General features: G+C 70.8%; 53 protein-coding genes and 3 pseudogenes (2 of these 56 only partly in view). 19 read left to right on the top strand and 37 right to left on the bottom strand.

The genetic code is table 11. The features are described 5' to 3' along the window. Window positions 1–285, top strand: partial view of a Tex family protein gene (locus ABZX02_RS27335; RefSeq protein WP_355302033.1) — the end only. Its footprint begins 2,040 nt before the window's first position; only the last 285 of its 2,325 coding nucleotides appear in the window; the start codon falls outside the window, past its left edge; it ends in the stop codon at window positions 283–285. Window positions 286–400: 115 nt separating this feature from the next. Here the strand turns inward: ABZX02_RS27335 and ABZX02_RS27330 are convergent, their stop codons facing one another. After that, window positions 401–1,639 (bottom strand): ABC transporter substrate-binding protein, encoded by a 1,239-nt coding sequence (locus tag ABZX02_RS27330; protein WP_355302031.1) that lies wholly within the window; start codon window positions 1,637–1,639, stop codon window positions 401–403. A 205-nt stretch (window positions 1,640–1,844) separates the two neighbouring features. On the opposite strand from ABZX02_RS27330, the gene ABZX02_RS27325 reads away from it, so the two are divergent. After that, complete coding sequence (locus ABZX02_RS27325; protein WP_355302029.1) at window positions 1,845–2,708, top strand: NAD-dependent epimerase/dehydratase family protein; 864 nt, start codon at window positions 1,845–1,847, stop codon at window positions 2,706–2,708. Continuing rightward, window positions 2,705–4,243 (top strand): NAD(P)/FAD-dependent oxidoreductase, encoded by a 1,539-nt coding sequence (locus ABZX02_RS27320; RefSeq protein WP_355302027.1) that lies wholly within the window; start codon window positions 2,705–2,707, stop codon window positions 4,241–4,243. Before ABZX02_RS27325 ends, ABZX02_RS27320 begins: the two co-directional genes overlap by 4 nt. Before the next feature lie 8 nt (window positions 4,244–4,251). On the opposite strand, the gene ABZX02_RS27315 is transcribed toward ABZX02_RS27320, so the two are convergent. The 9 genes from ABZX02_RS27315 to ABZX02_RS27275 all read right to left on the bottom strand — a co-directional run bounded on the left by ABZX02_RS27315 (window position 4,252) and on the right by ABZX02_RS27275 (window position 11,199). Next, window positions 4,252–5,118, bottom strand: coding sequence for an ABC transporter ATP-binding protein (locus tag ABZX02_RS27315; RefSeq protein ID WP_355302025.1), 867 nt, complete (start codon window positions 5,116–5,118; stop codon window positions 4,252–4,254). Window positions 5,119–5,143: 25 nt separating this feature from the next. Then, entirely contained in the window at window positions 5,144–5,521 is a 378-nt protein-coding gene (locus ABZX02_RS27310) for a GntR family transcriptional regulator (protein WP_355302023.1), read from the bottom strand. Between the two features lie 36 nt (window positions 5,522–5,557). Continuing rightward, a complete protein-coding gene (locus ABZX02_RS27305) occupies window positions 5,558–6,529 on the bottom strand; it encodes a hypothetical protein (RefSeq protein ID WP_355302021.1) in 972 nt (323 codons plus the stop codon). Next, window positions 6,526–7,260 (bottom strand): ABC transporter ATP-binding protein, encoded by a 735-nt coding sequence (locus tag ABZX02_RS27300; protein ID WP_355302019.1) that lies wholly within the window; start codon window positions 7,258–7,260, stop codon window positions 6,526–6,528. Before ABZX02_RS27300 ends, ABZX02_RS27305 begins: the two co-directional genes overlap by 4 nt. A 32-nt stretch (window positions 7,261–7,292) precedes the next feature. Beyond that, window positions 7,293–7,742, bottom strand: coding sequence for an SRPBCC family protein (locus ABZX02_RS27295; protein ID WP_355302017.1), 450 nt, complete (start codon window positions 7,740–7,742; stop codon window positions 7,293–7,295). Between the two features lie 20 nt (window positions 7,743–7,762). Next, on the bottom strand, window positions 7,763–9,127 hold the full coding sequence (locus ABZX02_RS27290; RefSeq protein WP_355302015.1) for a DUF4041 domain-containing protein: 1,365 nt from the start codon (window positions 9,125–9,127) through the stop codon (window positions 7,763–7,765). 95 nt (window positions 9,128–9,222) lie between these two features. Next, the gene (locus ABZX02_RS27285) at window positions 9,223–9,852 is read right to left on the bottom strand and encodes a DUF4041 domain-containing protein (protein WP_355302013.1); all 630 of its coding nucleotides are present in this window, start codon (window positions 9,850–9,852) and stop codon (window positions 9,223–9,225) included. 75 nt (window positions 9,853–9,927) lie between these two features. Beyond that, window positions 9,928–10,686: an LLM class flavin-dependent oxidoreductase gene (locus tag ABZX02_RS27280; protein ID WP_355302011.1), complete on the bottom strand. Its 759-nt coding sequence runs from the start codon at window positions 10,684–10,686 to the stop codon at window positions 9,928–9,930. 42 nt (window positions 10,687–10,728) lie between these two features. Next, window positions 10,729–11,199: a hypothetical protein gene (locus ABZX02_RS27275; RefSeq protein ID WP_355302009.1), complete on the bottom strand. Its 471-nt coding sequence runs from the start codon at window positions 11,197–11,199 to the stop codon at window positions 10,729–10,731. Between the two features lie 143 nt (window positions 11,200–11,342). Here ABZX02_RS27275 and ABZX02_RS27270 point away from each other — a divergent pair, with 143 nt between their 5' ends. Beyond that, on the top strand, window positions 11,343–11,894 hold the full coding sequence (locus ABZX02_RS27270) for an NlpC/P60 family protein (RefSeq protein ID WP_355302007.1): 552 nt from the start codon (window positions 11,343–11,345) through the stop codon (window positions 11,892–11,894). Here ABZX02_RS27270 and ABZX02_RS27265 read toward each other — a convergent pair. Next, window positions 11,884–14,718 (bottom strand): BTAD domain-containing putative transcriptional regulator, encoded by a 2,835-nt coding sequence (locus ABZX02_RS27265; protein ID WP_355302005.1) that lies wholly within the window; start codon window positions 14,716–14,718, stop codon window positions 11,884–11,886. The two genes, ABZX02_RS27270 and ABZX02_RS27265, sit on opposite strands and share 11 nt — an antisense overlap. A gap of 191 nt (window positions 14,719–14,909) precedes the next feature. Then, window positions 14,910–15,404: a G/U mismatch-specific DNA glycosylase gene (gene mug, locus ABZX02_RS27260; RefSeq protein ID WP_355302003.1), complete on the bottom strand. Its 495-nt coding sequence runs from the start codon at window positions 15,402–15,404 to the stop codon at window positions 14,910–14,912. Window positions 15,405–15,427: 23 nt separating this feature from the next. On the opposite strand from mug, the gene ABZX02_RS27255 reads away from it, so the two are divergent. Then, window positions 15,428–15,901, top strand: a complete 474-nt coding sequence (locus tag ABZX02_RS27255) for an HAD domain-containing protein (RefSeq protein ID WP_355302001.1) — start codon at window positions 15,428–15,430, stop codon at window positions 15,899–15,901. Between the two features lie 104 nt (window positions 15,902–16,005). On the opposite strand, the gene ABZX02_RS27250 is transcribed toward ABZX02_RS27255, so the two are convergent. From ABZX02_RS27250 to ABZX02_RS27235, 4 genes are all read right to left on the bottom strand, one after another. Continuing rightward, the gene (locus tag ABZX02_RS27250) at window positions 16,006–16,314 is read right to left on the bottom strand and encodes a hypothetical protein (RefSeq protein WP_355301999.1); all 309 of its coding nucleotides are present in this window, start codon (window positions 16,312–16,314) and stop codon (window positions 16,006–16,008) included. A gap of 10 nt (window positions 16,315–16,324) precedes the next feature. After that, window positions 16,325–16,774 (bottom strand): hypothetical protein, encoded by a 450-nt coding sequence (locus ABZX02_RS27245; RefSeq protein WP_355301998.1) that lies wholly within the window; start codon window positions 16,772–16,774, stop codon window positions 16,325–16,327. A 74-nt stretch (window positions 16,775–16,848) separates the two neighbouring features. Next, window positions 16,849–18,525, bottom strand: coding sequence for a 5'-nucleotidase C-terminal domain-containing protein (locus tag ABZX02_RS27240; protein WP_355301996.1), 1,677 nt, complete (start codon window positions 18,523–18,525; stop codon window positions 16,849–16,851). Window positions 18,526–18,590: 65 nt separating this feature from the next. Further along, window positions 18,591–19,097: a hypothetical protein gene (locus ABZX02_RS27235; protein WP_355301994.1), complete on the bottom strand. Its 507-nt coding sequence runs from the start codon at window positions 19,095–19,097 to the stop codon at window positions 18,591–18,593. Window positions 19,098–19,206: 109 nt separating this feature from the next. Here ABZX02_RS27235 and ABZX02_RS27230 point away from each other — a divergent pair, with 109 nt between their 5' ends. From ABZX02_RS27230 to ABZX02_RS27210, 5 genes and pseudogenes are all read left to right on the top strand, one after another. Next, window positions 19,207–19,932 carry a response regulator transcription factor gene (locus ABZX02_RS27230; protein WP_355301992.1) on the top strand — a complete coding sequence of 242 codons (726 nt, stop codon included), beginning with the start codon at window positions 19,207–19,209 and terminating at the stop codon, window positions 19,930–19,932. Beyond that, window positions 19,910–21,316: a HAMP domain-containing sensor histidine kinase gene (locus tag ABZX02_RS27225; RefSeq protein ID WP_355301990.1), complete on the top strand. Its 1,407-nt coding sequence runs from the start codon at window positions 19,910–19,912 to the stop codon at window positions 21,314–21,316. Before ABZX02_RS27230 ends, ABZX02_RS27225 begins: the two co-directional genes overlap by 23 nt. Window positions 21,317–21,333: 17 nt before the next feature. Further along, complete coding sequence (locus ABZX02_RS27220) at window positions 21,334–23,055, top strand: glycosyltransferase family 39 protein (RefSeq protein WP_355301989.1); 1,722 nt, start codon at window positions 21,334–21,336, stop codon at window positions 23,053–23,055. Next, window positions 23,052–23,750, top strand: a pseudogene (locus ABZX02_RS27215) (dolichyl-phosphate beta-glucosyltransferase); the annotation flags it as partial. The gene ABZX02_RS27220 and the pseudogene ABZX02_RS27215, both read left to right, overlap by 4 nt. Before the next feature lie 38 nt (window positions 23,751–23,788). Continuing rightward, window positions 23,789–25,609, top strand: coding sequence for a glycosyltransferase family 39 protein (locus ABZX02_RS27210; protein ID WP_355301987.1), 1,821 nt, complete (start codon window positions 23,789–23,791; stop codon window positions 25,607–25,609). Here the strand turns inward: ABZX02_RS27210 and ABZX02_RS27205 are convergent. The 8 genes from ABZX02_RS27205 to ABZX02_RS27170 form a co-directional block, all read right to left on the bottom strand. Next, window positions 25,588–26,358 carry an SGNH/GDSL hydrolase family protein gene (locus ABZX02_RS27205; RefSeq protein WP_355301985.1) on the bottom strand — a complete coding sequence of 257 codons (771 nt, stop codon included), beginning with the start codon at window positions 26,356–26,358 and terminating at the stop codon, window positions 25,588–25,590. The two genes, ABZX02_RS27210 and ABZX02_RS27205, sit on opposite strands and share 22 nt — an antisense overlap. 53 nt (window positions 26,359–26,411) lie before the next feature. After that, window positions 26,412–27,584: a hypothetical protein gene (locus ABZX02_RS27200; protein WP_355301983.1), complete on the bottom strand. Its 1,173-nt coding sequence runs from the start codon at window positions 27,582–27,584 to the stop codon at window positions 26,412–26,414. Window positions 27,585–28,157: 573 nt separating this feature from the next. After that, window positions 28,158–29,957 carry an aspartate--tRNA ligase gene (gene aspS / locus ABZX02_RS27195; protein ID WP_355301981.1) on the bottom strand — a complete coding sequence of 600 codons (1,800 nt, stop codon included), beginning with the start codon at window positions 29,955–29,957 and terminating at the stop codon, window positions 28,158–28,160. A gap of 66 nt (window positions 29,958–30,023) precedes the next feature. Then, entirely contained in the window at window positions 30,024–30,398 is a 375-nt protein-coding gene (locus tag ABZX02_RS27190) for a hypothetical protein (protein WP_355301979.1), read from the bottom strand. Next, window positions 30,398–31,429 carry a hypothetical protein gene (locus ABZX02_RS27185; protein ID WP_355301977.1) on the bottom strand — a complete coding sequence of 344 codons (1,032 nt, stop codon included), beginning with the start codon at window positions 31,427–31,429 and terminating at the stop codon, window positions 30,398–30,400. Before ABZX02_RS27185 ends, ABZX02_RS27190 begins: the two co-directional genes overlap by 1 nt. A gap of 59 nt (window positions 31,430–31,488) precedes the next feature. Beyond that, the gene (locus ABZX02_RS27180; protein ID WP_355301975.1) at window positions 31,489–32,658 is read right to left on the bottom strand and encodes a S8 family peptidase; all 1,170 of its coding nucleotides are present in this window, start codon (window positions 32,656–32,658) and stop codon (window positions 31,489–31,491) included. A gap of 118 nt (window positions 32,659–32,776) precedes the next feature. Beyond that, window positions 32,777–33,850 (bottom strand): S8 family peptidase, encoded by a 1,074-nt coding sequence (locus tag ABZX02_RS27175; protein ID WP_355301973.1) that lies wholly within the window; start codon window positions 33,848–33,850, stop codon window positions 32,777–32,779. Between the two features lie 74 nt (window positions 33,851–33,924). Beyond that, complete coding sequence (locus ABZX02_RS27170) at window positions 33,925–35,085, bottom strand: S8 family peptidase (protein WP_355301971.1); 1,161 nt, start codon at window positions 35,083–35,085, stop codon at window positions 33,925–33,927. Window positions 35,086–35,266: 181 nt separating this feature from the next. Here ABZX02_RS27170 and ABZX02_RS27165 point away from each other — a divergent pair, with 181 nt between their 5' ends. Further along, entirely contained in the window at window positions 35,267–36,166 is a 900-nt protein-coding gene (locus tag ABZX02_RS27165) for a helix-turn-helix transcriptional regulator (protein ID WP_355301969.1), read from the top strand. Here the strand turns inward: ABZX02_RS27165 and ABZX02_RS27160 are convergent. The 8 genes and pseudogenes from ABZX02_RS27160 to ABZX02_RS27125 form a co-directional block, all read right to left on the bottom strand. Further along, window positions 36,106–36,909 (bottom strand): alpha/beta hydrolase, encoded by an 804-nt coding sequence (locus ABZX02_RS27160; RefSeq protein WP_355301967.1) that lies wholly within the window; start codon window positions 36,907–36,909, stop codon window positions 36,106–36,108. The genes ABZX02_RS27165 and ABZX02_RS27160 overlap by 61 nt on opposite strands. Window positions 36,910–36,922: 13 nt before the next feature. Continuing rightward, on the bottom strand, window positions 36,923–38,062 hold the full coding sequence (locus ABZX02_RS27155; protein WP_355301965.1) for an acyl-CoA dehydrogenase family protein: 1,140 nt from the start codon (window positions 38,060–38,062) through the stop codon (window positions 36,923–36,925). Beyond that, window positions 38,059–39,891: a biotin carboxylase N-terminal domain-containing protein gene (locus ABZX02_RS27150; protein ID WP_355301963.1), complete on the bottom strand. Its 1,833-nt coding sequence runs from the start codon at window positions 39,889–39,891 to the stop codon at window positions 38,059–38,061. Before ABZX02_RS27150 ends, ABZX02_RS27155 begins: the two co-directional genes overlap by 4 nt. Before the next feature lie 5 nt (window positions 39,892–39,896). Further along, complete coding sequence (locus ABZX02_RS27145) at window positions 39,897–41,447, bottom strand: acyl-CoA carboxylase subunit beta (protein WP_355301961.1); 1,551 nt, start codon at window positions 41,445–41,447, stop codon at window positions 39,897–39,899. Beyond that, complete coding sequence (locus ABZX02_RS27140) at window positions 41,447–42,559, bottom strand: acyl-CoA dehydrogenase family protein (RefSeq protein WP_355301959.1); 1,113 nt, start codon at window positions 42,557–42,559, stop codon at window positions 41,447–41,449. Before ABZX02_RS27140 ends, ABZX02_RS27145 begins: the two co-directional genes overlap by 1 nt. Beyond that, window positions 42,556–44,114: pseudogene (locus ABZX02_RS27135) on the bottom strand (acyclic terpene utilization AtuA family protein). Before ABZX02_RS27135 ends, ABZX02_RS27140 begins: the two are co-directional and overlap by 4 nt. Then, complete coding sequence (locus ABZX02_RS27130; RefSeq protein ID WP_355301957.1) at window positions 44,111–44,842, bottom strand: TIGR03084 family metal-binding protein; 732 nt, start codon at window positions 44,840–44,842, stop codon at window positions 44,111–44,113. The pseudogene ABZX02_RS27135 and the gene ABZX02_RS27130 overlap by 4 nt, the downstream one beginning before the upstream one ends. Then, window positions 44,839–45,420, bottom strand: coding sequence for a TetR/AcrR family transcriptional regulator (locus tag ABZX02_RS27125; protein ID WP_355301955.1), 582 nt, complete (start codon window positions 45,418–45,420; stop codon window positions 44,839–44,841). Before ABZX02_RS27125 ends, ABZX02_RS27130 begins: the two co-directional genes overlap by 4 nt. A gap of 71 nt (window positions 45,421–45,491) precedes the next feature. Between ABZX02_RS27125 and ABZX02_RS27120 the strand changes: the two genes are divergently transcribed. Genes ABZX02_RS27120 through ABZX02_RS27110 form a run of 3 tightly spaced genes read left to right on the top strand, consistent with a single transcriptional unit; the run spans window position 45,492 to window position 47,128 of the window. Then, on the top strand, window positions 45,492–46,223 hold the full coding sequence (locus ABZX02_RS27120) for a putative protein N(5)-glutamine methyltransferase (RefSeq protein ID WP_355301954.1): 732 nt from the start codon (window positions 45,492–45,494) through the stop codon (window positions 46,221–46,223). 19 nt (window positions 46,224–46,242) lie between these two features. Next, window positions 46,243–46,587, top strand: a complete 345-nt coding sequence (locus tag ABZX02_RS27115) for a nuclear transport factor 2 family protein (protein ID WP_355301952.1) — start codon at window positions 46,243–46,245, stop codon at window positions 46,585–46,587. Window positions 46,588–46,600: 13 nt separating this feature from the next. After that, on the top strand, window positions 46,601–47,128 hold the full coding sequence (locus ABZX02_RS27110) for a DUF4865 family protein (RefSeq protein ID WP_355301950.1): 528 nt from the start codon (window positions 46,601–46,603) through the stop codon (window positions 47,126–47,128). Here the strand turns inward: ABZX02_RS27110 and ABZX02_RS27105 are convergent. Beyond that, complete coding sequence (locus ABZX02_RS27105) at window positions 47,115–49,091, bottom strand: intein-containing Rv2578c family radical SAM protein (RefSeq protein WP_355301948.1); 1,977 nt, start codon at window positions 49,089–49,091, stop codon at window positions 47,115–47,117. The two genes, ABZX02_RS27110 and ABZX02_RS27105, sit on opposite strands and share 14 nt — an antisense overlap. 45 nt (window positions 49,092–49,136) lie before the next feature. Between ABZX02_RS27105 and pnuC the strand changes: the two genes are divergently transcribed. From pnuC to ABZX02_RS27090, 3 genes are read left to right on the top strand one after another with little or no spacing between them, the layout of a single operon-like run. Then, the gene (pnuC, locus tag ABZX02_RS27100; protein WP_355301946.1) at window positions 49,137–49,709 is read left to right on the top strand and encodes a nicotinamide riboside transporter PnuC; all 573 of its coding nucleotides are present in this window, start codon (window positions 49,137–49,139) and stop codon (window positions 49,707–49,709) included. Beyond that, the gene (locus ABZX02_RS27095; protein ID WP_355301944.1) at window positions 49,706–50,767 is read left to right on the top strand and encodes an AAA family ATPase; all 1,062 of its coding nucleotides are present in this window, start codon (window positions 49,706–49,708) and stop codon (window positions 50,765–50,767) included. Before pnuC ends, ABZX02_RS27095 begins: the two co-directional genes overlap by 4 nt. After that, a complete protein-coding gene (locus ABZX02_RS27090; protein WP_355301942.1) occupies window positions 50,745–52,130 on the top strand; it encodes a YibE/F family protein in 1,386 nt (461 codons plus the stop codon). The genes ABZX02_RS27095 and ABZX02_RS27090 overlap by 23 nt, the downstream gene beginning before the upstream one ends. On the opposite strand, the gene ABZX02_RS27085 is transcribed toward ABZX02_RS27090, so the two are convergent. Further along, on the bottom strand, window positions 52,051–52,404 hold the full coding sequence (locus ABZX02_RS27085; protein ID WP_355301940.1) for a DUF1304 domain-containing protein: 354 nt from the start codon (window positions 52,402–52,404) through the stop codon (window positions 52,051–52,053). The genes ABZX02_RS27090 and ABZX02_RS27085 overlap by 80 nt on opposite strands. A gap of 46 nt (window positions 52,405–52,450) precedes the next feature. Here ABZX02_RS27085 and ABZX02_RS27080 point away from each other — a divergent pair, with 46 nt between their 5' ends. Next, window positions 52,451–53,287 carry a fused MFS/spermidine synthase gene (locus ABZX02_RS27080; RefSeq protein WP_355301938.1) on the top strand — a complete coding sequence of 279 codons (837 nt, stop codon included), beginning with the start codon at window positions 52,451–52,453 and terminating at the stop codon, window positions 53,285–53,287. Between the two features lie 210 nt (window positions 53,288–53,497). On the opposite strand, the gene ABZX02_RS27075 is transcribed toward ABZX02_RS27080, so the two are convergent. The 3 genes and pseudogenes from ABZX02_RS27075 to ABZX02_RS27065 all read right to left on the bottom strand — a co-directional run bounded on the left by ABZX02_RS27075 (window position 53,498) and on the right by ABZX02_RS27065 (window position 56,153). Further along, complete coding sequence (locus tag ABZX02_RS27075; protein WP_355301936.1) at window positions 53,498–54,124, bottom strand: hypothetical protein; 627 nt, start codon at window positions 54,122–54,124, stop codon at window positions 53,498–53,500. Window positions 54,125–54,204: 80 nt separating this feature from the next. Then, a pseudogene (gene hisS / locus ABZX02_RS27070) lies at window positions 54,205–55,461 on the bottom strand (histidine--tRNA ligase); the annotation flags it as partial. Then, window positions 55,458–56,153, bottom strand: coding sequence for an MBL fold metallo-hydrolase (locus tag ABZX02_RS27065; protein ID WP_355301934.1), 696 nt, complete (start codon window positions 56,151–56,153; stop codon window positions 55,458–55,460). The gene ABZX02_RS27065 and the pseudogene hisS, both read right to left, overlap by 4 nt. Before the next feature lie 114 nt (window positions 56,154–56,267). On the opposite strand from ABZX02_RS27065, the gene ABZX02_RS27060 reads away from it, so the two are divergent. Then, a protein-coding gene (locus ABZX02_RS27060) for a peptidylprolyl isomerase (RefSeq protein ID WP_355301932.1) crosses the window boundary here: on the top strand, window positions 56,268–56,871 show its 5' portion. It continues 254 nt past the right edge of the window; only the first 604 of its 858 coding nucleotides appear in the window; it begins with the start codon at window positions 56,268–56,270; its stop codon lies off the right edge, out of view.

Genomic DNA, 56,871 nt, shown 5'->3' with positions numbered 1-56,871 from the left:
AACACCTACGTGAAGGACCCGCGCGACGTCGTGAAGTCCGGTGACGTGGTGCGGGTGAAGGTGCTGGAGGTCGACGAGGCCCGCAAGCGCATCGGCCTGACGCTGCGCCTGACCGACGAGCCGGGCAAGCCCGCCCCGAAGCAGCAGGGCGGCGGTGGCCGGGACCGCGGCGGCCGTCCGCAGCAGCGCGGTGGGCAGCGCGGCGGTGGGCAGCAGCGCACCGCGCCGGCGCCCGCGAACGGCTCGATGGCGGACGCGCTGCGCAAGGCCGGGTTCGGCAAGTAGGACGACGGCGAACGGCCCCTCCCGGGTTCGGGAGGGGCCGTTTCTCATTTGGTGCCTGGTCGGGCAGGACTGGGTGGATTCGTGCCCGTTCGGGGACGCCGGCGGCCCGTTTCGACTACTTCGCGCGCGTGCCCTTCGCCTTCACCAGTTCGGACTCGAAGAGCTCCTCGACGGTGGTGAGACCGCCGGGCACCTTCTTGTCGACCTTCGTGATGTAGGACTGGGTGGCCGACGGCCGTCCGACCAGCGAGTAGTGCAGCGCGCTGGTCAGGCCCTGGGTGTCCAGGCCGTTGGTGTTGTGGAACGCGTCCAGCACGCCGTCGCGGCTGAGGTCGCCGTTCTCGCAGGCCTTCTCGATGACCGAGAGGAACACCTTCGCGACCGTGTAGCCGTGGTCGACGTAGATCGCGGGCTTGTCGTTCGGGTAGTACTTGTTGAACGCGGCCGCGACCTCGCGCGGGCCCGGCTGGCTGCCGGTGAACGGCGCCACCGAGGTCACCACGGACACCTGCTTCTCCACGGCCGGGCCGACCGGCGAGTCGAGGATCGCGGTGTCGAAGCCGACCACGTTGACCATGAACGGCACCTCCCACTTGAGCGCCGCGGCGACGCCGACGGCGGCCGCGGTCTGGGCGGGGGTGGTGCTCAGCACGACGGCCTTCGCGCCCGCGGCCTTCAGCGCGGCGATCTGCTGCGTGAGGTCGGCCGTGGTCTCGCTGATCGGCTGTTCGGCGATCTTCATGTTCCACTGCGTGCCGACGAACCGGCTGCCCTCGACGGCGTTGTCGCCGTAGCTGCCCTGGGCGTAGACGTGACCGACGGTGTCGCCGTCCTTGATCACTCCGCGGCGCTTGTAGTGGTCGAGCCCGTTGATGACGTCGAGGTCGTACGTCGTGCCCACGATCATCATGTGCGGGTTGCCCAGCAGCGACGCCGCCCACGAGGCGGGCGCGGTCAGCGTGCGGGTCTGCATGATGTCGGGCTCGATCGCGGCGGTCATCGGCGTGCCCGCGAGCTCCAGCAGGCCGAGGACCTGGGGCTCCAGCTCGAAGTACGCGTCGAGCGCCTTCTGCACGTCGTACGCGTGGTCCTTCTGCTTGAGCTCGACCCTGCGGCCGCAGATGCCGCCGCGGTCGTTGACCTGCTTCAGGTAGAGCTCGTAGCCCTTCATGCGGGTCAGCGCGGAGGCTTTGAACGGGCCTGTCATGTCCGTGAGGATGCCGAGCGAGATGGTGTCGTCGGTAACGCCCGGCCCCGTCTTGACCTGGGGCTTCTCGTCTGTCTCGGCACCGCAGCCGGCCACGAGGACGGCGAGGGCCAAGGCGGCGGGAGGCAGTACACGGCGGAGGGGCATGCAGCAGTCCTTGTCCGGATGATCTCGGCATACTAAGCGGTAGCTCAGTATTGAGTGGGGACTCACTTAATGGCCCCTTATGTGCTACGGAACACACGGACGTTAGGTTCATGTGACTACCGTTCGACTACGGAGTGTGCTAGCTCTTCGGCACCGAACGAAATGAGATACGCGTGATCGGTCACATCGCGGGTATCCGGGCGGGGTGAGAATCGTCGTCACCGGCGGGTCCGGCAACGTCGGCACCGCGCTGCGCCGCCACCTGGACTTCGAGGACGCCGCCGCCGACGTGCGCGCTCCGTCATCACTGCGCGAGGCGTTCCGCGGCGCCGACGTGGTGATCCACCTGGCCTTCGCGATCAAGCCCACCGACCACGCCACGAACGTCGACGGCACCGAGCATGTGCTCGCCGCGTGCGTCGAGGAGACCGTGGGCCACCTAGTCGTTGCCTCTTCGGTCGCGGCCTACGCGCCGGCGGAGCGCTGGGCGCGGGTCGACGAGTCCTGGGCCCTGACCGGTGTCGAGGGCAACGCCTACAGCGCGCACAAGGTGCGGCTGGAGGAGGCGCTGCGCCGCTATCCCCTGCCGCACAGCGTGATCCGGCCGTGCGGGATCGCGCAGGCCGCCGCCGCGCCGAAGATCCGCCGCTGGCTGCTGAGCCCGCTGCTCCCGCCGAAGCTGCTGCCCTTCCTGCCGATCCCGCTGTGGAACGACCTGCGCCTGCAGCTCGTGCACGCCGACGACGTGGCGCGCGCGATCGTCGCGATCGTGGAGCGCACGGCCCTGGGCGCCTTCAACCTCGCCGCCGAACCGGTCCTGACCGCCCCGATGATCGCGCGACTGGCCGGCGCCGGCCGGCTGCCGCTGCCGTACCCGGTGGTCGAGCGGCTCGCGGGGCTGACGTCGCGGCTGGGGGTGCAGCCGCTCACGCCGGAATGGGTCCGGATGGCCGACCAGGCGCCGCTCGTGCGGACCACACGAGCACACGAAGATCTGAAATGGTGGCCGGAACACGACGCGCGGGACGTGCTGCGTGAGGTCGTCACGGCAATGGGAGGACGTGCGTGAACGAGGTTGACGCGGTCGTCATCGGCTCCGGCCCGAACGGGCTGGTCGCCGCGACCCTGCTGGCGGACGCGGGCTGGGACGTGCTCGTGCTGGAGCAGCGCGAGACACCCGGCGGGGCCGTGACGTCGGCCGAGATCACCGCTCCCGGCTTCACCAACGACGTCTACAGCGCGTTCTACCCCCTGGGGCTCGGATCGCCGGTCATCGGCGCGTTGAACCTCGACGTGCAGTGGCAGCACGCACCGGCCGTGCTGGCCCATGTGCTGCCGGACGACCGCGTGGCACTGCTGTCCCGCGATGTCGACGTCACCGCGAAGTCCGTCGGCGCGTTCGCCCACTCCGACGCCGAGGCCTGGCAGGCCGCGTACGCCCACTGGCAGCGCGTCCGCGACGGCGTGCTGGAAGGCCTGCTGCGCCCGTTCCCCCCGGTGCGCGGCGGGCTCTCGCTGCTGCGCACGCTCGGCCTGGGCGACACGCTGCGGCTGACGCGGCTGCTGACCCAGCCGGTGCGCCGGCTCGGCGAGGAGCTGTTCTCCGGCGAGGGCGCCCGCGTGCTGCTGGCGGGCAACACGATGCACTCGGACCTCGGCCCGGACCAGGCCGGTGGCGCGGGCTTCGGCTGGCTGCTCGCCATGCTCGCCCAGGAGGTCGGCAACCCCGTGCCGCGCGGCGGGGCGGGCGAGCTGGCCGCGTCCCTGGTGCGCCGGTTCGGCGGACGGATCGAGACCGGCGCGAAGGTGACCGGCGTGCTGCACGCACGGGGTGTGGCCGTGGGCGTGCGTCTCGCCGACGGTTCCGTCGTGCGCGCACGCCGTGCGGTGCTGGCCGACGTCCCCGCGCCCAGGCTCTACCTGGACCTGATCGGCGGCGACGCGCTGCCCGCGAAGCTCGCGGAGGACCTTCAGCGGTTCCAGTGGGACGGCGACACGATCAAGGTCGACTGGGCGCTGTCCGGCCCGATCCCCTGGACCAACCCCGAGGCCGCGCAGGCGGGCACCGTCCACCTCGGCGGCGACGTCAACGGTCTCGCGAACGTCGCCCACGAACTGGCCTGCGGCAAGGTGCCGCGCAACCCGTTCATGATCCTCGGCCAGATGACGACGACGGACCCGACCCGCTCCCCCGCGGGTACGGAGGCGGCCTGGGCGTACACGCACGTGCCGCTGGGCGGCTCCTGGACGCCGGACCGGCTCAAGCGCCGCGCCGACCGCCTGGAGGTCATGATCGAGGAGCGCGCGCCCGGCTTCCGGTCCCGCATCGTCGGCCGCTCGGTGCTCGGCCCGGACGACATCGGGTCGGTCAACGGCGGCACGGCGGCGATCCACCAGCAGCTGGTCTTCCGGCCGGTGCCTGGTCTCGGCCGCGCGGACACCCCGTTCGACCGCCTCTACCTCACGGGCTCGTCGGCGTGGCCGGGCGGCGGCGTGCACGGCGCGGCCGGGGCGAACGCGGCACGGGCGGCGCTCGCGCGCTGGGGCGCGGCGGGCGAGCTCTACAAGACGATGATGAAGGGCCTGCACAAAGCCCTGTACTGAAAGGCTTTCTACCCGGAGCGGGCCAGCCTCCGGGTTCGGGACGCCCGCAGGTACCCCATCACCAGCGCCTCCAGGTCGGGATGCGCCGCCTCCCAGCCGGAAGGCGCGCTCCCGCCGCGCACCAGGGCGGTCGTCTGGCGGGACGTGTGCGAGGAGTCGACCACGACGCCGTCGGTCGCGAGGTCCAGCTCCGCCGGCCCGACCACGACGTGGTGGCCGGCGAGGACCTCCTCGATGTCGCCGGACACCTGCACGCGGCCCTCGTCCAGCAGCAGCAGGTGGTCGCAGACGTCGCCGAGGTCGGTGAGCAGGTGCGAGGACAGCAGCACGGTCGTGCCGCGCTCGGCGACGTCGGTCATGACGATCCGCAAAGTCTCGTCGCGCGCCAGCGGGTCGAGGTCGGACAGCGGTTCGTCCAGCAGCAGCACCTTCGGCAGGCGCCCCAGTGCCAACGCGATCGCGACCTGCGTGCGCGACCCGGACGACAGCGTGCGCACCTTCGCGTCCTTGTCCACGCCCGCGAGGAGGTCCAGCACCTCGTCGGCGCGCCGGGCCGACCACCGGTCGTTCATCGCGGCGCCCGCCCGCATCAACTCGCGGACGGTGAACTGGTCGTAGAGCGGCCTCTTCTGGGTCAGCAGCGAGACGTCCGGGTGCATCCGGCCGCGCACCGGTGTGCCGTGGACGCTGATCTCGCCGCCGGTGGGCCGCGCGAGCCCGGCGATCAGCGACAGCAACGTGCTCTTGCCCGCGCCGTTCGGCCCGACGAGCGCGGTCACGCTGCCCTCCGGCAACACGAACGAGCAGTCGTCGAGGGCCTTGGTGCGCCCGAAGTGCTTCGCGACGTTCTCCGCCCGCACCGGACTGGCGTTCATCGTGCTCCCAAGTCCACAGTGGACATCAGTAGTGCGTGCCCCGCACGTCGGTGTAGATCGCGTCGACCTCGTCGGCGGTGAGCCCCTCGCCGACCGCGCGGTCCATCCACTGCTCCAGGTCCTGCCGCAACGGCGCGTCCGCCTTCGCCGCGTCGGTGGCGAGCGAGGCCGTGACGAACGTGCCCATGCCGCGCCGGCCCTCGACCAGACCCTCGTGCTCGAGCTCGCGGTACGCCTTCAGCACGGTGTTCGGGTTGACCCTGGTGGCCTCCACCACCTCCCGTGCCGTCGGCAGCTTGTCGCCGGGTCCGAGCAGCCCCATCCGCATGGCCTGCTTGACCTGTGCGGCGATCTGGAGATAGGTGGACACCCCGGAGTGCCGATCGATGCGAAACTCGATCACGCCGCTCAGCATAGGTGCCCACCCGTCCACCCGAGGTCACACCTGCCTGCGCACGGCCCACACCGTGCCCAGCGCGAACAGCACCGCGAACCCCGCGAAGACCGACGCCTCCAGCAGGTGCAACGTCGTCGCCTGGTCGGCGGGGACGACGTCCGCGTACCGCTGCGCGAGCCCGTTCTCCCGGTAGCAGGCCGCGAAGTCCACGGCTCCCTGCGCGTCGCCCCGGCCCGCGCAGTTCATCATCGGCGTCGGGTCCGCGACCACCGCGCCCTTGGCGTCGAGGAACCCGGACTCGACCACGAGCGGGCGGCCGTCGAGGTCGCGGGTGCCGTCCAGGTCGTTCGAGATCACGCGGGTCGGCGTGACCAGGAACTCCCGCACGCCGCTGAGCACCACCCGTGCGGCGACGAACAGCCCGAGCGTCAGCGTCATCGCGACGAGCGTCCGCTTGAACAGCGCGCCCGTGACCATGCCGAGCGTGTAGGCGAAGAGCGTGTACGCGATCGGGGACACGCCCTGCGACTCGAAGGTCGTGAAGTAGAACTCCCCCGTCGCCAGCGGCCCGAGCTCACCGGCGACGTCGAGCCAGCTGTGCACGACGAGCTGGTAGACGAGCACCACGACGAGCGCGGGCAGTGCCGCGACGAGGAACTTGGTGGCCGTCCAGCGCGTCCTGCTGACCGACTGCGTGAACGCCAGCGTGTGCGTGCCCTGCTCGAACTCCCGCGCGAACAGCGGCGCGCCGACGAAGACGCCGATGAGCGCGGGTGCCGCGAGCACCGTGCCCTGGGCGATGTGCAGCTTGTCGAACCAGGCGTCCTGGAAGTCGTCCGCGGCCTTGCCGCGACAGGCGTCCAGGCCCCTCGCGACGCAGTCCGCGAGGTTGCCCGCCCGGACGTCCGCGATCGTTCCCGCCCGCCACAACAGGATGGCGGCGACGCTGACGACGAGTCCGGCGAAAAGCGTGATGAACACGGGCCGCTGCTGGCGCCACACGATCCACGTCATGCCGCCACCTCCGCGCGCATGTGGGCGAGCGCGAGCCGGCTCAGGGTCCCGTGCTGCGGATGCGCCGCCAGCAGCGCGCTGACGTCACCGGCGAGCCGCACCCGTCCGCCGGTCAGCAGCACCAGGTGGTCGCACACGTCCTCCAGTTCCGCGAGCACGTGCGACGAGAGCAGCACCGTGATGTCGTGCGCGCGGGACTCCTCCACGAGCGTCCGCAGCACGGTCTCGCGCGCGAGCGGGTCGAGGTCGGCGAGCGGTTCGTCCAGCACCAGCAACCGCGGCCGCTTCCCCAGTGCCAGCGCGAGCGCGACCCGCGTCCGCTGGCCGCCCGACAGCGTGCCGACCTTCGCCCCGAACGGCACGCGCGCCTTCTCGACCAGTTCCTCGGCGTACGCCTGGTCCCAGCCGGGGTTGGCGTCGCGGCCGTAGTGCAGCGTCTCGGCGACCGTGAACTGCGGGTACAGCGGCTTGGCCTGCGTCAGGTATGCCACCGAGGGGTGCATCCCACGCCCGTCCGGCACGTCGCCGAACACCGAGAGGCGCCCGGTCGTGGGCCGCAGCAGTCCGGTGATCATGCCCATCAGCGTGCTCTTGCCGGCCCCGTTCGGCCCGACGAGCGCCACGATCCGCCCGGCGGGGATCTCGAGCGCGCACTCGCGCAGCGCCCACCCCCGTGAGTACTTCTTCCCGAGGTCCTCGGCGAGGACCGGCGGGTGCTCCCTCTGACTCATGAGAGCAACCGTAGCACCCTTTCACTAGGTAACTAGTTAAAGGGTGTTGAACGCCCCTGGGCCAGCGCGTTCAGGCGCTGCAACGTCTCCTTGTTGCGCGGCACGAGCAGCGCGTCCTGCACGATCTTCGGCAGCAACGTCGTCGGCCCGCGCACCGCGCGCTCGGTCATCCGCACCTCGGTCAGCGACTCACCTCGCGGCCGCAGCGCGAACGAGATCCGCGCCGCCCCGACCGGCCACAGCCGCGCGTCGAGCTCCAGCAATTCGCCCGGCTCGCAGCGCACGACCTCGGTGGTGTCCTCGATGACCAACGGCCACGGGCCGACACTGTGATGGATGCGCGTACCGGTCTTGGGCCAGCCGGCGTCCACGTCGCGGATGTGCGACGCGCCCACCACCCAGCCCGCGTAGGACCAGCCGTCGGCGAGTACCGACCAGACGGCGTCGACGGGTGCTTCGACGTTCAGCGAGACCTCGGCCATGCCCTGGAGGTACCCGCGATTCAGGAGGCCATGCTTTGCCGGTACTCCGCGGCCTCCGGCTCGAGGACGTACTCGAGCATCTGCCCGGAGTGCTGCTTCAGCAGTTCGCGGACGTCCTCCGGCGTGGCGTAGAAGAACTCGCGCCGCATGTTGACCCGGTTGACGCGGCGGTCGGACAACGCCTGGTGCAGCTTGGTCTCCAGCGAGACCGCGTCGGGCGAGTAGTGCAGGATGTGGGTGTCGTAGCGGAACGGGACCGAAGCGTCCCCGAGCTCGAGCACGCGCTCCTCGGGGTGCAGCCGCCGCGTCATGCCGATCTTGACCATCTTCGGCCCGAACGCGCCCAGGTTGCTGATCACGTAGACGTAGCCGGCCCGGATGTTGGCCTCGCGCTGGTGCACGCCCTCGATGCCGGACACCACCTTGTCCAACTCGGACTGGAGCTCCTCCGCGGCGGCGACGTCCCCCTTGGCCAGCAACGCCGTTCGGACGTTCTCCAGGTGCTTGCGCTCCTTCTCGAGCTTCTCCAGCTCGCGGCGGAACTCGGCCTGCGCCTTCGCCTCCTCGCGCAGGCGCTCGCGCTCGGCGCGTTCGTCCTCCTTCTCCTCCTGCTTCTTCTGGAGGTAGTCGGCCGTGAGCTCGAGCTCGCGCATCCGCAGCGCCTCGTAGCGGTCGTCGATCGCGATGCTGAGCATCTTGCCGAGCTTCTCGATCGCCTCCGCCGCTTTGAGCAGCCTCTTCTTGGCCGCGTCGACGGAACCTGCCTTCATCACCCGGAGGCTGTTCTCGGCCTCGGAGTTGTACGAGCGCAGCATCAGCCTGCACCAGTCGGCGACCATCTTGGCGCCCTCCCGGCTCGAGCCGTTGAAGGTGAAGTTCGCGCTGCCGGTGACCGCGGTCTTGTTCTTGACCATCTGCTTCATCTCGTCCTGCACGCGGTCCAGCTCGCGCTTGTAGGCCTCGGCGTTGTCGAGCGGGTGGTGGTAGCGGAACACGCCGGCTTCCTGGAACAGCAGCTCGTCCGTGAACGGCACCAGCTGCTGCTTAGCGTCCGCGAGCTCGGCCCGAAGCCGGACCAGTCCCTGCTCGAACCCCGCCTTCTGCAACGCCAGCGCCTCGTCCTGCGCGCTCCGCTCGGCGGCCAGGGCAGCCGCGTGCGCCTGTCTCTCCCCGGCGAGCACGGCCTGGTGCGCCTGCCTCTCGCCGGCGTGCGCCTGCTGCAGGCCCACGAGTTCCGCGCGCAGGCGGTCGACCTCCTGGCGCACCTGCACGTAGTCGAGGCCGCCGATCTGCCGCAGGTGCCCGCTCAGCTGGTTCACCTGTGCCTGGAGCCCACCCGCGGCCTGTTCGAGCGACACGATCTTCTTCTGCTTGCTGCCGAACATCGGCGGGCTCCCTCGCTGCGACGACACGTACCGGCGTCATCGCGAGGCGGAACACGGCCGTTAGAGCGAACGGACAAACACACCCGAACGGACGATCAGGACGCGATCCGGCGCGTGCGCCGGGCCTCCGCCCTCCGCTGCAGGTGGTCGGCGGTCAGCTCCAGCTCGTACGCGCGCAGGGCCTGGTACCGCGGCGAGACGCGGAGTGCGAACATCCCGCTGAGGCGCTCGATCGCCGACGCCGCGCGGTCGAGCCTCCTCCTCGCCGCGTCCAGGCCGCCCGCCCGCAGCATGCGCAGGCAGTTCTCCGCCTCGCCGTTGTACGAGCGGAGCATCAGCGCCGACCAGTCCTCGACGAGCCTGCGGCCGGTCGCGTCCGATCCGTTGAAGGTGACCTGCCCGCCACCCTCGATCGCCGCACCGGTCTTGATCAGGGTCTTCATCTCGTCGTGGACGAGGTCGAGCTGCGCCTGGTGGTCCGCGACGGCGTCGGTGCGGAACACCCCTGCCCGCTGGAAGGTGAGTTCTTCCTTCAACGGCTGCAGTTCGGCGCGAGCGCTGGAGATCCGGTGCCGCAGCGCTACGAGTTCGGCACCGGCTCTGTCGACCTCTTCCAGCGCGTCGGTCTGCGCTGACCGGGCGTCACCGATCCGGGCGAGGAGTTCCTGCAGGCCTTCCACGGCCCGCTCCAGCTCAGCGATCCGGCGGTTCTTGCGCCCGAGCATGCTTACCTCCCCGAACAGCGACGAAAGGACCATGCCCGTTCCATCGCACGGAGGAATGCGTCGTTATCTACGACGCTATGCGCTCACACCATCGAGTGATCCGACGAAACGAACGAACCCTTCGGGGTCCTCGCTCGTGGCGGACTGCTGCAAGATCACGCTGGTCGCGCCTGCCGCAGCCACCTGCGACACCAGGTCCGTGACGAACGCGCGGTCGCGGGAGTCCGTCTCGACGTAGACGACCACCGGGTGCTCGCGGGTGGCGCTGACGGCCCGGACGCGGTCCAGGTCAGCCGACGCGTCGAGGATCGTGCCGTCGCCGACCTCGCCCGCGAGGTCGAGCGTCTTCTGGCCGAGCCCGCCGACGTAGATCGGCATCGGCGCGGCGGGCGGCCAGTCGAGCGCCACGCCGGTCAGCTTCACGTAGCGACCCTCGGTGGTGACGCGTTCGCCGGCCAGCAGCGCCTTCAACGCCTCGGTGTACTCGCGCAGCAACGTCAGCGGGGACGCCACCCGCGCACCGACCTGGCCCATCCAGTCCTGCACGCCGTGCCCGATGCCGATCGTGACGCGGCCGGGGAACAGCCGGTCGAGGGTCGCGGCCTCCATCGCGGTGATCGCGACGTTGCGCAGCGGCACGGGCAGCAGGCCGACGCCGACCTTGAGCCGCGAGGTCCAGGCCAGCGCCGCGGAGGCGCACGCGATGCCGCTCTCCAGGAAGCAGTCCTCCCACAGCCACAACGAGTCCACACCGGACTCCTCGGCCGCGAGGACGACGGATCGCAGGTTCTCCGGAGGGAGCTGGGGCCGGTAGACAGCGCCGAGTGTGGTCACCCGACAACTACTACCGGCCCCACCTCACTTCGGCAACAAGCTTCAGCAGCCGCAGTTGTGGTAGGTCACGTCCCAGTGGTTCGACTCGAGGTAGTAGATGTTGCCCGCGTTCGACTTCCACTTGTTCCCGCCGATGGACGAGAACTTGCTCTTGATGTAGTTCGTGACGCAGCTGGACAGCCGGTAGTCGACCTTGTAGCCGTTCCAGTGCGAGTAGGTGCCCGACGCGTGACCGGTCTCCGTGCCGCCGGTGATGGTCAGCGCGCAGCCCGACGCGCTCTTGAACGTCTTGGCGCCCGCGATGGTCGTCTGGTTGATCTGCTCGAACGAGGTGCAGTTCGGCCTGTTGCGGTCACTGCAGTTGCCGCTCGAGTCCCACGCGATGCCGGCGGCGCGGAGCTGCGCGGTCGCCTGCGCGTGGGCGTACTTGGCCGGGGCCGCCGACGCGACGGACGCGCCCATGACCAGAGCGGCGAACATCGCGACCACGGCTGCGATCGTGCGAACGAACATGTGCCTTCTCTCCTTAAGCCCAAGGTGCCGCGGACGCTAGGGAGAGCCGGTAAAGGAAGTCCTAAAACGGTCTTAGGCCGATCTTTGGCGCCTCAGTGGACAGTTCCGCCCGTCACCAACTGCAAGTCGATCGGAGCTACACCATGCGCATTCGCCACGCTCTTGCGGCGACCGCCCTCTCACTGGGGCTGCTCGGTGGCATGAGCGGCATCGCCCAGGCGGCACCGGAGGGTCCCGCCGAGCAGGAGATCGGCATCTCCGAGGTCCAGGCGGCGGCCGGGTACGGCGGTTCCATCAGCCGCACCGAGGTCATCAAGCGCGCCAAGGACTGGTGGGACCGCAAGGTCCCGTACAGCCAGTCCGCGTACGCCTGGGACATCAACAAGGGCAAGAAGTACCGCACGGACTGCTCGGGCTTCGTCTCCATGACGTGGAAGCTCACGACGAGCCGCAACACGCGCAACCTCGACGAGGTCGCCACGAAGATCTCGTGGGCGAGCCTCAAGCCGGGCGACATGATCCTGCGCAACGGCCACGTGAAGCTGTTCGAGAAGTGGGCCAACTCCGCCAAGACCTCCGCGTGGATCTACGAGGAGGGCAGCACGGCGACGGACATGGACCACGAGACCGTGTCGATCTCGTCGCTGAAGAGCGGCGGTTACGCCCCGTGGAAGTACAAGAAGATCACGGGCTGAGTGACGCGAGGCCCCACTGAGCCGGCCACTGGTGCACCTCTCCCCGCTCTCTGGTGCCCAGTCTCGTGAACAGGCCGGCGGCCTCCTCCCAGGAGCGGTCCGCGCCATCGACGTCCCCCAGACGGGCGTGGACCGCTCCGAGGTCGCGCAGCGTCCTGGCCCGCCACAACGGCAGGCTCAGGTCGTTCCACACCGGCAAAAGGCCGAGCAGCAGGACTCTCGCGCCCTCGTGGTCGCCCGCCGCCAGCCGCCACTCGCCGAGGGTGCGGCGCACGAGCGCCTCGCCGAACCGGTCGCCCACGTCGCGGCAGCCGTCCAGCGCCTGCTGGATCAGCGCCTCCGCCGGGTCGAGAACCCCTTTGCGCAGCAACACCTTCGCCCACGCCTGAGCGGTGTAGCAGGCGAGCAGCTCGTCGCCGGTGCCCGCGACCATCTCGTGGGCGCGCCGGACGTGGTCCTCGGCCTGGTCGAGCTCGCCGCGGGCCCGGTGCACGAGGCCGATCCCGCGGGCCGCCAGCGCCTCACCACGCCGGCTGCGCGCTCTGCGGTAGATCGCCTCCGCGTGGCGCAGCGTGCCGAACGAGCCCTCGTCGTCGCCCAGTTCCCGTTTGATGGAGCCGATTCCGTACAGCGCGTGCGCCTCGCCCTCGAGGTCCGTGCCCGCCAGCAGCACGCGAGCTCGGTCGAGCGCCTCCAGCGCGCACGGGTACTGGCCCAGGTCCCGGCACACCATGCCGATGCCGTTCATCGCGACGGCCTCGCCGCGCTGGTCCCCCAGGCCCACGAACAACGTCTGCGCCGTGTCGAACCACGACCGCGCCTGCTCCAGGTTGTCGCGCTTGTAGTGCATCTGCCCGAGGCTGCACCGCAGCACCGCCTCCAGCCGCACGTCCCCCGCCCGCCACACGGCCTCCAGCGCCGCCGTGTGCGTGCGCTCCCAGGCCTCGTAACGGTTCCTGAGCCCGAACCACGCGAACACCAGCACCTCGGCCAGCTGGCACGCCATCTCCGCGAGGCCCAGCTCCGCCGCGCGTTCCACGAGCCTCGTCAGCAACGGCTCCTCGCGCGCGAACCAGGCGTCCTTGTCGGTCGGGCGCGCCGCGGACGTGACCACGCCCAAAGAGTCCTGCATGCGCGGCACGGCGAGGAAGAGCTGTTCGGTCAGGCCATCCACAGTGGACAGTGCGGCGACGACCGCGCGGCGCACGACGTCCTCGCGGTCCTGCCGCGCGTCCTCGGCCTCGGCGAGCTCGCGGGCGTGCAGCCGCACCAGCTCGTGCATCCGGTACCGCGCGCTGCCGATCACGTCGAGCAACCGCGCGTCGACGAGCCGGTCCAGCACGTCCTCGTCCAGCAGGTGCGCCCACAGGAAGCTCGGCACCTCGGGCAGCCCGAGGAAGCCGAAGATCCGGTACGCGCGGCGGGCGTGGTCGTCGAGCGCCCGGTAGGTGAGCTCCAGGCCGGCCCGCACCGCCAGGTCGTCCGCGACGAGCTCGTCGAGCCTGCTGCGTTCGTCCGCGAGCCTGCGGACCAGTTTGGACACCGGCCAGTGCGCCCGCCCGGCGAGCCGCGCGCCGGTGATCCGCACCGCGAGCGGCAGGTAGCCGCACAGCCGCGCGACCTCCTGCGCCTGACCGGGTTCCGCGGCCACCCGGTCGTCGCCGAGGATGCGCGCGAGCAGCGTGACGGCCTCGTCACTGCCGAGCACGTCCAACGGGATCCGGCGCACGCCTTCGAGCCCGCAAAGCCTGCTGCGGCTCGTGATCAGCGTCAGGCAGCCGGGACTGCCGGGCAGCAGCGGCCGGACCTGCGAGACGCTCGTGACGCCGTCCAGCACGATCACCACGCGCCGCCCGCTGACCGTCGCCCGCCACAGCGCGGCCCGTTCCTCGGCGGACTCCGGGATCCGTTCGCTCGGCACGTCCATGGCGCGCAGCAACGCGTCCAGCGCGCCGGACGGCGAGTGCAGGTCCACGAACAGCTGGCCGTCCGGGTAGCGGTCGGCGAGCCGGTGCGCCGCGTGCACGGCGAGCGCGGACTTGCCGACGCCCGCCGGTCCCTCGATCCACCACACGCCGCCGTCGCCGTCGAGCAGCCGGGACAGCTCGCGGTCGCGCCCGGTGAAGTCACCCGCGTCGCGCGGCAGGTAGTTGCGGCGGCTGTCCCGCGCGCCCTCCAGCACGTCGCGGTAGAGCTGCTGCAGCTGCTCGCCGGGCTCGACCCCGAGCTCGTCGACGAGCACCTTGCGCGTCTCCCGGAACACCCGCATGGCGTCCGCGCGCCGCCCGGCCCGCGCGAGTGCCGTCATGAGCTGCCCGCGCAACCGTTCGGCCAGCGGGTACTCGGCGACGAACGCCCCGAGCCGGTCGACGAGCTCGGCGTGCCGGCCCAGCGCCAGCCCGGCGTCGACCCAGGCCTCGGCGGCCGCCAGCCGCTGCACGTCGAGCGTCTGCGCGAACACCACCGGCGCGCCGCGCCAGAGCTGCAGGGCCTGGTCGAGGACGTCGGCCCTGACCTTGAGGTCGGCCTCGTCGCCCGCCCTGGCCACGAGCCGCCGGAACGCGTGCAGGTCGACGCTCTCCGGTTCGGCGTTGAGCACGTACCCGGCCGCGCGGTGCTCGACCGGCAGCCCGGCCCGACGCAGGCTCGAGATGTGCACCTGGAGCGACTTGCGCGCCTGCGGCGGCGGCTCCTCGCCCCAGATCAGGTCGATGAGCCGGTCGACGGGCACGACCTTCCCGCACTCGACGGCCAGGACGGCCAGGATCTGCGCGGGTTTCGGCGGTACCGGCGGTTCGACCGGCCCTAGAATCCTGACCTCCACTGCGCCCCCACAGCGTTGAAGATTCACCGACTTCTGCACGGCATTGTCAGATTTTGACGCAGCCCGGCTTTCCGGGGTTCCACTTCTGGGTGAATGCACTCGAACGGACGCAGATCTGGATGCAACCAGACCAGACCACACTACGTCCAGCCCACTTTCAGTGGGCATGAATGTGAACTTTTGTTTCGTTTCTACAGACTGGCCCGGAGCCTTCCGAACTCTTCCGCGAGCGCCGGCAACTGCCAGTGCGCGTTCAACCCGCTCGGATTGGGCAGGATCCACACCCGAGCACCCCCCACGGTGTCCGACTGCGGCCCGACCTGCGCTTTCTTGCGGTCGAACGCCGCACGGTACACCGTCACGCCGAGCACCGCGAGAACCTTCGGCGAATAGGTCTCGACTTTTTCGGCCAGCTCGATCGCACCCCGATGCATTTCGTCAATTGTTAATTCGTCGGCCCGTGCGCTGGGCCGGGCCACGACGTTCGTGATGCCGAGACCGAGATCGAGGAGCTTCTCCTGCTCGGCGGGCGCGAACTGGGACGGCGTGAAACCGGACAAATGAAGTGCGGGCCAGAACCGGTTTCCGGGCCGGGCGAAGTGGTGTCCGGTGGCCTCGGAGACGAGGCCGGGGTTGATTCCGCAGAAGAGCACGCGCAGGCCGGGCTTGATCACGTCCGCAATCACGTGGCCCAGCCTACGGTGGTGCCGTGACCGCCCGCCCGATCCTCTTCCTCGACGTGGACGGCCCGCTGCTGCCGTTCGGCGACGGCGTGCCCGGCACCCCGGGTCTCGCCAGCCTCGACCCCGCGCACGGCGAGTGGCTGCGCGCCCTGCCGTGCGAGCTGATCTGGGCCACAACGTGGATGGACGAGGCCAACGAGCACATCGCGCCGCTGCTCGGCCTGCCGCCGCTGCCGGTCGCCACCTGGCCGGACGACGAGGAGCCCGAGCACGGGCTGCACTGGAAGACCCGCGGGCTGGTCGCGCTCGCGGGCACCCGGTCGTTCGCCTGGGTGGACGACGAGATCGGCGAACGGGACCGGGCCTGGGTCGCCGAGCACCACGGCCACGCCCTGCTGCGCCGGATCGACCCGCGCCACGGCCTCACCGACGCCGACTACCTCGAGCTCGACGGCTGGCTGCGCGGGAACCAGGAGGTGTCCGACGGGCGCGTCCGGTAGGGGGCGCGTCCGGTAGGGGCGCGGACGGTGTCGCCGCGACGGCCTCACACCGAACGCCGTCCACGGCTCCGTTGGCCGCCACCAGCGCCCGACGGAGCCGCCGCTCAGGCTTCCGCCGGCACGCGCGGACGCGGCGTCCACATCGTGTACCCGGCCCGCCGCGCGTCCTCCGGCGAGTGAAAGAACGCGTCCCCCTTCATCCGCTTGTAGTACGGCGACTCCGGCGTGTGGAACATCATCGTGCGCGAGTTCGCCTTGATCGCGGGCACGGCGGCGGCGGGCTCCTCCAGGATGGTCAAGGACGCCTCGGCCGGCGGCTGCTCGCGCGAGCGCATGGTCAGCCACGTCAGCAGGACGCCCGCGAGGAACGCGCCCGCGCACAGCAGGAACATCTGCAAGAAGAACCCGAACAACGAACGGCTCCTAGCTGGTGGTCGTGAAGTCCTCGTCGACGCGCAGTCCGGGGGCGGCGGCGCGCAGGGCGTCGCTCAGCGCGCCCGCGCCCTCGTCGTCCTCGACGCGCGCCGAGGCGGTCAGGTGGCCGGCGCGCACCACACCGGTGAACTCGGTGACGCCGCGGCCGAGCACGGCGGCCAGCAGCGACGCGGCCACCTCGGGCGGCACCGGCAGGCGTTCGCCCGCGTCGGGGGTGACCAGGTCGGTGATCCGGTGCGCGGTCAGCGCGCGGACGGCGTCCACGAGCTCCTGGCGCTCCCCCGCGGAGACCGCGGTGCCCGCCAGCACGACCTCCGAGGACCGCACCGCGAACACCAGCTGGCCGGACGGCGCCAGGGGGTACGCCGCGAGCCCCACCGTGGCCAGCAAGGCCGGCACGACGAGCGCACCGACGACAACGCGTTGCGGCAACTGCACGCGCTTGGACTATCCCATCGGGCCGACCGGGTGCCACCAGCGTCCGCCGAACCCGCAGGACGGGACACCCGAATTCACTCGATAGTGGACACCACGACGGGCTCGCCGTCCGCTACGAGCCGCCAGTCCGAGCCGGTGAACTCGGCCGGGTCGAGCACGCCCGCCGCCTTTACCCAGTCGATGAGGAGCTGCCGGATCTCCTGCTGCTGGTTGTGCAGCACGGGTGCGGACGCGACGTGCGGGAAGTCGCCGCCGCCCGCCTGCCGGTAGTTGTTCACGGCCACGGCGAACTCGACCGAGTCCGGCACCGGCCGTCCGTCGTAGGACAGCCCCACGATCCGCGACCCCACCGGCTGGGCGATGTCGATGTCGTACGTCAGCGGCGCGGTCAGGCCGTGGGCGATGTCGAAGTTGTAGTCCGGCACGTCGGCCGAGACCTCGGCGGCGGTGAACGGTCCGGCAGACGACACCTGGGCGAAGTACCGGGCCGACTCCTCCAGGAAGTCGCGCAGCTGCGCGCCGGTCATCCGCACGCCCACCAGCGTGTTGTCGAAGATGTAGAGCCCGGCGACGTCCCGGATGGACACCTCGCCCGCCGGGATCGCGGCCGCCCGGTTGAAGGGCGCGCACAGCGACAGCACCGGCAGCGAGGTGGACTTCGCGAGCTCCAGCGCCTGCACGTGGTTGATGAACCGCAGCGCGGGCGTGTCCTCGAACCGCGACCGCGCGGCCGACATCGCCGCCGCGCACGTCCCGACCCGCGCGTTCACGTACGACACGACCTTCTCGTGGTCGTGCCGCAGCAGCCGCACGATCCGCGGGTCCTCCGCCACCGACGCCGACGACAGCACCGACGAGCGCGACGCCACCAGCTCCCAGTGGCCTTCGTGCTCCAGGTCGAACTCCATCACCGACAGGCGCTTGCCCCAGTACAGCGGCTCGGTCAGCAGCACCGGCCGCCCCGTCACCTTGTTCACGACGGTCCGCGCCGGGATCTCCACGTGCGCGTGCCCGACCAGGATCGCGTCGATGCCCGGCACGGTCTCCGCCACGAGCTCGGCGCAGTTCTCCGGGAACGGCACCTGGTCCCCCAGCGAGGACGACAGGTCGGCGCCGGAGTGCGCCACCACGATCACGAGGTCCGACCGGCGGCGGATCTCCGGCACCCAGTGCAGCGCCTGCTCCACCAGACCGGGGAAGGTCAGCACGCCCTCGACGTGAGAGCGGTCCCACACCGCGATGCCGGGGTTGGTCAGTCCCAGGATCCCGACCCGCAGCGGCTCGCCGCCGGTGCGCCACAACGTCTTCACCACGTACGGCGGGAAGGCGGGCAGCCCGGTCTCGACGTCGAGCGCGTTCGCCGCCAGCAACGGGAAGTCGAGCTGCCGTTCGAACGTGCGCAGCACCGCCAAGCCGTAGTTGAACTCGTGGTTGCCCAGCGCGGCGGCGTGGTAGCCGATGGCGTTCATCGCCGCGGCCATCGGGTGCGGGTGCACGCCGCGCGTGATCGGCTCGACCTTCGCGTAGTAGTACGCGAGCGGGGTGCCCTGGATGGTGTCGCCGGCGTCGAGCAGCAACGTCCGGTGCCGGCCCACGGCCGCCCGCACGTCGTTGACCAGGGTGGAGATCTTCGCGAGCCCCACGTCGTCGTGCGCGTGGTCGTCGAACTCGCGGTTGAGGTAGTAGTCCCAGTTGAACAGGTTGCCGTGCAGGTCCGTCGACCCCATCACAGTCAGTGTGAACGTGCGCACGCCGCTCACCTCCGGTTGTGGTCGGGCTGATCACCCGACCATAACCGCTCACACTTGACCCCAAATCACCTCGTGGGAGGGGCCTGCCCGTTCCGCTGGCCGCGCTGACCAGGCTCGACGACGCTGGAGGCGACGGACTTGCCGTCTTCTGTGGTGGCGATCACCGTCACGGTGTCCCCCTTCTCGACACCTTCGGCCACGGTGTCGGCGTCGATCACGTACGTCTTGGTGTAGCCGTCGGTCGACTTCACCTCGACGGAGGTGTCGCTGATCGCGGTGACCTCACCGGTCTGGAACTCGCCGTGGGTGGTGTCGCCGGTGCCGAGGCCGAAGCGCATGCCGCCGCCCATGCCGTCCGGCGGGGCGCCGCCCATGCCGCCGGGTCCCATGCCCCCGGCGCCGGTCTGCTGGTTCGTGCCGCTCGCGGCGTAGATCGCGACGCCACCGGCTCCGGCGATCGCGACGGCGATGGCCACGGCCGCCACCGTCTTCTTCGCGGTCCACGCCGGGCGGGCCGCCGGCTCTGCGGCGGGCTGGGGTGCGCCCCACTCCGGGGCCTGTTGTTCGGTCATGACGACCACCGTGGCGGCGCCACCTGTGCCGAACCTGTGTGCGCCGTAGGCCTGAGCTGTGGGCACCGCTCACAGGTGGTACACAGACTTCGCGTTCACGATGGGAGCCATGCGCGCGATGAAGACCGAACTCCGCCGGCCCGACGGACAGCCCGTGCGGGTGCTCGTCGTCGACGACGAGTCCACCCTGGCCGAGCTGATGTCGATGGCGCTGCGCATGGAGAAGTGGGACGTGCGCACGGCCCTCGACGGCACGACGGCGGTGCGGACCGCGCGCGAGTTCCGGCCCGACGTCGTGGTGCTCGACGTGATGCTGCCCGACTTCGACGGCTTCGAGGTGCTGCGCAAGATGCGCGCGGAGGCGCCCACGCTGCCCGTGCTGTTCCTGACGGCCAAGGACGCCGTGGAGGACCGCATCGCGGGTCTCACCGCGGGCGGCGACGACTACGTCACCAAGCCGTTCTCGCTGGAGGAGGTCGTGCTGCGGTTGCGCGCACTGCTGCGGCGCACCGGCGTGACCGACGCGGACGCGGGCACGCGGCTCGTCGTCGGCGACCTGTCGCTGAACGAGGAGACCCGCGAGGTCGAACGCGGCGGCACGTCGATCGACCTGACCGCGACGGAGTTCGAGCTGCTGCGCTACCTGATGCGCAACCCTAAGCGCGTGCTGAGCAAGGCCCAGATCCTGGACCGCGTGTGGAGCTACGACTTCGGCGGCCAGGCGAACATCGTCGAGCTCTACATCTCGTACCTGCGCAAGAAGATCGACGCCGGGCGCACCCCGATGATCCACACGATGCGAGGCGCCGGATATGTCCTCAAGCCTGCGACCTAGAACCCTGCGGGCCCAGCTCGTCTCGGGCCAGATCGTCCTGCTCACCGCGCTGTGCCTGGTGATCGGCGGGATCTCGGTGCTCGCGCTGCACGCGTTCCTGATGAACAACCTCGACCGCGAGGTCACGACGCTGCGGCCCGGACCGCCCGGCCAGCAGTACGGCCCGCCCGGCATCAACGCGCGGATCTTCCCCGACGGCAGCATCAGCGGCTCGATCGAGCTGCCCGGCTGGGAGTCGCCGCGGCTGCTGACCGACGACGAGCGCCGGGTCCTCGCGGCCACGCCGTCGGGCGTGCACACGGTCGACCTCGGTGAGGCCGGCGAGTTCCGGGTGGCCACCGACCCGCGCGGGATCAAGGGCCTGCCGCTGTCCAACGTCACCGACATCGTCTGGCAGATGGTCTGGATCCTCGCCGGGCTGATCGTCGCGGGCGCGGCGGCGGTCGCGCTGGCGGGCCGGGTGATCGTGCGGCGCGCGCTCGTGCCGCTCGACCGCGTGGCCGAGACCGCGACCCGCGTCTCCGAGCTCCCGTTGCACGAGGGTGAGGTCGCGCTCGCCGAACGCGTGCCGGAGGAGGACACCGATCCGGCCACCGAGGTCGGCAAGGTCGGCCTCGCGCTGAACAAGATGCTCGGCCACGTCGACCAGGCCCTGAAAGCCCGGCACGACAGCGAAACGCGCGTGCGCCAGTTCGTCGCCGACGCCTCGCACGAGCTCCGCACGCCCTTGGCCGCCATTCGCGGGTACGCCGAGCTGACCCGCCGCACTGACGCGGACCTGCCGCCCGAGGTCACGCACGCGATGAGCCGGGTCGAGTCCGAGGCGCTGCGGATGACGTCGCTGGTCGAGGACCTGCTGCTGCTCGCCCGTCTCGACGCCGGCCGCCCGCTGGAGAGCGAGGCCGTGGACCTGTCGCGGCTCGTGCTGGACGTCGTCGGCGACGCCCGGATCGCGGGCCCGGACCACGGCTGGAAGCTCGCGCTGCCGGAGGACCCCGTCACGGTTCCCGGTGACGTGCAACGACTCCACCAGGTGCTGGGCAACCTGCTGTCCAACGCCCGCGCGCACACCCCGCCGGGCACCACCGTGACCACCGGCCTGTCCGTCCACAACGGACGCGTCGACCTGAGCGTCACCGACGACGGTCCCGGCATCCCGGCGGGCCTGGAGGTCTTCGAGCGGTTCGCGCGCGGCGACTCGTCGCGCTCGCGGGCCGCGGGCAGCACCGGTCTCGGGCTGTCGATCGTGGCCGCCGTGGTGGGCGCGCACGACGGCGAGGTGTCCGTGGAGAGCCGTCCCGGCCGCACCACGTTCACGGTCTCGCTGAAAACGTCTCCGGACACAGGTCGTTCACAGCAAGGGCACACGACCCACCCAGGCTAGGCCGCGACTCTCGTCGCATGAGACGAGAACGCCTGGCGCTGGCGGTCCTGCTGATCGCGACCGGCGCGCTGTACCTGTGGCGGCTGGGGGACTCGGGCTGGGCCAACGCCTACTACTCCGCGGCCGCGCAGGCCGGTGCGACGAGCTGGAAGGCCTGGTTCTTCGGCTCGTCGGACGCCTCGAACGCGATCACCGTGGACAAGACTCCCGCCTCGCTGTGGGTGATGGGTCTGTCCGCGCGGCTCTTCGGCGTCAACGCGTGGAGCATCCTGGTGCCGCAGGCGCTGATGGGCGTCGGCAGCGTCTGGTTGCTGTACGCGACGGTGCGCCGCTGGTTCTCCCCCGCCGCCGCGCTGATCTCCGGCGCGGTGCTCGCGCTGACCCCGGTCGCGGTGCTGATGTTCCGCTTCAACAACCCGGACGCGCTGCTGGTGCTGCTGATGATCGCGGGTGCCTACTGCGTGACCCGCGCGGTCGAGAAGGCCAGTCCGCTGTGGCTCGCCTGGGCCGGCGTGGCCATCGGGTTCGGCTTCCTCACCAAGATGCTGCAGGCGTTCCTGGTGCTGCCCGCGTTCGCGCTGGTCTACCTGATCGCCGCGCCCACCACGATCGGCCGCAAGGTCCTGCACCTCACCGGTGCGCTCGGCGCGATGATCGTCGCGGGCGGCTGGTGGATCGCCGCCGTGGAACTGACGCCGGACCGGCCCTACATCGGCGGCTCGCAGACGAACAGCGTGCTCGAACTGACGCTGGGCTACAACGGTCTCGGCCGCCTGACCGGAGACGAGGTCGGCAGCGTCGGCGGCGGCCGCGGCTGGGGCTCGGCCGGCTGGAGCCGACTGCTGGGCGCGGAGATGGGCAGCCAGATCGCGTGGCTGCTGCCCGCGGCGCTGGTGCTGCTGGTCGCCGGGCTGTGGCTGACGAAGGGCCGCGCCCGCACCGCGCTCGCGCTGTGGGGCGGCTGGCTCATCGTCACGGCCGCGGTCTTCAGCTACATGAACGGGATCATCCACTCCTACTACACCGTGGCGCTGGCCCCGGCGATCGCCGCCGTCATCGGCATCGCCGCCACCGAACTGTGGGAACGCCGCAGCGAACCCGTCGCGGCAGCCGTGCTCTCCGGCTCGGTCGCCCTGTCCGCGCTGCAGTGCCACGTGCTGATCAACGAGTTCTCCACGGCCGTCGCGGTGCTCGTGCTGATGGCGGGCCTGATCGCCGCGGTCGGCCTGGTGCTGTCGCTGCGCTGGGCCATCCCGGTCGCGCTGATCGCCGCGTTGCTCGGCCCCACCACGTACTCCTTCGCCACCGTCACCACCCCGCACACCGGCGCGCTGCCGGTCGCCGGTCCGTCGAGCGGCCGGATGGGCGGCATGGGCGGCGGCCTGCTCGACGCCACCACGCCGGACGACGAGGTCGTGGCCCTGCTGCGGGACGACGCGGGCAGCTACCGCTGGGTCGCCGCGACCATCGGCTCCAACAACGCGGCCGGACTCCAGCTCGGCAGCGGCCTGCCGGTGATGGCGCTCGGCGGCTTCAACGGCACCGATCCCGCGCCGACGCTGGCGGAGTTCCAGGAGATGGTCCGAAGTGGACAGATCCACTACTACGTCGCGGCCGGTCGCATGATGCAGGGCGAGACCGGCAGCGACGCCGCACACCAGATCGGTGACTGGGTCGCCGAGAACTACACCGCCACCACCGTCGGCGGTGCCACCCTCTACGAACTGGACGCCTCATGACCACTCTCGACGTGGTGATCCCGGTCTACAACGAGGAACGCGACCTGCCGAGGTGCGTCGACCGGCTGCTCACCGAGCTCCCGGGACTCCTCCCGCACGACTTCCGGATCACCGTGGCGGACAACGCGAGCACCGACCACACGCTGCGGATCGCCGAGAACCTGGCGCGCGTGCACGACCAGGTGCGCGTCGTCCACCTCCCGGCCAAGGGCCGCGGCGGCGCGCTCAAGGCGGTGTGGTCGGTGTCGGACGCGGAAGTGCTGGCGTACATGGACGTCGACCTCTCGACCGACCTGCGCGCGCTGTCCCCGCTCGTCGCGCCGCTGCTGTCCGGGCACTCCGACCTCGCCATCGGCAGCCGGCTCGCGCACGGCGCCCGCGTCGTGCGCAGCACCAAGCGCGAGGTGATCTCCCGCTGCTACAACAGGGTGCTGCGCGCCAGCCTGCGCACGCACTTCAGCGACGCGCAGTGCGGGTTCAAGGCGATCCACACCCGTGCCGCGCACCGGCTGCTCCCCCTCGTCGAGGACACCGGCTGGTTCTTCGACACCGAGCTGCTCGTGCTCGCCGAACGCGCCGGTCTGCGCGTCCACGAGGTCCCCGTCGACTGGGTCGAGGACCCGGACTCGAGCGTCGACATCGTCGCCACCGCACTGGCCGACCTGCGCGGCATCGCGCGGTTGCGCCGCTCCACGCCGGCCCTGCCGGTCACCGCACCGGAAAGGGTCACGGCATGACCGCCACGCTCGCTCCCACCCCTGTCGCCGCGCCCGCGCCGAAGGCACCGCGCGACACGAAGACCCTGCACCGCATCGGTTTCTTCGCGCTCCTGGCCGGTACCGCCGTGCTGTACCTGTGGAACCTCACGGCGTCCGGCTACGGCAACGAGTTCTACGCGGCGGCCACGCAGGCCGCGTCGCAGAGCTGGAAGGCGTTGCTGTTCGGGTCGCTCGACCCCGGCAACACGATCACGGTCGACAAGCCGCCCGCGTTCCTGTGGGTGAGCGGCCTGTTCGCGAAGGTCTTCGGCTTCTCCAGCTGGACGGTGCTCGCCCCGCAGGCGTTCGAGGGCGTCGCGGCCGTGGGGTTGTTGTACGCCACGGTGAAGCGCACCTCCGGCCCGACGGCCGCACTGTTCGCGGGCGCCGCGTTCGCGCTGACCCCGGTGGCCACGCTGATGTTCCGGTTCAACCTGCCGGACGCGCTGCTGGTGCTGCTGATGGTCGCGGCCGCCTACTGCACGGTGCGGGCGTTGGAGAAGGCGAGCCCGCTGTGGCTCGCGCTGGCCGGTGCCGCGATCGGCTTCGCGTTCCTCACCAAGATGTTGCAGGCGTTCCTGGTGCTGCCCGCCCTCGCGCTGGCCTACCTGATCGCCGCGCCGACGTCCCCGCTCAAGCGCCTGCTGCACCTGCTCGGCGCCGGGCTCGCGGTCGTCGTCTCGGCCGGGTGGTTCATCGCGCTGGTCGACCTCTGGCCCACGTCCAGCCGCCCGTACATCGGCGGGTCGACGAACAACTCCTTGTGGGAACTCGCCATCGGGTACAACGGTCTCGGCCGCATCTTCGGCAACTCCGGCGGTGGTCCCGGCGGGGGCGGAATGGGCGGCAACGGCAACATCGGCTTCGGCGGGGAAACGGGCATCACCCGGTTGTTCGGCGCCAGCATGGGTCCCGAGATCTCCTGGCTGCTGCCCGCCGCGCTGATCGGTCTCGGCGCCGGGCTGTGGTTCCTGCGTCGCGCTCCCCGCACCGACCGCACCCAGGCGGCGCTGGTGGTCTGGGGCGGCTGGGTGCTCGTGAGCGGCGCGGTGTTCAGCTTCATGAGCGGCATCACGCACCCCTACTACACCGTCGCACTGGCCCCCGCGATCGCCGCCGTCGTCGGCATCGCCGGTGCCGAGCTGTGGCGCGGCCGCGGGCACTTCCCGGCGCGGATGGCGTTGACCGCGATGGTCGCGGCGACCGGCGTGTGGGGCTTCATCCTGCTCGACCGCACCCCGGACTGGACGCCGTGGCTGCGCTGGGTCCTGCTGGCCGTGGCCGCGGTCGCCGTGCTCGCGCTGGTGTTCGGCGTGAACCGCCGCTGGCTCGCCGGAGTCCTGGTGGTCGCGGCTCTGCTCGGCACGTCCGGCTACGCGTTCGCGACCGCGGCGACCACGCACGCGGGCTCGATCCCGTTGTCCGGCCCGCGGTCCCAGCAGGGCGCCGGGATGGGCATGCGCGAGGGTTCGTCGTCCTCGGAGGTCGTGCAGCTGCTCAAGGCCACCGACACCGAGTGGGCCGCGGCCACGACCGGTGCGCAGAGCGCCGCGTCGCTGCAACTCGCGTCCGGCCGGTCGGTGATCGCGATCGGCGGCTGGAACGGCAGCGACCCCGCGCCGACGCTCGACGAGTTCAAGGCGCTCGTCGCCGCCGGGAAGGTGCACTACTACGTCGAGGGCGGCCGGGGCGGCGGTCCCGGTGGCGGCAGCGGCGACATCGGCGAGTGGGTCGCGGCGACCTTCACGGCCACCACGGTCGGCGGGCAGACGCTCTACGACCTGACGACGGGCTGAACCTCGGGGACGCCGGCCGGGAACACCTCGGCCGGCGTCTCGTCGTGCCACAGCAACGGCACCAGGTCAGCACCCCGCCGGAACAGCCACGGGATCCCCTTGAGCGCCAGCCACGCGACGTGGTGCCACACCGTCAGCTCGCGCCCGCCCGAGCACTCCAGGCTCACCTCGCCGAACGGGTGCCCCACCGCGCGGAACTCCGCCGCGAACGCCCGCGCGAGCATCCGGTGCCCGCGCTCGGACGGGTGCAGCCGGTCGACCGCCCACGTCTCCAGCTCGTACGCGCCGGGCATCGTGTGCAGGTCGACGCACCGCACGCCGTGCCGCGCCACCACGACGTCGACGACCCGGTTGTACTCGTCGATGCGGTCCTTGAGCACCCGCCGCAACCTGCCGGGCAGCTTGAACACGCGGCCCTGGTCGTGGAAGCGCACGGTCACCACGGACGCGCCCGCGGCCGTGAGCTCGCGGCAGACGTGGTCGAGGTCCTCGTGCATCCGCCGCACGGAGAAGTCCGACCTCAGCGTGTCGTTGACGCCCGCGATGACGACGGCGACGGAGGGCTTGTCGCGCAACGCCCGCGGCAGCTGGAAGCGGCGGACGTCGGCCAGGCGGGCGCCGGAGACGGCGTGGTTGCGGTAGCCGTGGTCCGCGTAGGCGGAGGAGAGGATCGGGCCGAAGCCGCGCCACCCGCCGGGCACGAGGTCGCCGATCCCGACCGCTGTCGAGTCACCGAGTAACACCAGCACGCACGTCAGGATCGACTCGCCCGGTGATCCGGGAATGACCGCGCGGGAACGGTTCAGCGAAATGCTGGGTAAAGCGGGAGTTCGAGCACCTCGGGGCCGTAGCGCTCGGTCAGCGCCTCGATCACCGCGTCGGCGTGCTCCACGACGGTCTTCTCGCCGAGGATCACCGCGTCGGAGCGCAACCGCAGCCACCGGCCGGTCAGCACGACGCTGCGCGGCGGCGCGTTGTCCGCGGTGGGCATGGGCTTCGACATGGCCCGCCAGGTCGCGAGCCAGACCCACAGCAGCTGGGCCTCGAGCAGTCGCGGTAAGAGGACCGCGTCGTCGTCCATCTCGGGCCACACCGACCCGACCTCCGCGCGCCAAGCGGCGACCATGGCCTCGGACATGCCCGGCGGCAGACCCCACCCGCACCAGCAGGACGGGAACGGCACGCGCAGCGCGGCCGCGTCGAACACGATGTCGCGGACGCAGCCGCCCTCGAAGTCGACGAACCGGACCCCGCGCGAGGTGACCAGGTGGTTGTCCGGACAGGACGTCGACGGGCTGAAAGCCCGGCGCCGCGAGGTGCTGAACGCCCGTGCGGCCCCGGCGGCGAACTCGACCGCGTGGGTCGACGTGGTGATGCCCAGGGTGGACTCGAGCAGCGCCGGTAACCCGGCGATCGCCGCGTGCACGTCGACCGCGATCGGGTCCTGGCAGCACTGCGCGCCGGCCCGGCGCATCAACGCGTCGAAGTCCGCGTCCCGGCCCGCCGTCGTGGCGTGCAGCCGGCCCATCGCGTGGGCCCACGACAGCAGCCCGCGTTCGGCGGCGCGCGCGTCCTTGGCGTGCAGCTTCTCGGACAGCCTCGGCGCCCGGCCGAGGTCCTCCAGCACGACGAGCCGCGAGGCCGCGTCGTGGGCGAACAGTTCCGGGGTGGCGCGTTCCTCGGCGGGCAGCGCCGTGAGCAGCTGGTGGCTGACGGCCTCGTGCGCCCACGGATCGCGGTCGCCGGTGCCCTCGGGGTAGCGCTTCACGACCAGCGTGCGCGGCATCGAGAACGGCGAGGAGGCGACACGCACGCGGATGACGACGGAACGACCGGTACCCCCGAGAGCCTCGGGGTCCGCGAGGCGCACCTGTGCGCCCAGTCGTTTGGTCAGTACCCGCTCAGCCGCCCCGACAGCGTCCGTGATCTCCGGTGAAGTCGTGTCGGGAGGGCCCGCGGTGATCTCCACGCTCATCCCCTCCGACCCTACTCCCCAGATCCGTGAGCCGGACCGACGCTAATCGGGCCGGGCTGCGACCACCACCACTCGTTGATAACGGCTGTGCGCTGTCCCGGACACCCCTCCGACGTGTGGACGTGTGGAAACACCTTCCGTTGCCCACTACGTGCCGATCAAGCGGATCGATCGCCTCGCGCGCGTCAATACCGATCAAGTAGGTGCTCGATCGGGCGAACCGGTCTCATGTTCTGAGACGCGCGGAGGCAGCAGGTGGGTTGCCTCCGCGCGTGGAATCGCGTCTCGGAACGTGGACGGGCCGCTTCGTGCCCGGCGGGACGCCTCGCGGCACCGGCCCGCGCGCACCGGCAACACCTACCTGCACCGCCCCCGCGCGACTGGCACGAGGGTGCTCGCTGCAACCACGACGCGCCGCACGATCTCGGCGGGCGGACCACCCGCCGAGACACGGCCGACCAGGACGCGGGCGAACCACCGTCCGGCACACGGCCGACCGGAACGCGGGCGAACCACCGTCCGGCACACGGCCGACCAGGACGCGCCCGGCCGGCCACGGTCCGGTGGCGCTCGCTACGCCTTCGGCTCGGCCTTCTCGGCGCCCTTGTCCTGCGGCTTCGCGTCCACACCGGCCTCCTTGCGCTGCAGCGCCGTGATGGGCGCCGGAGCGGCCGTCAGCGGGTCGTAGCCACCGCCCGACTTCGGGAACGCGATGACCTCGCGGATCGAGTCGGCACCCGCGAGCAGCATGCAGAGGCGGTCCCAGCCGAGCGCGATGCCGCCGTGGGGCGGGGCGCCGTACTTGAACGCGTCGAGCAGGAAGCCGAACTTCTCCTGCGCCTCCTCCGGCCCGATGCCCATGACGTTGAACGCGCGCTCCTGCACGTCCGCGCGGTGGATACGGATGGAGCCACCGCCGAGCTCGTTGCCGTTGAGGATCACGTCGTAGGCGTAGGCCAGCGCGTTGCCCGGGTCGGACTCGAAGGTGTCGATCCACTCCGGGGTCGGCGAGGTGAACGCGTGGTGCAGAGCGGTCCAGTTGCTGCCGCCGACCGCGACGTCACCGGCCTCGAGCTTGTCGACCGACTCGAACATCGGGAAGTCGACGACCCAGCCGAACGCCCAGGCGTTCTCGTCGACCAGGCCGACGCGGTGCGCGATCTCGACGCGAGCGGCGCCCAGCAGGGCACGCGCGTCGCGCGGGTCGCCCGCGCCGAAGAAGATGCAGTCGCCCGCGTTGGCGCCGACGGCCTTGGCGAGACCCTCGCGCTCGGTGTCGGTGAGGTTCTTCGCGACCGGGCCGCCCAGCGCGCCGTCCTCCTGGACCAGCACGTACGCGAGGCCCTTGTGGCCGCGCTGCTTGGCGAACTCCTGCCACGCGTCGAGCGTGCGGCGCGGCTGCGAGGCACCGCCCGGCATGACCACGGCACCGACGTACGGCGCCTGGAACACCCGGAACGTCGTGTCCTTGAAGTACTCGGTGAGGTCCGTCAGCTCCAGCTCGAAGCGCAGGTCCGGCTTGTCCGAGCCGTACTTCGCCATCGCGTCCGCGTAGGAGATGCGGCGGAACGGCACCGGGATGTCGACGCCCTTGGTCTCCTTCCAGATCGCGGCGAGCAGCTTCTCGGTCAGGGCGATCACGTCGTCCTGCTCGACGAAGCTCATCTCGATGTCGAGCTGGGTGAACTCCGGCTGGCGGTCGGCGCGGAAGTCCTCGTCGCGGTAGCAGCGCGCGATCTGGTAGTACCGCTCCAGGCCGCCGACCATGAGCAGCTGCTTGAACAGCTGCGGCGACTGCGGCAGCGCGTACCAGGAACCGGGGCGCAGGCGGGCCGGCACCAGGAAGTCGCGCGCGCCCTCGGGGGTGGAGCGGGTCAGCGTGGGCGTCTCGATCTCGACGAACTTCTCGCCGTGCAGCACGTCGCGGGCGATGCGGCTGACCTCGCTGCGCAGCCGGATCGCCTGCGCGGGACCGCTGCGGCGCAGGTCGAGGTAGCGGTGCTTGAGGCGGGCCTCCTCGCCGGGCTCCACGTCGCTCTCGACCTGGAACGGCAGCGGCGCGGCCTCGTTGAGGACCTCGAGCTCGCTCACGTAGACCTCGATGGCGCCGGTGGCGAGCTCGGGGTTCTCGCTGCCCTCGGGGCGCTTGCTCACGTCGCCGGTGACCTTGATGACGTACTCGCTGCGCAGCCGGTGCGCGCGCTCGGCCATCTCGCCCTCGCGGAAGACGACCTGGGCGACACCGGAGGCGTCCCGCAGGTCGATGAAGATGACACCGCCGTGATCCCGCCGGCGAGCGACCCACCCGGTGAGGGTGACGGACTGCCCGGCGTGCTCGGCCCGGAGTGATCCGGCCTCGTGCGTGCGCAACACGGTGGTGGCTCCTTGTAGACGAAGTCAGCTTTGCCGTCAAGGCTAGCCGGAGCCACCGACAGATTTTCACGCAGGGCTTTCCGGCCCCGGAGATGATCTCCCGAGCGCCGGTCCCGCCTCCGCCCACGCGGCGTGCCAGCCGGGGTCGACCTGCTCGGCGTCCCCCCACTCCGCGATCCGGTGCAGCAGGTCGACCAGTCGCGCCCGCGGCCGCGGTGCGAGCGACGGCAGCACCTCGACCAGGAACGGCAGCACGGCGGTGGCGGCCGGGCAGACGAACCCGCCCTCCTCGTGGATCGTCTCGTCCAGGTCGGTGATGGCCCGGTCGACCACCTCGGGATCGTCGGACAGCAACGCCCTGAGGTGGCCCGGCGTGTCCAGCGCGGGCCCATAAGCGTGGTCGACCGAGTGCCACGCGACGTCGTCCAGCCCCTCCAGCATCAGCCCAGCTCCAGCAGCACCGACGTGGCGAGCGTGGAGACGCGCTGGCCCAGCGAGGTCACGCCGTGGTCGTGCACCCGCTCGGCGACGAGGTCCCGGTGCTCCCGCGCCCCCGCGACCCCCACCAGCCACACCGCGAACGCGCGCAGCCGCACGTCCGGGTCGGCGATCCACACCGGCACGAACGGCACGACGAGCCCCACGTCGGTCGTGTCGCGTTCGAAGAGCCGGCGCAGGTAGTCGAGCGCCTCCGTGCGCCACGGCAGCACGTCGACCAGCGCCAGCACCAGGTCGACGCCCTCGAAGTCCTTGGGCCCCACCAGCCAGAGCACGTGCTCGAGCACCTCGTCGTAGCCCATCTCGAACGACCCGGTGGCGAGGAACGGCTCCAGGTCGCCGGTCAGGCCGCGCAGGATCACGTCGGTGTCCGGTGTGGTCGCGGCGGACACGAGCAGCCGCGCCAGCGGTTCGTCGTCGGCCACCGGCAGCTCCCGCAACCACGACACGGCAGCCTCGTCACCGCGCCCGGCGAACTCGGTGGCGACGATCACGAGGCACAGCCGGGTGGCCGGGTCGGCCTCCTCGTCCCACCGCAGTGCCAGGGCGGGCAGCACGGGCGCGCTGTCCCCGAGCCCCTTGCCCAGCACGAACAGCACGCCGCGCCGCACGCCCGCCGAACCGTGGTCGAGCAGGGCCAGCAGCGCGGGCTTCGAGGCCTCGAACGCGGGCGGCCAGCTCGGGTGCACCCCGGCCGAGCCGCTGCCCCCGGCGACCGCGATCGCCCCGCACACGTTCTCCAGCAGCCACTCGCGGCTGGGGGTGTGGTCGTGCGCGACCAGGTCCAGCAGGAACGGCCACGCCGCCGCGGTCGCCTCGCTGACCTCGGTCTCGTCACCGGTGAGGTGCGCCACCAGTTCCGCGTGCGGTTCCACGGAGGTCCTGGCCTGCTTGAGCAACCGGGGAAGCTCGTCGGCGTACCCGTTGTGACTGCGCAACCGGTACCAGTCGATCTTCTTCAGAGCCTCCACCATGGACCCAACAATAGGAAAAGGCCGCGACCCGAGGGGTCGCGGCCTTCTCAGCGCTCAGCTCACGCGGTGGGCGCGAGGTACAGCAGGCGGTTCGGCGAACCGGAACCGGGGTTCGTCACCTTCGACGGCGTCGACTGGCCGATCAGGTACGAGGCGACCTGGGCGGGCGTGGCCGACGGGTTCGTCGAGAGGTAGCGAGCGGCGGCACCCGCGACGTGCGGGGTGGCCATCGACGTGCCCGAGATGGTGCTGGTGGCGGTGTCGGACGTGCTCCAGGACGACGTGATGTCGCGGCCCGGGGCGAAGATGTCGAGCACCGATCCGTAGTTCGAGAACGACGAGCGGGCGTCGGTGCGGTCGGTGGAGCCGACCGTGATCGCCTCGGTCACGCGGGCCGGCGAGAAGCCGGACGCGTTGGCGTTGCTGTTGCCCGCGGCCACGGCGAACGTGACGCCCTTGGCGATGGCGTTGCGCACGGCCGTGTCGAGGGTGGCGTTGGCGCCACCGCCGAGGGACAGGTTGGCGACGGCCGGCTTGACGGCGTTGGCGCCCACCCAGTCGATGCCCGCGGCGACACCGGCGAGGGTGCCGGAGCCGTTGTTGTCGAGCACTCGGACAGCGACGATGCGAGCGGCCTTCGCGACGCCGTACTGCGAGCCCGCGATGGTGCCGGCGACGTGCGTGCCGTGGCCGTTGCCGTCCTGCGCGACGTTGTCGTTGTCCACGAAGTCACGGCCGTTCGAGGCGCGGCCCCCGAACGTCGAGTGGCTGATGCGGACACCGGTGTCGATGACGTAGGCGGTCACGCCGGAGCCGGTGGAGGTGTAGCTGTAGGAGCTGTTGAGCGGCAGGTTGCGCTGGTCGATGCGGTCGAGACCCCACGACGGCGGGTTCGTCTGCGTGGCCTGCGTGTGGACGACCTGGTCGGCCTCCACGAACTCCACCGACGGGTCGGCGGCGAGGCGCTTCGCCTGCTTCTCGGTGAGCTTCACGTTGAAGCCGCCGAACGACTTGTACTCGCGGGCGACCGTGCCTCCGAAACGGGAAGCGAGGGCGTGCCCGTTGGCCTTGACGTCCTTCAGCTTCACGATGAAGCTGCCGGCGATCTTCTCGGGAGCGTTGAGGGACAACACCTCGCCCTCGGCGGCGGAGGCGTTGGGCACCATCAGAACCGACATGGCGAGAGTCGCCGCGCCGGCACCGGCCAGGAACCGGATCTTACGCGTCATGATTGCATTCCGTTCTTTGCAGGGGAACGAAGCGCTTTCGACGTTATGGAGAGATCCGGTTCCTGCCAAGGGTGTCTTAGGGATTAAGACGGGCTTGCATTGCCGGACAATTCACCTTTCACAGCGAAGGCGGCCAGTAGAGGATACGAGTGACGGGTGGCGTGCCCGGGGTGCCCGTGGTAACCACTTCGCGCTCGACCTGCGCGGGCGTGGCGGTGCGGTTGCGCTCCAGGAACCTCGCCGCCACACCGGCCGCGTGCGGTGAGGCCATCGACGTGCCGCTCAGCGTCGCGGTCGCGGTGTCCGAAGTGTTCCACGCCGACGGAATGCTCACGCCCGGCGCCCAGATGTCCACCAGTGGCCCGTAGTTCGACGAAGAGGCCTTGGTGTCGTTCTGCGTCAACGCTCCCACGCAGATCGCGGCGGAAACCCGTTGGGGCGACGAGTTCACGGGGTCGGTGTTGCTGCCGCCCGCCGCGACCGTGTAGGAGACACCGGAGTCGATCGACTTCTTCACCGCCGTGTCGAGCGCGGCGGAAGCACTGCCGCCCAACGACATGTTGGCCACCGCGGGCTTGACCGCGTTGCGCGTCACCCAGTCCACACCGGCGATGACACCGGAGATCGTGCCGGAGCCCGAACCGTTGAGCACCCGCACGCCCCACACCGTCGCCTGCTTGGCGACGCCGTACTTGGCGCCCGCGGCGATGCCGGCGACGTGCGTGCCGTGGCCGTTGTCGTCCTGCGCCACCGCGTCGTTGTCCACGGTGTCCCAGCCGTTGCGGGCACGGCCGCCGAAGTCGGCGTGGGTCACGCGCAGGCCGGTGTCGATGACGTAGATGTTCACGCCGCGGCCGGTGGTGGTGAACTCGTAGCGCTGGTCCAGCGGCAACGCGCGCTGGTCGATGCGGTCCAGCCCCCACGGCGGGTCGAGCTGGACGCCGTTCGCGTGCACGATCCCGTCACGCTCCACAGAGGACACGTTCGGGTCGGCCTTCAGCGCGCGCAGCTGTGCGGATGTCAGCCGAGCGCTGAAACCGGTGAACACACTGGAGTACGTGTGCTCGACCTCGCCGCTGAACGACGACACGGCGCCGTCCTTCAGCACGACGATGTAGGACGACGTGGCCGCGGACGCCGGGGCGACCACGACCGCTGCCGCGACGGCGGCGACTGCCAGCAGGGCTCTCACGGGCAGATTCCTCTCTTTTGCAGGGAAAACGGCCCCGGCTCAGGAGCAGAGCCGGGGCCGCACATCTCTCGGGGTCAGCTGGTCGGCGGCCAGTACAGGAGCCTCGTGGTCGTGCTCGGGCCGGGGTTGGTCACCTTGCCGTTGGTGGCGTTGGACGTGATCGCGGTCGCCACCTGGGCGGGCGTCACGTTCCGGTTGCCCTGCAGGTAGCGCGCCACCACGCCGGCGACGTGCGGCGACGCCATCGAGGTGCCGGAGATGGTGTTCGTGGCCGTGTCGCTGGTGTGCCACGCGGAGGTGATGCCGCCACCGGGTGCGAACACGTCGACACCCGCGCCGTAGTTGGAGAACGAGGACCGCGCGTCGGTGCGCTCCGTGGAGCCGACGGTCAGCGCCGCCGCCACGCGGGCCGGTGAGAAGCCCGACGCGTTGGCGTTGGAGTTGCCCGCCGCGACGGCGAACGTCACGCCGCGCGTGATCGCGCCCTGCACGGCGTTGTCGAGCGAGGTGTTCGCGCCACCGCCGAGCGACATGTTCGCGACCGCGGGCTTGACGTGGTTGTTCGCCACCCAGTCCACGCCCGCGACGACACCGGCGATGGTGCCGGAGCCGGAGTTGTTGAGCACGCGGACCGCGATGATGGTGGCTTGCTTGGCGACGCCGTGCAGCGTGCCCGCGACGGTGCCGGCGACGTGCGTGCCGTGGCCGTTGCCGTCCTGCGCGACGGCGTCGTTGTCCACGAGGTCGCGGCCGTTGCGGGCACGGCCGCCGAAGTCGCGGTGCGAGATGCGGACACCGGTGTCGATGATGTAGGCGTTCACGCCGGAACCGGTGCTGTTGTAGGTGTAGCGCTGGTCGAGCGGCAGGTTGCGCTGGTCGATGCGGTCGAGGCCCCACGACGGCGGGTTCGTCTGCGTGGCCTGGATGCTGACGACCTGGTCGCGTTCGACGTACTCGACCGAGGGGTCGGCGGCGAGTCTGCGCGCCTGCGCGTCGCTCATCTTCACCGAGAAGCCCTGGAACACGGCGTTGTAGACGTGCCCGACCTGACCGCCGAACCGGGCACCGAGGGTCTGCGCGCTCGCGGTGATCCCGGTGTCCTTCAGCTTCACGATGAAGCTGCCGGCGATGTTCTCACCGGGTGAGACGCGGATCTCCCCCACCGCGGCGGTGGCCGGTGCCGCGAACGCGGCGATCATGATCGCCGAGCCCAGCAGAGTCGCAGTCTTGCGCATTGTGCAGTCCTGTTCGTAGCAGGGATGCTGCAGGAAACCGACGCGGTCCTATTGGCGGCGTAATAGTCCCGAGATCTGAACCTGGCGGGTTTCGAACCAGGACAAAACCGCCGATTGGCTGTACCACGTTCCCTTTGCTGCCGATAGCCTTCCGATCTTGACTCCGTGAAACGGAGGAGTGATGCTCACGATTTACCCACCGCGCGAGGAGCTCGCCGACCTTCTCGTGACGGGTCCGTTCGCGGACGCGTTGCGGGTCGCGATCCAGGTGCGGGGACTGAGCCTGGAACGGCTGCAGCACCGGCTCAAGACGCGGGGCGCGCCGATCAGCGTGACGGCGCTGAGCTACTGGCAGTCGGGTCGCCGCAGACCCGAGAGACCCGAGTCGCTGATGGCGCTGGCCCACCTCGAGGACGTGCTCGGACTGCCTCCGGCGGCACTGAGCCGCCTGCTCGGGCCACCTCGGCCGCGCGGCCGTTCCCGCAGGCGGGAGCAGTCGGCACGGGCACCGTGGGACGGGTCGGGCCTCGTGCTCACCGCCCAGCACGACCGGGTCGACGTCGCGCCCTGCGGCGGGGTGCGCGGCATCCGGTCCCGGCAGGTGATGCAGGCGCGCGGCGCCAATGTGGACCGCTGGATCCTGTGCCAGGAAACGGGTTCCGCGCAGCCCGCGCTCACGGCGGTGCGGTCCTGCCGGGTCGGCCGGATCGCCAGGGAACGCACGAACGGCGTGCTCGTCGCGGAGATGTTGTTCGACGAACCGATCTCCACCGGGGAGTCGATCGCGATCGAGTACGAATTGATCTATCCACACCCGACGGCCGAGCACACGCATTTCCGGCGGTTCGGAGAGCGCGTCCACGACTACGTGCTGGAGATCAAATTCCAGGACTCGCCCGCGTCCTGCGAGCAATTCGCGTCGGGTCCGGCCGGAACGGAAATGCCCGGCGGTGCCCGTCCCGCCCCCGTGGACGAGGGCGGGTACGCGCACGCCGCCGCGCTCGACTTCGGTCCCGGGCTCTACGGCATGCGCTGGACGGTCGCGGCGAACGCCCCGGGGTCGTCCACCCAGGGGAAGTGAGCGGCACCGGGCTGCACGACCAGCGTCGCGCGCGGGAACAGGTCCGCGTACTCCCGCGCGCGGTCCGGCGGCAGCGACACGTCCAGCTCACCGGCCACCAGCAGCGTCGGCACGTCGAGCTTCCGGACCTTCTCGCGCACCTTCGCGGGGTCGAAGGTGGCCTCCTTGTAGTACTCCATGGCCGCCTTGGGGTGGCGCGGGTGGGCGTCCACCGCCCGTGCGGCGTCGTCCCAGCGGCCGTGGAAGAACGGCGTGATCTTCGCGAACGCCTCGGGCGTCGGCCGGCCCGCCCACATCTCCTCGAACCCCGCGATCGCCTCGGCGTACCAGGGTTCCCCGCTGCGCCGCAGGGCCACCGCGCGGCGGTCGTCGTCGCTCACGTCGATCCCCACCACGAACGGGCTGGGCGCGACGAGCACCAGTTCCTCGACCCGTCCCGGATAGCGCGTCGCGTAGAGGACCGCGAGCGTGCCTCCCGCGGAGTGGCCGAGCAGCCGGATCCGCTCGAGTCCCAGGTGCCGGCGCAACGCGTCGACGTCGGCCACCTGGTGGTCGACGCCGTAGACGCTCGCCTCGTCGGAGTCGCCCGTGCCGCGCAGGTCCATCCTGATCACGTCGGGCAGCGGCAGCCCGGCCAGGTACGTCGAGTCCTGCATCGGCCCGCCGGCCAGGCAGACCAACGGGTTGTCGGCCTCGCCGTGGTAGGCGAGGCCGAGCCCGTCCGCGTTCGTGAAAGTCCCCATGCCCCGCAGTGTGTCAGTACGAGCGAGGCAGTTTCAGGGAGTTCTGCGCGACGAAGTTGAGCACCATCTCCCGCGACACCGGCGCGATGCGGGACAGGCGGGACGACGCGAGCATCGACGCGAGGCCGAACTCGCGGCTCAACCCGTTGCCGCCGTGGATCTGGATCGCCTGGTCGACCGCGGCCGCGATCGCCTCGCCCGCCGCGTACTTGGCCATGTTCGCGGCCTCGCCCGACTCCTTGTCACGGCCGGAGTCGTAGAGCGCGGCGGCCTTCTGCGTCATCAGCCGGGCGAGCTCGATCTCGACGTGGATCTTCGCGAGCGGGTGCGCGAGGCCCTGGTGCGCGCCGATCGGTGTGTCCCAGACCTTCCGCTCCTGCGCGTACTTCACGGCCTTCGCGACGGCGAGGCGGGCCGATCCGGTGCCCATGCTCGCGCCCATGATCCGTTCGGGGTTGAGGCCGGCGAAGACCTGCAGCAGCCCCTGGTCGGGCGAGCCCACGACGGCGCCGGACGGCAGCCGGACGTCGTCGAAGAACAGCGTGAACTGCTTCTCCGGCATGAACAGGTCCATGTCGATCTCTTGCCAGGTGAAGCCCTCGGCGTCCGTCGGGACGACGACGAGCACCGGTCCGGTCTCGAGGATCGCGACGACGAGCACGGCGTCGACCTCGTCGACGCCGGAGATGTAGGTCTTGCCGCCGTTCAGCACCCAGCCGTCGCCGTCGCGGCGCACGTTGGTCCTGAGCTTGTGCGAGTTAGACCCCGCGTCGGGCTCGGTGATCGCGAACGCCATCTTGAGCGTGCCGTCCGCGAAACCGGGCAGCCACCGGGACTTCTGCTCGTCCGTGCCGAACCGGGCGATCACCGTGGCGCAGATCGCGGGCGAGACCACCATGAGCAGCAACGGACATCCCGCCGCCGCGAGCTCCTCGCACACCGCCGCGAGGTCGCCGATGCCGCCGCCACCGCCGCCGTACTCCTCCGGCACGGCCACGCCGAGGTAGCCGAGCTTGCCGGCCTCCTCCCACAGCTCGGTGGTCTTCTCCCCCGCGCGCGCCTTGGCGGTGAAGTAGTCGTGCCCGTACTTCGCGCCGAACTCGGCGACGGCCTTGCGCAGCGCGATCCGCTCTTCGGACTCGACGAAGCTCACGATTCCTCCACCACTGCCAGCACGTCGCCGGCGTTGACCTGCTGGGCCTGCGCGACGAGGAGTTCGGTGACGGTGCCCGCGCTGGTCGCGAGCACCCGGTGTTCCATCTTCATGGCCTCCAGCACCAGGAGTTCGGTGCCGGCCTCGACCACGTCGCCCTGCGCGACGCTGACCCGGACCACGGTGCCCGGCATCGGGGCGACGGTCGCGCCGGGCGCCAGCGTCGACTCCGGTTCCGGGAAGCGCGGCACGACCTTCAGCGTGACCGAGCCGCGCGGCGAGTCGACCTCGACCACGTCGCCGTAGCGGGCCACGTGGAACGGCACGCGCACGCCGTCGAGGTCGAGCACCACGGTGTTCTCGGTCGCCTGCGCCGGGTCGTACGCGACCTCGACCAGTTCCTCGCCGTGCAGGAACTTCGCCTTCGGCTGCTGCGACCGGACGTTGCGCCAGCCGAGCGGCAGCGTCCCGATCCGGCGCGTCGCCGCCTGCGCCAGCGCCGCCGCGCGCGCAAACGGTTGCGGGTCAACGGACCTGGTGAAGTCGTGCTCGGCGAGGAACCCGGTGTGCGTGTCCCCGTCGAGGAACGCGTCGTGCTCGAGGATGTCCACGAGCAGCGCGCGGTTGGTGACGAGACCGTGGATCCGCGCGCCCGCCAGCGCCGTCGCGAGCTTGCGGGCGGCCGCCCGCCGGGTCGGTGCGTGCGCGATCACCTTGGCCAGCATGGGGTCGTAGTGCACGGAGACGACGGAGCCGTCCTCGACGCCGCTGTCCAGCCGGACGTCGCCGGGCACGTCGAACCGGTGCAGCGTGCCGCTCGCGGGCCGCCAGTCGTGCGCGGGGTCCTCGGCGTAGAGGCGGACCTCGATCGCGTGCCCGCGCGGCTGCGGCACCTCCGCCGGAAGCCTGGCGCCCTCGGCGATCCGCAGCTGCCACTCGACGAGGTCCACGCCGTAGACCAGTTCGGTGACCGGGTGCTCGACCTGCAGCCGGGTGTTGACCTCCAGGAAGTGGAAGTCCTCGCCCTTCAGCATGAACTCGACGGTGCCCGCGCCGATGTACCCGATCGACTCGGCCGCCGCCGTCGCCGCGGCGAACAGGCGCGCGCGGACCTCGTCGGTCACCGCCGGGCTGGGCGACTCCTCGACGATCTTCTGGTGCCGGCGCTGGATCGAGCACTCGCGTTCGCCGAGCGCCCACACCGTGCCGTGCGCGTCGGCGAGGATCTGCACCTCGACGTGCCGCGCTTGTTCCAGCAACGGCTCGCAGAACACCGTGGGGTCGCCGAACGCCGACTCGGCCTCGCGGCGCGCACTGGCCAGCGCGTCGGCGAACTCGGCCTTCTCCCGCACGATCCGCATGCCGCGCCCGCCACCGCCCGCCGACGCCTTGATCAGCACGGGGAACTCGGTGACGGTCTCCGGGTCGAGTTCCGGCAGGGTCGGCACCCCGGCCGCGGCCATCCGCTTCTTCGCGGCGACCTTGGACCCCATCGCCTCGATCGAGTCCGGCTCGGGACCGACCCACGTGAGCCCGGCGGCCTGCACCTTGCGCGCGAACTCCGCGTTCTCGCTCAGGAACCCGTAGCCGGGGTGGACGGCGTCCGCACCGGCCTGGATGGCCGCGTCCACCAGCAGATCCGCCCGCAGGTAGGTCTCGGCGGGCGACGCCCCCGGCAGCCGGACCGCGAAGTCGGCCTCCCGGACGTGCGGCGCCCCGGCGTCCGGGTCGGAGAACACCGCGACCGTGCGGATGCCGTTGTCCCGGCAGGTGCGGATGATCCGGCGGGCGATCTCGCCGCGGTTGGCGATCAGCAACGTCTTGATCATGTCGCTCACATCCGGAAGACGCCGAAGCCGTCGGCGCCCTTGATCGGTCCGCTGTGGACAGCGGAGAGGCAGAGGGCGAGCACGGTCCTGGTGTCGCGCGGGTCGATCACGCCGTCGTCGTAGAGCTTCCCGGACAGGAACGGCGCGAGCGACTGCTCCTCGATCTGCGCCTCCACCATCGTGCGCATGGCGGCGTCATGCTCCTCGTTGTACTCCTGGCCCTTCGCGGCGGCGGCCTGCCGCCCGACGATCGACAGCACGCCCGCGAGCTGCGCGGGCCCCATCACGGCGGACTTGGCGTTGGGCCAGGTGAACAGGAACCGCGGGTCGTACGCGCGGCCGCACATGCCGTAGTTGCCCGCGCCGTACGACGCGCCCATCGTGATCGTCAGGTGCGGCACGCGGCTGTTCGAGACGGCGTTGATCATCATCGAGCCGTGCTTGACGATGCCGCCCTGCTCGTACTGCGCGCCGACCATGTAGCCCGTGGTGTTCTGCAGGAACACCAGCGGTGTGTCGCTCTGGTTGGCGAGCTGGATGAACTGCGTGGCCTTCTGCGACTCCTCGCTGAACAGCACGCCGCGCGCGTTGGCGAGGATGCCGACCGGGTAGCCGTGGATGCGCGCCCACCCGGTGACGAGGCTGGTGCCGTACAACGGTTTGAACTCGTCGAACCTCGACCCGTCCACGAGCCGCGCGATGACGTCGCGCGGGTCGAACGGCACGCGCTGGTCCTCCGACACGATGTCGAGGATGCTCTCGGCGTCGAACAGGGGCTCCTCGACGGGTGCCGGCTCTGGTCCCTGCTTGCGCCAGTTGAGCCGTGCGACCACCCGGCGGGCCAGGCGGATCGCGTCGGTCTCGTCCTCCGCCACGAAGTCCGCGAGCCCGGACGTGGCGCCGTGCATGGTCGCGCCGCCCAGCGACTCGTCGTCCGCGTCCTCGCCGGTCGCCATCTTGACCAGGGGCGGGCCACCGAGGAAGACCTTGGACCGGTCCTTGATCATGATCACGTAGTCGGACATGCCCGGTACGTACGCGCCGCCGGCCGTCGCGTTGCCGAACACCGCGGTGATGGTGGGGATCCCGGCCGCGGAGAGCCTGGTCAGGTCGCGGAACGCCCGCCCGCCGGGGATGAAGATCTCGCTCTGCGTCGGCAGGTCGGCGCCGCCGGACTCGACGAGACTGACCAGCGGCAGCCGGTTCTGCAACGCGATGTCGTTGGCCCGCAGCGACTTGCGCAGCGTGTACGGGTTCGACGACCCGCCGCGCACGGTCGGGTCGTTCGCGACGATCACGCACTCGACGCCCTCGATCCGGCCGATGCCGGTGACGACCGACGCGCCGACCGGGAAGTCGGTGCCCCAGGCGGCGAGCGGGGACAGCTCCAGGAACGGGCTGTCCTCGTCGATCAGCAGCTCGACCCGTTCGCGGGCGAGCAGCTTGCCGCGCTTGTGGTGCCGCTCGACGTACTTCGGCCCACCTCCGGCCAGAGCCTTGGCGTGCTCGGCGTCGAGGCCCGCGATCTTCGCGAGCAGCGCCTCCCTGTTGCCCATCAGGCGAACCCCAATCGTCGTGCCGCGAGCTCGGTCATCACTTCACTCGCCCCGCCCCCGATGCCGAGGATGCGGGCGTCCCGGTAGTGGCGCTCCACTTCGGACTCCCGCATGTAGCCCATGCCGCCGTGCAGCTGCACCGCGTCGTCCACGACCTCGGCGCAGGCGTCCACGGCGGCGTTCTTCGCGAAGCAGACCTCCGTGACGCAGTCCTCGCCGCGGTCGATCCGCGCGGCCACCTCACGGGTGTAGGTGCGGGCCAGGTCGATCTTCTGCGCCATCGCGGCGAGCTTGTGCCGCACCACCTGGTTCTTGATCAGCGGCTTGCCGAACGTCTGCCGGTCGCGCGTCCACGCGACGGTGAGGTCCAGCGCACGTTGGGCCGTGGCGTAGGCCTCGACGGCCATCGTCACGCGCTCGACCTGGAACTGGCGCATGATCTGCGCGAACCCCTGGTTCTCCTCGCCCACGAGGTTCGCCACCGGCACGCGCACCCCGTCGAAGTGCAGTTCGGCGGTGTCGCTGCAGTGCCAGCCCATCTTGTCGAGTCTGCGCCGGGTGAACCCGTCCTCGATCACGAGCAGCGAGATGCCCTGGTAGCCCTCGCCGCCGGTGCGGACCGCCGTCGTGACGAAGTCCGCCCGGCAGCCCGAGGTGATGAACGTCTTCTCGCCGGTGACGACGTAGTGGTCGCCGTCCCGCACGGCCTTCGTCCTGATCGCCGCCACGTCCGAGCCCGCACCGGGTTCGGTGACCGCGAGGCTGCCGATCTTCTCGCCGCGGATCGCGGGCTTCGCGAACCGCTCGACCAGGTCGGTGTTCCCGCTCTGCCAGATGTGCGGGATCGCGATGCCGAGCGTGAACAGCGCGGCCATCACGCCGGACGAGCCGCCGTTCTGGATGATCTCCTCGGTCAGCGCGACCGAGTCGAGCAGGTCGCCGTGCTCGAAGCCGATGCCGAGCAGGTCGAGCTCGGCCGCCTTCTTGTGCAGCTCACGCGGGATCTCGCCGTCGCGTTCCCACTGGTCGAGGTGCGGCACGATCTCCTTGCGGGTGAAGTCGCGGACGAGTGCCCGCAGCTCCTTCCGCTCGTACAGGTCCTTCGTGATCACAGGAGCTCCTCCGGGATCTCGACTTCCCGCGCCCGCAGCCATTCGCCGAGCGCCTTGGCCTGCGGGTCGAACCGGGTGCTGCTCGCCACGCCGTCGCCGAGCAGGCCGTGCAGCACGAAGTTGAGCGCCCGCAGGTTCGGCAGCTCGTACCGGCTGACCTCGACGGCCTCGGGCAGCAGCTCCCGGAGCTTCGCGACGGTGAGAAACCCGTTCAGCCACTCGAAAGCGGCGTCGGTGCGCACCCACACGCCTAGGTTCGCGTCGCCGCCCTTGTCCCCGCTGCGCGCGCCGGCGATCGTTCCCAACGGCCTCTTCACAGCAACACCGCCTTGGCGCTGACCTCGTCACGGGGCACGTACGCGGCCCGGTACACGCCGAACGGCGTCCCGTCGCCCGGTGGTGCCGTCACGTGGAACCCGGGGTAGCTGGCGAGCGCGAGTTCGATCGCCGCCCGGCTGAACCCCTTGGCCCGCTGGGGATCGGTGGTCTTGATCGTGACGTGCAGCAACGCGCTGGCCTGCTCCTCGGTGGCGGCGTCGGCCTGGTCGGTCCGCGCCAGCGTCCACGTCAGCCCGTCGTCACCGATCGCGTTCTCCAGCTGCCTCCGCACGAGCGAGGCCTTGGCCTCCACGTCGAGTCCGGTGAGGACGAACGTCGTGGAGTTCCGGAAGCCGCCCAACGTGTTCAGGCACACCTTCAGCGTGTCCGGCGGCGGAGAGCCCTTCGTGCCGCTGATCCTGACCCCGCGCTCGTGCGCGTCCAGCCGGATCGTGTCGAAGTGCGTGGTGACGTCCGGCCCCAGGTACTCCGGCGCGCCGATCTCGTACAGCAGCTGCGCCGTCACGGTGTCGACGGTGACCGCGCCGCCCGTGCCGTCGTGCTTGGTGATCAGCGACGACCCGTCCTCGTCGACCTCCGCGATCGGGAACCCCGGCCGGTCCACGTCGATCTCGGTGAAGAACGAGTAGTTGCCGCCGGTGGCCTGCGTCCCGCACTCCAGCACGTGCCCGGCGACCGTGGCGCCGGCCAGCCGGTCCCAGTCGTCGCGCGCCCAGCCGAAGTGCGCCGCGGCGGGGCCTACAACCAGGCTGGCGTCGGTGACGCGGCCGGTGACCACGACCTGCGCGCCCTGGTCGAGGCACTCCGCGATCTCCCACGCGCCGAGGTAGGCGTTGGCGGTGAGCGCCTCGGGGAACCGGCCTTTGAGGTCGTCGCCGGCTACATAACCGACCTTCGCCCCGAGCTTGTCCGCCAGGTCACCGGAGTGGAGCTCGCCGAGCCTGCGCGCGAGTCCCTCCGGATTCAACCCACCAGCGTTCACCACGATCCGGACGCCCCGATCCAGCGCCAACCCCAGGCAGTCCTCCATCTGCCGCAGGAACGTCTTCGCGTACCCCAGCGAGGAGTCCTTCATCCGGTCGCGCCCGAGGATCAGCATGGTCAGCTCGGCGAGGTAGTCGCCGGTCAGCACGTCGAGGTGCCCGCCCTCCAGCTGCTCGCGCACCGCGGACAGCCGGTCGCCGTAGAACCCCGAGGCGTTGCCGATCCGGATCATCGGCCACCTCCGGGCGGCCCCGCGAACGCCTGCGCGATCGGCACCCACTCCTCCGCCACCGGCCCGGAAGCCTCGATCGCGAGCTCCTTGCGGTTGCGCCGCTGCGTCACGAGCCACGCGAAGTCCAGTGCAGGCCCCGAAACCCGGTTCTCCGCGTCTTCGGGACCCCACGTCCACGCCTCACCGGACGGCCCGGTCAGCTCGACCCGCACGTCGGCCTCCGGCGCCGCCAACCCGTTGAGCAGGAAGGCGAAACCCATCGTCCGCACCCCGATGTGGCACACGTGCTTGAGGCGCGCGGTGGGCTCGCGGACGACGCCGAGCGCGTCCGCCACGTCCTGCCCGTGCGCCCAGGTCTCCATGATCCGCGCGGTCGCCATCGACGCCGGGCTCATCGGCGGCCCGAACCAGAGGATCCTGCCCTCGGCCCGCGCGAGGTGCTCCCGCAGCTCCGCCCGGCTCGCCCGCCACTGCTCCAGCAGGTCCGGCAGTTCCGCCGCCTCGGCCGCCGTCCGGTCCACGATGTCGGCGGTCAGCGGCTGCGCCTGGAACGCCTCGGGATCGGTGATGGCGAGGACCGCGGCCTTGTCCGTCCACATGAGATGGCCGATCTGGTGCCCGATCGTCCAGCCCTCCGCGGGCGTGGGCAGACTCCAGTCGGCGCCGGCCGCCAGGTCGTCGAGCGACCGAGACTCGGCGTCGAGGTCGGCCAGCAGTTCCGTGATCACAGCTGCTCCTCCAGCATCCGCGCCCAGTAGCGCACCACGTGCGCCCGGCGCTTGGCGTCGTCGGCGAGCTGGTTGGCGAGCGCCAGCCCGCGCACAAGATCAAGAGTTGCCTGCACGGCGTCCTTCACACCGGGCCTGGTGTCGTCCACGTCGAGCAGCTCCAACGCGAGCCCGTACACCTCACGCCCCAGGCGCGCCTGCAGCTCCAGCACCTGCTCGCGCAGCTCGGGGTCGGTGCGCGCGGCCACCCAGAGCTCCAGCGCCGCGGTGAACAGGTCGCTCGCGTGGAAGTCCGCGATCAGCTCCACCACGGCGTGCGTGGTCTTCTCGGCGATCTCCGCGCGCCGCTTCAGCACCTCGACGCTCTCCGCGCCCACGTGCTCCACGGCCGCCGCCACCAGCTCGCCGCGCGTGCGGAAGTGGTGCAGCTGCGCGCCGCGCGACACCCCGGCCCGCTCCGCCACCTCCGTCGTCGTGGTGCCCGACCAGCCGCGTTCCACCAGGCACTCGACGGTCGCCTCCATCAGCTTCCGCTTCGTCTCCCGCGTGCGGTCGGCCTGGCGCTGCCTCGTCTCCACCCGGCCGAGTCTTCCGCCGAACAAACAAACAGTCAAGCCTGCTTGTAAGTAGCGGCGTACCGTCCGCCTCGATGAACACCGTGGACAGACTGAGGGCCGCCGGCTGCGTGTTCGCCGAGGACGAGGCCGCACTGCTCGAAGAGGCCGCCACCGGCCCCGAACACCTGGAAGACCTGGTCACGCAGCGGGTGAACGGCCTCCCGCTCGAACACGCCCTGGGCTGGGCGATGTTCTGCGGGCAGCGGATCGTGGTCACCAAGGGCGTCTTCGTCCCCCGCCACCGCACCGAGCTGCTCGTGGACCTCGCCACCGACCTGAAGCCGTCACTGTTCGTCGACCTGTGCTGCGGCTCCGGCGCGGTCGGTGCCGTGCTCCAGCACCGACTGCCCGCCGCCACGGTCCACGCCGCCGACATCGACCCCGTGGCCGTAGCGTGCGCGCGCCAGAACCTCACGAACGTGCACGAGGGCGACCTGTTCGACGCCCTGCCGGGCCACCTGCGCGGGCGGATCGACGTCGTCGTCGCCAACGTCCCGTACGTGCCGACCGACGACATCGCGTTCATGCCGGTCGAGGCCCGCGACCACGAGGCGCGGGTGGCGCTCGACGGAGGACCGGACGGCCTGGAGGTCCTGCGCCGCGTGGCCGCCCAGGCGGCGACCTGGCTGCGCCCCGGCGGCCACCTGCTGAGCGAGACGAGCGAGCGCCAGGCACCGGCCGCGCTCGCCGCGTTCACCGCCGCCGGGCTCAACGCCAAGCTCGTGACCAGCGAAGACACCAATGCGGTGGTCGGATCGCGCTGAAGTCCGTACAATGTACGGTATGTCGTACGACGAGGTCATGCAGTGGTTCGAGAAGTGGGACGCGCTCGCGGTGAAGGGCGACGTCGAGGCGATGGCCGACATGGCCCTGTTCCCGATCAACACGGTCACGGACGGGTCGGCCACGTCGTGGGACCGCGCGACGTTCCTCGAGCAGATGGGGGCACAGCTGGGCGGCGAGGTGCAGATGGAGTCCACCAGGACGCCGCACTTCATCAACGACAACCTGGTCTTCGTGATCACGGACGGCACGATCAACGGGATGACGGTGCGCTACGGCGACCTGCTCACGCGCGTGGACGGGGAGTGGAAGTTCCAGACGATGGCCCAGGGCGGGTGGGCGTAGGTACAACGGAAGCATGATCGCAATGCAGTACGAGATCAGGCTGCCGTCGAACTACGACATGGAGATCATCCGCGACCGGGTCCGCACCCGCGGTCACGCACTCGACCGGTTCGCGGGTCTGGGGTTCAAGGCGTACCTGGTCCGCGACACGACGTACGCGCCGTTCTACGTGTGGAACACCTCGGCGGGCATGGCGAACTTCCTCTACCGCGGAGGGGGTTTCCAGGGAATCCTCGCGGACTTCGGCCGGCCGGAGGTGCGGCACTGGCCGGGCGTCGCGTTCCTGCGGGGCGACGCGGCGGCGGCGAGGTACGCGACCCGTCGGATCACCAGGCTCGCACCCGAGGCGAACCCGATCGACGCGGTGGCGGAGGTCGAACTGGTGAAGGCGCCCGGCCTGCACTCGGCGGCGCTGGGCGTCGATCCGCGCACGTGGGAAGTCGTGCGCTTCGAACTGTGGGAGGAGCACCCCGGGGAAGAGGGCGCCTACGAAGTCCTCCACTTCTCCGAGCCGGAGCTCGAAGCGATCACAGCAGGGTGAGCTGTTCCTGATCGACGCGCGGGGCCGGCACACCCACCGGCAGGCTGCCGTCGGGCCACACGCCGTCGTCGTCACCGGGCACACCGGTGACGGCGTCGGTGGACCGCCCCCTCGGTGCCAGGCCGTGCTTCTCGATCAACGGCACGACCCGCGCGGTCAGCCGTTCGCGGTACCGCTTGTCCACATAGGACCGAGGCCCGTACAGGTACCGGTACGTCTCCACGAGGTCCGGGTGCTCGCGCCGCAGCCACGCCGCGAACCACTCCTTCGCACCGGGGCGCAGGTGCAGCGGCAGCACGGTCACGCCCGTGGCGCCGGCCTCCGCGATCTGCTCCAGCAGGAAGTCCAGTTGCTCCACGGAATCCGTGAGCTCCGGTAACACCGGCGCCACGAACACCCCGCACGGCAGCCCCGCCTCGCGCACCTTGCGCACGAGCTCCAGCCGGGCGGCGGGCGTCGGCGTGCCGGGCTCCAGCGACTTGTGCAGGTCGCGGTCCATCAACGCGAGCGACACCGCGATCCCGACCGGCACCACCTCGGCGGCGGCCGTCAGCAGCGGCAGGTCCCGTGCCAGCAGCGTGCCCTTCGTGAGGATCGAGAAGGGCGTGCGGGAGGCGGTCAACGCCTCGATGATCCCTGGCATCAAGGCGTACCGCCCCTCCGCCCGCTGGTACGGATCGGTGTTCGTGCCGAGCGCGACGTGCTCCTGCTTCCACCTCGACGACCGCAGCTGGCGCGACAGCACCTCCCCCGCGTTGACCTTGACGATCAGCTGGGTGTCGAAGTCGCGGCCCGTGTCGAGGTCGAGGTAGGAGTGCGTCTTGCGGGCGAAGCAGTTGTGGGACACGATCCCGTTCGCGATGAAGTCCGCCGTGCCGGTCGAGATGTCGTAGAGAGGCATCTCCCCCAGCGGTTCCACGGACACGACGCCGAGCGGCTGCTGCGACTTGATCGCCACGCCGTCGATGTCGCGCTTGCGGGTGATCGCCGGGTCGACGGTGTGGAAGAACCGCAGGTTCTCCCGCAGCCCGCCGCGCAGCCGCACGACCCGCACACCACGGCGGCGGCGCAGCTCCTCGATCGCGAAGTCGAAGTCGAAGTGCTTGAGCGCCAGGCAGATCGCCTCCAGCACGGTGGCGTTGCGCGTGGACAACCGCAGGATGCTGCGCGAGCAGGTCCCGAGGTAGTCGAACGCGCCGGCCAGGAATCCCTTGAGCCAGTCCGGGTTCGGCGCTATCTGCCAGTGCGCGAGCTCGCGCACTTGGTGCAGAAAACCACCCCCTTCCCGCACTCCGAAGTAGTCGAGGTACTCCTGAGTGCGGTCCATGGCCTCGATGTCGGCCAGGGGGATGCGGAACTCGTGCTCGTCGTCGACCATGCCGCGCAGGTAGCCGCGGCGGTAGTCGTCGGTCACGGACGGCTGCTCGACGAAGGCGCCCGTGCCCATCAGCTTGTTGCCCGTGGTGAGGTGCGGGCGGCGTCCGACGCCCGCCGTCTCGCCCGTCACGTGCTTCCAGCCGCGGTCGGTCAGGAACCGGTGGTCCCCGGACGCGACCACGGTCGTGCCGTCCTCCAGCGTCAGCCGGTACGCGGTCTTGCGCGTCTCCCAGTGCGCGAGCACGGTCGTGAGCTTGTAGCGCCGGTAGTTGCCGACGAGCTCGGTGCCGTAGATCTCGTCACCTTCACGCAGCTGCGACAACGGTTTCGTGCGACCGTTGCCCATGAGGATCGGTGTGTCGCCCGCCATGCAGTACGTGCAGGCGTGGGAACAGCCGCGGTACGGGTTCACCGTCCACGAGAACGGCAGCGACGACCCCGGTACCCCGTTGAGCACGGATTTGGCGCGGACCTCGTGGAACACCACGTCCGCGAACTCAGGAGTTCGTACGCTGCGCACCAGTCCCGGTAGCCCCGGTAGTGCCTGTTGCGGCTCTGCCTCGAGTTTCTGCCCGTCCCATCGCACGTCTTCGATTCGAACACATGTTCGAACAGCGGTCAAGGAGAACGCGTGTCACCCATTGAGGTAGCAGGCTTCGTCACCGGCGCACTGTGCGTGTGGCTGGTCGCCCGCCAGAACCCGTGGAACTGGCCCATCGGGATCGCCAACAACATCGCGTTCCTCGTGCTGTTCTGGGGCAGCGGCCTCTACGCCGACTCCGGCCTGCAGATCGTCTACATGGCACTCGCGGTCTACGGCTGGTGGGCGTGGGTGCGCGGCGGTGAGCAGCACTCGGTGCTGCACGTCAGCCGCACCACGACGCCCCAGTGGATCTGGCTCGCGGTGACCGGCGTGCTCGGAACGGCGCTGCTGCACTGGGTCCTGGTCACGTTCACCGAGTCGACCGTGCCGTTCTGGGACGCCATCACGACGGTGCTGTCGCTGCTCGCGACGTGGGGCCAGGCCCGCAAGAAGGTGGAGTGCTGGTGGCTGTGGATCGCCGCGGACGTGATCTACGTCCCGCTCTACGCCTACAAGGAGCTGTACCTGACCGCCGTGTTGTACGTGGGGTTCATGGTGCTGTGCGTGCTGGGGTTGCGGAACTGGCTGAAGGACCTGAAGAGCAACGAGGTGCCCGCGTGAAGGAGTTCGGCCACGCGCTGGTGCTCGGCAAGTTCTACCCACCGCACAACGGCCACCACCACCTCGTCGAGACGGCGGCCTCCCGCAGCGACCGCACGACCGTCACCGTGCTCGCCGCGTCGCACGAGACCATCCCGCTCGACGACCGGGTGCGCTGGCTGACCGAGACCCACCGCGACACCCCGGGCGTCCGGATCGTCGGCGACCTCGACGACCACCCGATGGACTTCGACTCCGACGAGATCTGGGAGCTGCACGTCGCCCTGACCCGCGCGGTGCTGGCCCGGCGCGCCATCGCCGACGGCGACCCGGCCGGCGCGCGCGTCGACGTCGTGTTCTCCAGCGAGAAGTACGGCGACGAACTGGCCCGCAGGCTCGGCGCCCAGCACGTCCTCGTCGACCTCGACCGCCTGACGCACCCGGTCTCCGGCACGGCGGTGCGCACCGATCCCGTCGCGAACTGGCACCACCTCGCGCCCGCGACCCAGCGCGGCCTGGGCCGCAAGGTCGTGGTCCTGGGAGCGGAGAGCACCGGCACGACCACGCTGTCGCGGCAGCTCGCGGACCACTTCGGAGCGCCCTGGATCCCCGAGTACGGCCGCGAGCACACCGAGCACAAGCTCACCGCCGCACGGTCGTTCTCGCCGGACGCCACCGTGGACGGTCTGGTGTGGACCCCGGGTGACTTCGAAGACGTTGCCCGGGAACAGGAACGCCGCATTCGGGCCGAGACCGCGCCGCTGGTGGTCGCGGACAACGACGCGTTCGCCGCGACGGTCTGGGGCGAGCGCTACCTCGGTTTCCGGCCGGAGATCTTCCGCGGCTCCGCACCGGACCTGTACCTGCTGACCGACCACGTGGGTGTTCCGTTCGAACAGGACGGCTGGCGCGACGGCGAACACCTGCGCGAGTGGATGACCGCGCTGTTCGAACGGGAGCTCACCGCGCGTGGGGTGCCGTGGCTGAAGCTCACCGAGGACAGGTTCGAGGCGGCCATAACCGCCGTCGAACATCTCATGGGGCAGGATGTCGCGCGTGGGTCACGGTCACGGGCATAGCCACGCGCTGAGCGAGGAACCGGCGTCGCAGCGCGTGCGCACGTTGCTGATGTGGCTGCTGGTGCCGTTGGCGCTGGCCACGATCGTCGGCGTGGCGCTGCTGTACCCGTTCGGGGTGGAGCAGAAGACGGGCGCGGAGATCGGCCTGCACCAGACGCCGGTCGAGGCCGTCGTGACGGGCGTGGCGGAGAACTGCGGCGAGAAGTGCGTCGCGGTGACGGTGCGGATGACCGACGGCGCCGCGAGCGGGCAGAGCATCACGATCCCGAGCGTGAAGGGCCCGGGGGCACCGAGCTTCGGGCTGGGCGACGAGGTGGTGCTGTCCTACGCGGGCAGCCAGCCGCAGGCCGCCGAGTCGTACCAGATCGTCGACTTCCAGCGCGGCTGGTCGCTCGCCGTGCTGGCACTGCTGTTCGCGGCCGCCGTGCTGCTGCTCGGACGGTGGCAGGGCCTCGCCGCGCTCGGCGCGTTGCTGCTGAGCTTCGTGGTGCTGGTGCTGTTCATCATGCCGTCGATCCTGGCGGGCCAGAACCCGCTGATGGTCGCGGTGGTCGGCGCCGGACTGATCATGTTCGTGGTGCTGTACCTGACGCACGGCGTCTCGGCGCGCACGTCGACGGCCGTGCTCGGAACCCTGGTCAGCCTCGCGCTGATCGGCGTGCTGGGCGCGGTGTTCTCGGCGCTCGCGAGCCTGACCGGCATCGACGACGACACGACGAACCTGGTCACGCTGCTCGGCACGGAGATCGACACGCGCGGCCTGCTGCTCGCGGGCACCCTGATCGGCGCGCTGGGCGTGCTCGACGACGTGACGGTCACCCAGACCAGTGCGGTGTGGGAGCTCCGGCGGGCCAACGACAAGCTGACGTGGCGCGAGCTCTTCGCGGCGGGCTCGCGGATCGGGCGTGACCACATGTCGTCGGTCGTGAACACCCTCGTGATGGCCTACGCGGGCGCGGCGCTGCCGTTGCTGCTGGCGATCTCGCTGGCCGGGCGGTCGATGGGCGAGATCCTCACCGCGCAGCAGATCGCACAGGAAATCGTGCGGACCCTGGTCGGCAGCATCGGCCTGGTCGCGGCGATCCCGGTGACCACCGCCCTGGCCGCCCTGGTCGCGGTGCGCCAAGAGGTCGCCCCTCTAGCGGCTCCCGAGCCCGATCCCGAACCGGAGCCCGAGACCAGGACCGTGAAGCGCGCCGCGAAGCCCGTGAAACCACGGCCCGCGCGCATCGAGGGCGACCTCTTCACCGGCTACGACCCCGACAAGGGGCCGTGGGAACGCCCTAGCGAGCCAAGAGCACGAAGAGCAGCGCCAGCACGCCCGGCACCACCTGCACGAAGAAGATCTTCCGGCTCGCCGTGAACGTGCCGTAGACGCCGGCGACGATCACGAACACCGTGAAGAGCACGGACGCGCCGAAGTCCTGGCGGACGATCGCGTAGATCAGACCGGCGGCGAGGAACCCGTTGTAGAGACCCTGGTTCGCGGCGAGCGCCTTGGACGCCTGCGCGAACTCGGGCGTGAGGCCGAACGCCTTCTGCCCGCGCGGCGTCGTCCAGAGGAACATCTCCAGGACCACGATGTAGATGTGGATCAACGCCACGAGGGCGAGCAAAACGTTGGCGATGACCTGCACTTGGGTTCCTCCTCAGAGCTGACACACGCGGTGAGACAATAGAGCAGTGGGAAGACAACGGCCCGACACAGAGGCGATCACCGAGTCGATCGACTCCGGCGTCGCGGAGCTGGTCCCCGATCTGGGTGGGCGGAACTCCTGGACGTTGCGGGTCAACGGAACCCCACAGTCGCATGTGGACCTGGACGACCCGACCTACCTGGAGTTCGAGTACGTCCGCCGGCTGGGTCACATCGTCGATCTCACCGCACCCTCGCGTGTGCTCCACCTCGGTGGTGGCGCTCTCACGCTAGCGCGCTACGTGGCCGATCTACTCCCTCGCGCGTCTCAGCAGGTGGCCGAGATCGACGCGGGCCTGATCGCGTTCGTCCGCCGCGAGCTCCCGCCTCCCCCGCGCGTCCGCATCACGACCGGCGACGCCCGCACGGTGCTCGTGAAGGCGCGCCCCGGCTCGTTCGACCTGATCGTCACCGACTGCTTCGCCGGCGCCCGCACCCCCGCGCACCTGACGTCGGTGGAGTTCGTGCGCCAGGCGTCCGACGCGCTGGCCCCGGACGGCGTCTACACGGCGAACATCGGCGACGGCAACGGCCTGCAGTTCGCCCGCGCCCAGTGCGCGACCGTGCGCGCGGTGTTCGAGCACGTCTGCGTGCTGGCCGAACCGGGCGTGTTCCGCGGCAGGCGGTTCGGCAACTTCGTGATCATGGCCTCGCACACGGGGCTGCCGATGCAGCAGCTGACCCGCGCGACGGCCGGTGACCCGTTCCCTGGGCGGGTGGAGCACGGCACGGGGCTGACGAAGTTCATCGGGGGCGCGCCGGTGACGACGGACGCGACGGCGACCCTGTCCCCGGCGCCGCCTGCGGGGCTCTGGGGCACGTAGGGGCTCCCGCTCGCCGTCCCTGCCACCACGAGCCTGCCGCCGCGACTTCGGGCGCCTGAAACACCGCACGCCCGCCACCACAGCTCCGCGCCGCAACTTCGGCCGCCTCAAACGCCGAACGCCCGCCACCACAGCTCCGCACCGCGACTTCGGCCGCCTCAAACGCCGAACGCCCGCCGCGCGAGCGACGGGCGTTCCCAGCACACGTTCTCAGTCGAGCGACGTGACGAACTTCGACACGGCGTCCGGGTGCAGCTTCTGCGCCATCTTCCCGGCGGGCGCCAGCGACCCCAGCCGGTACAGCGGCCGTTCCGCCGCCGCCAGCCCGCGCGCCTCGGCCCGCAGCTGCGCGACGAGCAGCTCCGAGAACACCAGACCCGGCGTGTCGCCCCGGGCCGCCAGCGCGTCCGCGAGGCGGCGCAGCTGGTAGACGCCCATCTCGCGGCCGCCGGTGCCCTGGTACATCGACAGGGCGATGTTGATCGCCTTCTTGCCGCCGCGCACGAACAGGCCGACGGTCCGGGCTCCGCGCAGGTCCGTGACCAGCAGGTCGAGGCCGTCGGCCGTGGCCAGGTCGACCTTGCGCGTGCCGAACGCCCGCACGTGCACGGTCGTGCCCTCGAGCCAGACCGTGCGGCGCGCCTCGGAGATCGCCAGCAGGATCACCGGCAGCGACACGATCACCCCGGCGATCACGCCCGGCCAGCGGCCGCCGATCAGACCCACGATCGCGCCGAAGGCGAGGGCGACCATGATGCCGCCGATCGCCACCATGCGCGCCCGCTTGCGGACCGTCGTCCTGTCCAGCAGGTCGAGAACGAGCTTGTCGTCGCTCACGGGGTCTCTCGCACCGCCTCGGCTACGTCCGACGCCAGACCCTCGACGCCGCCCGGCACCGCGGCCACCAGCGCGGCGGTCTTCAGCGCGTCGCGCACCACCGACACCACGTCCGCCAGCCCCACCGTGACCTGCTCGCCGGTGGCGAGGGTCTTGATGCCGACGTTGCCGGCCTCGAGGTCGCGCTCGCCCAGCACCAGCGCGAGCTTCGCGCCGGACTTGTCGGCGGCCTTGAAGCCCGCCTTCATCGACCGGCCACCGTAGACCAGGTCGGTCCGCACGCCCGCGGCCCGCAGCTCGCCGGCGATCGCGACGAGCCTCGCCCGCGCGGCCTCGCCGAGCGGGACGCCGATCACGTCGACGCGGCTGAACTCCGGCAGCACGCCCTCCGCCTGCGCCGCGAGCAGCGCGCGGTCGACGCCGAGACCGAAGCCCACGCCGGACAGCTCCTGGCCGCCCAGCTGCGCCATCAGGCCGTCGTACCGGCCGCCGCCGCCGATGCCCGACTGGGCGCCGAGACCGTCGTGCACGAACTCGAACGTCGTCTTCGTGTAGTAGTCGAGACCGCGGACCATGCGCGGATTCTCGACGAACTTCACGCCCAGCTCGGTCAAGTACCCCTTGACGAGCTCGTAGTGCTCGCGGCACGCGTCGCACAGGTTGTCGACCATCAGCGGCGCCTCGGCGACCATCTCGCGCACCTCGGGGCGCTTGTCGTCGAGCACGCGCAGCGGGTTCAGCTCGGCGCGCTGGCGGGTCGCCTCGTCGAGCGGCAGGTCCGCGAGGAACGCCTGCAGCTTCTCCCGGTACGCGGGACGGCAGTTCGCGTCGCCCAGCGACGTGAGCTCCAGGCGGTAGCCGGTGAGGCCGATCGCGCGGAACCCGGCGTCGCCGACGGCGATGACCTCGGCGTCGAGCGCCGGGTCGTCGATGCCGATCGCCTCGATGCCGACCTGGTGGAACTGCCGGTACCGGCCCGCCTGCGGGGCCTCGGCGCGGAAGAACTGGCCCGCGTAGTAGAGCTTCGCCGGCAGCGAGCCGCGGTCGAGGCTGTGCTCGATCACGGCCCGCATCACGCCCGCGGTGCCCTCGGGCCGCAGCGTGATGGACCGCTCACCGCGGTCGAGGAAGGTGTACATCTCCTTCGTCACGACGTCGGTCGACTCGCCGACGCCACGCGCGAACAGCGCCGTGTCCTCGAAGACAGGCAGCTCGATGTAGCCGTAGCCCGCGAGCTCGGCCGCGCGGGTCAGCGTCGACCGGACGTGCGCGAACGCGGCGGACGTCGGCGGGATGTAGTCGGGAACGCCTTTGGGTGCGGAAAACACGTCTCTCAAAGTCCTCGGTGCGGGGCGGCCGGAGCATCCTGCAGTTGAAGCAGGTAAGGATTCGTCGCGCGCTCACGGCCTATGGTCGTCGTCGGGCCGTGGCCGGGCAGCACCACTGTGTCATCGGGCAAGGTCATGACCTTGCTCTGCAGAGACGACAGCATCGCGGAGTGGTCGCCACCCGGCAGGTCGGTGCGTCCGATGGAACCGGCGAAGAGCGTGTCACCCGAGAGCACCAGGCGACCGCCCTCCTGCACGCCGGACCGGAACATCACCGACCCGCCGGTATGGCCCGGCGTGTGGTCGACGGTGATCTTCAGGCCGGCCAGGTCCAGCTCGGCGCCGTCGGTCAGCTCGCGCACCTCGGAGGGCTCGCGCATCTCCAGGTTGCCCCCGAAGAACGCGGCCGACTCGCGGCTGACGCCCTTCAGCGGGTCGGAGAGCATCGCCACGTCGTCCGGGTGGATGTAGGCGGGGATGTCGTTGCCGTCGCAGACCGGGGTGACGGAGAACGTGTGGTCGAAGTGCCCGTGCGTGAGCAGCACGGCGACCGGCGCGAGGCGGTGCTTGCGCAAGGCCTGCTCGACCGGCTCGACCGCGTCCTGACCGGGATCGATGATCACGCAGGGCTCGCCCTCACCGGCCGCCAGGACGAAGCAGTTCGCCTGGAGCGCACCAGTCGGGAACCCGATCACGAGCACGAAAATGACCTCCCTGTTCAACCACAGCCTAACCACCACACAAAGCTCATATGCCCAGGCCCTAGACTCCCGAGCCGACCGCCCTATTCGCATGAGTCCCTGGGGAGGGAGCACGTGCCCACCAACGAGCAGCGACGCGCGAACGCCAAGCGCAAGCTTGAGCGTCAAATGGTCTACCGCCAGGAGCGGGCCAAGAAGCGTCGCATCATCGCCGTCGTGTCGACGGTCGTCGTTGTTGCGCTCGTTGGAGGTGGCGTGTGGTTCCTCGCGACCAACGACGTCTTCGGCAACGGTGACGCCGCCGCGTCGGAGACTCCGACCCAGGAGTCGGTGGACAAGGCGGAGAACATCCCCACCGAGCTGCACCAGGTCGCGAAGCGCCCCACTCCCCTGCCGGAGAAGGTGAGCTGCGAGTACACGAAGGGCCAGGAGCCGGCGGCCAAGGAGAACACGCCGCCCGCGAACGGCGAGCAGCCCGCCACCGGCACGGTCGGCGTCACGCTCGGCACCTCGATCGGTGACCTGAAGCTGAACCTGGACCGCTCGCTCGCGCCGTGCACCGTGCACAACTTCGTCGAGCTCGCGAAGCAGAAGTACTTCGACAACACGACCTGCCACCGCCTCACGGTGACCGGCATCCAGGTCCTGCAGTGCGGCGACCCCGGCGGCAACGGCATGGGCGGCCCCGGCTACGCGTTCAAGGACGAGACCTACCCGG

This window comes from Lentzea sp. NPDC003310 (assembly GCF_040610935.1).
Classification (GTDB): domain Bacteria; phylum Actinomycetota; class Actinomycetes; order Mycobacteriales; family Pseudonocardiaceae; genus Lentzea.
Note: the sequence above shows the minus strand (reverse complement) of the source record. Positions and strands in the feature narration are given on the sequence as shown.

Excerpts from the sequence above, each read along its gene's own strand:
- ABZX02_RS27285 (WP_355302013.1), bottom strand. The coding sequence starts at position 9,852 with ATGCTCGGGCGCAAGAACCGCCGGATCGCTGAGCTGGAGCGGGCCGTG.
- ABZX02_RS27190 (WP_355301979.1), bottom strand. The coding sequence starts at position 30,398 with ATGCTGGAGGGGCTGGACGACGTCGCGTGGCACTCGGTCGACCACGCT.
- ABZX02_RS27315 (WP_355302025.1), bottom strand. The coding sequence starts at position 5,118 with ATGAACGCCAGTCCGGTGCGGGCGGAGAACGTCGCGAAGCACTTCGGG.
- ABZX02_RS27270 (WP_355302007.1), top strand. The coding sequence starts at position 11,343 with ATGCGCATTCGCCACGCTCTTGCGGCGACCGCCCTCTCACTGGGGCTG.
- ABZX02_RS27180 (WP_355301975.1), bottom strand. The coding sequence starts at position 32,658 with ATGACGCGTAAGATCCGGTTCCTGGCCGGTGCCGGCGCGGCGACTCTC.
- ABZX02_RS27115 (WP_355301952.1), top strand. The coding sequence starts at position 46,243 with ATGTCGTACGACGAGGTCATGCAGTGGTTCGAGAAGTGGGACGCGCTC.
- ABZX02_RS27210 (WP_355301987.1), top strand. The coding sequence starts at position 23,789 with ATGACCGCCACGCTCGCTCCCACCCCTGTCGCCGCGCCCGCGCCGAAG.
- ABZX02_RS27110 (WP_355301950.1), top strand. The coding sequence starts at position 46,601 with ATGATCGCAATGCAGTACGAGATCAGGCTGCCGTCGAACTACGACATG.
- ABZX02_RS27185 (WP_355301977.1), bottom strand. The coding sequence starts at position 31,429 with ATGGTGGAGGCTCTGAAGAAGATCGACTGGTACCGGTTGCGCAGTCAC.
- ABZX02_RS27145 (WP_355301961.1), bottom strand. The coding sequence starts at position 41,447 with ATGGGCAACAGGGAGGCGCTGCTCGCGAAGATCGCGGGCCTCGACGCC.
- ABZX02_RS27275 (WP_355302009.1), bottom strand. The coding sequence starts at position 11,199 with ATGTTCGTTCGCACGATCGCAGCCGTGGTCGCGATGTTCGCCGCTCTG.
- ABZX02_RS27295 (WP_355302017.1), bottom strand. The coding sequence starts at position 7,742 with ATGGCCGAGGTCTCGCTGAACGTCGAAGCACCCGTCGACGCCGTCTGG.
- ABZX02_RS27235 (WP_355301994.1), bottom strand. The coding sequence starts at position 19,097 with ATGACCGAACAACAGGCCCCGGAGTGGGGCGCACCCCAGCCCGCCGCA.
- ABZX02_RS27300 (WP_355302019.1), bottom strand. The coding sequence starts at position 7,260 with ATGAGTCAGAGGGAGCACCCGCCGGTCCTCGCCGAGGACCTCGGGAAG.
- ABZX02_RS27165 (WP_355301969.1), top strand. The coding sequence starts at position 35,267 with ATGCTCACGATTTACCCACCGCGCGAGGAGCTCGCCGACCTTCTCGTG.
- ABZX02_RS27290 (WP_355302015.1), bottom strand. The coding sequence starts at position 9,127 with ATGTTCGGCAGCAAGCAGAAGAAGATCGTGTCGCTCGAACAGGCCGCG.
- ABZX02_RS27150 (WP_355301963.1), bottom strand. The coding sequence starts at position 39,891 with ATGATCAAGACGTTGCTGATCGCCAACCGCGGCGAGATCGCCCGCCGG.
- ABZX02_RS27330 (WP_355302031.1), bottom strand. The coding sequence starts at position 1,639 with ATGCCCCTCCGCCGTGTACTGCCTCCCGCCGCCTTGGCCCTCGCCGTC.
- ABZX02_RS27305 (WP_355302021.1), bottom strand. The coding sequence starts at position 6,529 with ATGACGTGGATCGTGTGGCGCCAGCAGCGGCCCGTGTTCATCACGCTT.
- ABZX02_RS27230 (WP_355301992.1), top strand. The coding sequence starts at position 19,207 with ATGCGCGCGATGAAGACCGAACTCCGCCGGCCCGACGGACAGCCCGTG.
- ABZX02_RS27160 (WP_355301967.1), bottom strand. The coding sequence starts at position 36,909 with ATGGGGACTTTCACGAACGCGGACGGGCTCGGCCTCGCCTACCACGGC.
- ABZX02_RS27225 (WP_355301990.1), top strand. The coding sequence starts at position 19,910 with ATGTCCTCAAGCCTGCGACCTAGAACCCTGCGGGCCCAGCTCGTCTCG.
- ABZX02_RS27220 (WP_355301989.1), top strand. The coding sequence starts at position 21,334 with ATGAGACGAGAACGCCTGGCGCTGGCGGTCCTGCTGATCGCGACCGGC.
- ABZX02_RS27170 (WP_355301971.1), bottom strand. The coding sequence starts at position 35,085 with ATGCGCAAGACTGCGACTCTGCTGGGCTCGGCGATCATGATCGCCGCG.
- ABZX02_RS27200 (WP_355301983.1), bottom strand. The coding sequence starts at position 27,584 with ATGAGCGTGGAGATCACCGCGGGCCCTCCCGACACGACTTCACCGGAG.
- ABZX02_RS27120 (WP_355301954.1), top strand. The coding sequence starts at position 45,492 with ATGAACACCGTGGACAGACTGAGGGCCGCCGGCTGCGTGTTCGCCGAG.